Annotated in this window: 47 protein-coding genes and 4 tRNA genes (2 of these 51 cut by a window edge); 17 read left to right on the top strand and 34 right to left on the bottom strand. The window is 54.9% G+C overall.

Annotation, left to right across the window (positions count from 1 at the left end):
- From fliI to FFI90_RS02030, 10 genes are all read right to left on the bottom strand, one after another.
- On the bottom strand, positions 1-1010 hold the 5' portion of the coding sequence (fliI, locus tag FFI90_RS02075) for a flagellar protein export ATPase FliI (protein WP_144776056.1). 391 nt of this gene lie to the left of the window's left edge; only the first 1010 of its 1401 coding nucleotides appear in the window; its start codon is at positions 1008-1010; the stop codon falls past the left edge of the window.
- Complete coding sequence (locus FFI90_RS02070; RefSeq protein WP_144776054.1) at positions 991-1917, bottom strand: flagellar assembly protein FliH; 927 nt, start codon at positions 1915-1917, stop codon at positions 991-993. Before FFI90_RS02070 ends, fliI begins: the two co-directional genes overlap by 20 nt.
- A complete protein-coding gene (fliG, locus tag FFI90_RS02065) occupies positions 1917-2960 on the bottom strand; it encodes a flagellar motor switch protein FliG (protein WP_144776052.1) in 1044 nt (347 codons plus the stop codon). The genes FFI90_RS02070 and fliG overlap by 1 nt, the downstream gene beginning before the upstream one ends.
- Positions 2953-4662, bottom strand: a complete 1710-nt coding sequence (fliF, locus tag FFI90_RS02060; protein ID WP_144776050.1) for a flagellar basal-body MS-ring/collar protein FliF — start codon at positions 4660-4662, stop codon at positions 2953-2955. The genes fliG and fliF overlap by 8 nt, the downstream gene beginning before the upstream one ends.
- A 15-nt stretch (positions 4663-4677) precedes the next feature.
- On the bottom strand, positions 4678-5046 hold the full coding sequence (gene fliE, locus FFI90_RS02055; protein ID WP_144776048.1) for a flagellar hook-basal body complex protein FliE: 369 nt from the start codon (positions 5044-5046) through the stop codon (positions 4678-4680).
- A gap of 301 nt (positions 5047-5347) precedes the next feature.
- Positions 5348-6823 (bottom strand): sigma-54-dependent transcriptional regulator, encoded by a 1476-nt coding sequence (locus tag FFI90_RS02050; protein ID WP_144776047.1) that lies wholly within the window; start codon positions 6821-6823, stop codon positions 5348-5350.
- 12 nt (positions 6824-6835) lie between these two features.
- The gene (locus FFI90_RS02045; RefSeq protein WP_144776045.1) at positions 6836-8098 is read right to left on the bottom strand and encodes a sensor histidine kinase; all 1263 of its coding nucleotides are present in this window, start codon (positions 8096-8098) and stop codon (positions 6836-6838) included.
- Between the two features lie 347 nt (positions 8099-8445).
- Positions 8446-9897 (bottom strand): sigma-54 dependent transcriptional regulator, encoded by a 1452-nt coding sequence (locus FFI90_RS02040; protein ID WP_144776043.1) that lies wholly within the window; start codon positions 9895-9897, stop codon positions 8446-8448.
- 70 nt (positions 9898-9967) lie between these two features.
- On the bottom strand, positions 9968-10321 hold the full coding sequence (locus tag FFI90_RS02035; protein ID WP_144776041.1) for an SOS cell division inhibitor: 354 nt from the start codon (positions 10319-10321) through the stop codon (positions 9968-9970).
- Positions 10322-10411: 90 nt separating this feature from the next.
- Positions 10412-11695 carry a DUF1329 domain-containing protein gene (locus tag FFI90_RS02030; protein ID WP_246123283.1) on the bottom strand — a complete coding sequence of 428 codons (1284 nt, stop codon included), beginning with the start codon at positions 11693-11695 and terminating at the stop codon, positions 10412-10414.
- Between the two features lie 304 nt (positions 11696-11999).
- On the opposite strand from FFI90_RS02030, the gene FFI90_RS02025 reads away from it, so the two are divergent.
- Positions 12000-12533 (top strand): DUF6586 family protein, encoded by a 534-nt coding sequence (locus tag FFI90_RS02025; RefSeq protein WP_246123281.1) that lies wholly within the window; start codon positions 12000-12002, stop codon positions 12531-12533.
- 50 nt (positions 12534-12583) lie between these two features.
- The gene (locus FFI90_RS02020; RefSeq protein WP_144776039.1) at positions 12584-12844 is read left to right on the top strand and encodes a hypothetical protein; all 261 of its coding nucleotides are present in this window, start codon (positions 12584-12586) and stop codon (positions 12842-12844) included.
- Positions 12845-12853: 9 nt separating this feature from the next.
- Here FFI90_RS02020 and FFI90_RS02015 read toward each other — a convergent pair whose 3' ends face one another.
- Together FFI90_RS02015 and lexA are read right to left on the bottom strand one after the other, a co-directional pair.
- A complete protein-coding gene (locus FFI90_RS02015) occupies positions 12854-13363 on the bottom strand; it encodes a cell division inhibitor SulA (protein WP_144776037.1) in 510 nt (169 codons plus the stop codon).
- Between the two features lie 43 nt (positions 13364-13406).
- A complete protein-coding gene (gene lexA, locus FFI90_RS02010; protein WP_144776035.1) occupies positions 13407-14015 on the bottom strand; it encodes a transcriptional repressor LexA in 609 nt (202 codons plus the stop codon).
- Between the two features lie 229 nt (positions 14016-14244).
- Between lexA and FFI90_RS02005 the strand changes: the two genes are divergently transcribed.
- Genes FFI90_RS02005 through FFI90_RS01995 form a run of 3 tightly spaced genes read left to right on the top strand, consistent with a single transcriptional unit; the run spans position 14245 to position 16688 of the window.
- Positions 14245-15246 (top strand): amidoligase family protein, encoded by a 1002-nt coding sequence (locus FFI90_RS02005; protein ID WP_144776033.1) that lies wholly within the window; start codon positions 14245-14247, stop codon positions 15244-15246.
- On the top strand, positions 15239-15970 hold the full coding sequence (locus FFI90_RS02000) for a gamma-glutamyl-gamma-aminobutyrate hydrolase family protein (RefSeq protein ID WP_144776031.1): 732 nt from the start codon (positions 15239-15241) through the stop codon (positions 15968-15970). The genes FFI90_RS02005 and FFI90_RS02000 overlap by 8 nt, the downstream gene beginning before the upstream one ends.
- Positions 15971-16001: 31 nt before the next feature.
- Positions 16002-16688 (top strand): SIMPL domain-containing protein, encoded by a 687-nt coding sequence (locus FFI90_RS01995; protein ID WP_144776029.1) that lies wholly within the window; start codon positions 16002-16004, stop codon positions 16686-16688.
- A 2-nt stretch (positions 16689-16690) separates the two neighbouring features.
- On the opposite strand, the gene FFI90_RS01990 is transcribed toward FFI90_RS01995, so the two are convergent.
- Positions 16691-20416, bottom strand: coding sequence for a translocation/assembly module TamB domain-containing protein (locus FFI90_RS01990; RefSeq protein WP_246123279.1), 3726 nt, complete (start codon positions 20414-20416; stop codon positions 16691-16693).
- On the bottom strand, positions 20413-22167 hold the full coding sequence (locus tag FFI90_RS01985) for an autotransporter assembly complex protein TamA (RefSeq protein ID WP_144776027.1): 1755 nt from the start codon (positions 22165-22167) through the stop codon (positions 20413-20415). The genes FFI90_RS01990 and FFI90_RS01985 overlap by 4 nt, the downstream gene beginning before the upstream one ends.
- A gap of 176 nt (positions 22168-22343) precedes the next feature.
- Here FFI90_RS01985 and FFI90_RS01980 point away from each other — a divergent pair, with 176 nt between their 5' ends.
- The 3 genes from FFI90_RS01980 to FFI90_RS01970 all read left to right on the top strand — a co-directional run bounded on the left by FFI90_RS01980 (position 22344) and on the right by FFI90_RS01970 (position 25655).
- Entirely contained in the window at positions 22344-23351 is a 1008-nt protein-coding gene (locus tag FFI90_RS01980; protein WP_144776025.1) for a hypothetical protein, read from the top strand.
- 61 nt (positions 23352-23412) lie between these two features.
- Complete coding sequence (locus FFI90_RS01975; protein ID WP_144776023.1) at positions 23413-24888, top strand: amidase; 1476 nt, start codon at positions 23413-23415, stop codon at positions 24886-24888.
- Between the two features lie 95 nt (positions 24889-24983).
- Positions 24984-25655, top strand: coding sequence for a hemerythrin domain-containing protein (locus tag FFI90_RS01970; RefSeq protein WP_144776021.1), 672 nt, complete (start codon positions 24984-24986; stop codon positions 25653-25655).
- A 182-nt stretch (positions 25656-25837) separates the two neighbouring features.
- Here the strand turns inward: FFI90_RS01970 and FFI90_RS01965 are convergent, their stop codons facing one another.
- Positions 25838-27841 (bottom strand): methyl-accepting chemotaxis protein, encoded by a 2004-nt coding sequence (locus FFI90_RS01965; RefSeq protein WP_144776018.1) that lies wholly within the window; start codon positions 27839-27841, stop codon positions 25838-25840.
- Between the two features lie 316 nt (positions 27842-28157).
- On the opposite strand from FFI90_RS01965, the gene FFI90_RS01960 reads away from it, so the two are divergent.
- Positions 28158-29360 carry a M24 family metallopeptidase gene (locus FFI90_RS01960; RefSeq protein ID WP_144776016.1) on the top strand — a complete coding sequence of 401 codons (1203 nt, stop codon included), beginning with the start codon at positions 28158-28160 and terminating at the stop codon, positions 29358-29360.
- Between the two features lie 63 nt (positions 29361-29423).
- Here FFI90_RS01960 and FFI90_RS01955 read toward each other — a convergent pair whose 3' ends face one another.
- The 6 genes from FFI90_RS01955 to FFI90_RS01930 form a co-directional block, all read right to left on the bottom strand.
- The gene (locus FFI90_RS01955) at positions 29424-32210 is read right to left on the bottom strand and encodes an aminotransferase class I/II-fold pyridoxal phosphate-dependent enzyme (RefSeq protein ID WP_144776015.1); all 2787 of its coding nucleotides are present in this window, start codon (positions 32208-32210) and stop codon (positions 29424-29426) included.
- Between the two features lie 96 nt (positions 32211-32306).
- Complete coding sequence (locus tag FFI90_RS01950; RefSeq protein ID WP_144776013.1) at positions 32307-33305, bottom strand: C45 family autoproteolytic acyltransferase/hydrolase; 999 nt, start codon at positions 33303-33305, stop codon at positions 32307-32309.
- Positions 33306-33370: 65 nt separating this feature from the next.
- Positions 33371-34834, bottom strand: a complete 1464-nt coding sequence (locus tag FFI90_RS01945) for a biotin carboxylase (protein ID WP_144776011.1) — start codon at positions 34832-34834, stop codon at positions 33371-33373.
- Between the two features lie 217 nt (positions 34835-35051).
- Positions 35052-35912: a carbon-nitrogen hydrolase family protein gene (locus tag FFI90_RS01940; protein WP_144776009.1), complete on the bottom strand. Its 861-nt coding sequence runs from the start codon at positions 35910-35912 to the stop codon at positions 35052-35054.
- A 229-nt stretch (positions 35913-36141) separates the two neighbouring features.
- Positions 36142-36218: transfer RNA gene (locus FFI90_RS01935), tRNA-Met, on the bottom strand.
- Between the two features lie 91 nt (positions 36219-36309).
- Positions 36310-37647, bottom strand: coding sequence for an acetyl-CoA C-acetyltransferase (locus tag FFI90_RS01930; RefSeq protein ID WP_144776007.1), 1338 nt, complete (start codon positions 37645-37647; stop codon positions 36310-36312).
- Positions 37648-37823: 176 nt separating this feature from the next.
- On the opposite strand from FFI90_RS01930, the gene FFI90_RS01925 reads away from it, so the two are divergent.
- A complete protein-coding gene (locus tag FFI90_RS01925; protein ID WP_144776005.1) occupies positions 37824-39230 on the top strand; it encodes a 3-oxoacyl-ACP reductase in 1407 nt (468 codons plus the stop codon).
- A gap of 42 nt (positions 39231-39272) precedes the next feature.
- On the opposite strand, the gene FFI90_RS01920 is transcribed toward FFI90_RS01925, so the two are convergent.
- From FFI90_RS01920 to FFI90_RS01900, 5 genes are all read right to left on the bottom strand, one after another.
- Positions 39273-39348, bottom strand: a tRNA-Val gene (locus FFI90_RS01920).
- A gap of 20 nt (positions 39349-39368) precedes the next feature.
- A tRNA-Asp gene (locus FFI90_RS01915) sits at positions 39369-39445 on the bottom strand.
- 68 nt (positions 39446-39513) lie between these two features.
- Positions 39514-39589: transfer RNA gene (locus tag FFI90_RS01910), tRNA-Val, on the bottom strand.
- Between the two features lie 128 nt (positions 39590-39717).
- Entirely contained in the window at positions 39718-40611 is an 894-nt protein-coding gene (locus tag FFI90_RS01905) for a DUF2846 domain-containing protein (protein ID WP_425463083.1), read from the bottom strand.
- Between the two features lie 147 nt (positions 40612-40758).
- Complete coding sequence (locus FFI90_RS01900; RefSeq protein WP_144776001.1) at positions 40759-41733, bottom strand: hypothetical protein; 975 nt, start codon at positions 41731-41733, stop codon at positions 40759-40761.
- A gap of 326 nt (positions 41734-42059) precedes the next feature.
- Here FFI90_RS01900 and purE point away from each other — a divergent pair, with 326 nt between their 5' ends.
- From purE to FFI90_RS01870, 6 genes are all read left to right on the top strand, one after another.
- Entirely contained in the window at positions 42060-42551 is a 492-nt protein-coding gene (gene purE, locus FFI90_RS01895) for a 5-(carboxyamino)imidazole ribonucleotide mutase (protein WP_144775999.1), read from the top strand.
- 174 nt (positions 42552-42725) lie between these two features.
- A complete protein-coding gene (locus tag FFI90_RS01890; RefSeq protein ID WP_144775997.1) occupies positions 42726-43844 on the top strand; it encodes a 5-(carboxyamino)imidazole ribonucleotide synthase in 1119 nt (372 codons plus the stop codon).
- A gap of 87 nt (positions 43845-43931) precedes the next feature.
- On the top strand, positions 43932-44510 hold the full coding sequence (gene sodB / locus FFI90_RS01885; RefSeq protein ID WP_144775995.1) for a superoxide dismutase [Fe]: 579 nt from the start codon (positions 43932-43934) through the stop codon (positions 44508-44510).
- Positions 44511-44770: 260 nt separating this feature from the next.
- Positions 44771-46831 carry a putative bifunctional diguanylate cyclase/phosphodiesterase gene (locus FFI90_RS01880; protein WP_144775994.1) on the top strand — a complete coding sequence of 687 codons (2061 nt, stop codon included), beginning with the start codon at positions 44771-44773 and terminating at the stop codon, positions 46829-46831.
- A 23-nt stretch (positions 46832-46854) separates the two neighbouring features.
- The gene (locus FFI90_RS01875; RefSeq protein WP_144775992.1) at positions 46855-47442 is read left to right on the top strand and encodes a LemA family protein; all 588 of its coding nucleotides are present in this window, start codon (positions 46855-46857) and stop codon (positions 47440-47442) included.
- Positions 47443-47453: 11 nt separating this feature from the next.
- Entirely contained in the window at positions 47454-49457 is a 2004-nt protein-coding gene (locus tag FFI90_RS01870) for a M48 family metallopeptidase (protein WP_144775990.1), read from the top strand.
- 13 nt (positions 49458-49470) lie between these two features.
- On the opposite strand, the gene gspD is transcribed toward FFI90_RS01870, so the two are convergent.
- The 6 genes from gspD to FFI90_RS01840 all read right to left on the bottom strand — a co-directional run bounded on the left by gspD (position 49471) and on the right by FFI90_RS01840 (position 56039).
- On the bottom strand, positions 49471-51426 hold the full coding sequence (gspD, locus tag FFI90_RS01865) for a type II secretion system secretin GspD (RefSeq protein ID WP_144775988.1): 1956 nt from the start codon (positions 51424-51426) through the stop codon (positions 49471-49473).
- Between the two features lie 32 nt (positions 51427-51458).
- The gene (locus FFI90_RS01860; RefSeq protein ID WP_144775986.1) at positions 51459-52316 is read right to left on the bottom strand and encodes a type II secretion system protein N; all 858 of its coding nucleotides are present in this window, start codon (positions 52314-52316) and stop codon (positions 51459-51461) included.
- The gene (gspN, locus tag FFI90_RS01855; RefSeq protein ID WP_144775984.1) at positions 52316-53107 is read right to left on the bottom strand and encodes a type II secretion system protein N; all 792 of its coding nucleotides are present in this window, start codon (positions 53105-53107) and stop codon (positions 52316-52318) included. The genes FFI90_RS01860 and gspN overlap by 1 nt, the downstream gene beginning before the upstream one ends.
- A gap of 178 nt (positions 53108-53285) precedes the next feature.
- Complete coding sequence (groL, locus tag FFI90_RS01850) at positions 53286-54938, bottom strand: chaperonin GroEL (RefSeq protein ID WP_144775982.1); 1653 nt, start codon at positions 54936-54938, stop codon at positions 53286-53288.
- Between the two features lie 78 nt (positions 54939-55016).
- Positions 55017-55304 (bottom strand): co-chaperone GroES, encoded by a 288-nt coding sequence (gene groES / locus FFI90_RS01845; RefSeq protein WP_144775980.1) that lies wholly within the window; start codon positions 55302-55304, stop codon positions 55017-55019.
- A 192-nt stretch (positions 55305-55496) separates the two neighbouring features.
- The gene (locus FFI90_RS01840) at positions 55497-56039 is read right to left on the bottom strand and encodes an FxsA family protein (protein WP_144775978.1); all 543 of its coding nucleotides are present in this window, start codon (positions 56037-56039) and stop codon (positions 55497-55499) included.
- Between the two features lie 90 nt (positions 56040-56129).
- Here FFI90_RS01840 and FFI90_RS01835 point away from each other — a divergent pair, with 90 nt between their 5' ends.
- Positions 56130-56891: an SDR family oxidoreductase gene (locus tag FFI90_RS01835; RefSeq protein ID WP_144775976.1), complete on the top strand. Its 762-nt coding sequence runs from the start codon at positions 56130-56132 to the stop codon at positions 56889-56891.
- A 45-nt stretch (positions 56892-56936) separates the two neighbouring features.
- On the opposite strand, the gene FFI90_RS01830 is transcribed toward FFI90_RS01835, so the two are convergent.
- Positions 56937-57242 carry an MGMT family protein gene (locus FFI90_RS01830; protein ID WP_144775974.1) on the bottom strand — a complete coding sequence of 102 codons (306 nt, stop codon included), beginning with the start codon at positions 57240-57242 and terminating at the stop codon, positions 56937-56939.
- A 5-nt stretch (positions 57243-57247) separates the two neighbouring features.
- Positions 57248-57671, bottom strand: the 3' end of a protein-coding gene (locus FFI90_RS01825; RefSeq protein WP_246123277.1) for an AmpG family muropeptide MFS transporter. It continues 950 nt past the right edge of the window; the window shows 424 of its 1374 coding nt (coding positions 951-1374); the start codon falls outside the window, past its right edge; the stop codon is at positions 57248-57250.

The raw sequence follows: 57671 nt of genomic DNA, 5'->3' as shown, positions 1-57671 counted from the left end.
TGCCCATCAAGAATCGCTCTGGCAGCATCCGCGATAGGGTCCTGTTGATCGTCGCCTTCGGTCAGCACGGTATAGAACGCTGTGATTGAACCGCCTCCGGGCAAACCATTTCCTGTTCGCTCGACCAGTTGCGGCAGCTTGGCAAATACGGAAGGTGGATAACCTTTGGTGGCCGGAGGTTCACCAACCGCCAGCGCGATTTCACGCTGGGCCTGAGCGTATCGTGTGAGCGAATCCATCAACAGAAGAACGCGCTTGCCTTTGTCTCTGTAGTATTCTGCAATCCGGGTGGTGAGCATGGCCGCGCGCAGACGCATGAGCGGTGAGTCATCCGCCGGAGCCGCAACCACAACCGATCTGGCCAGCCCCTCTTCTCCCAGTATGTCTTCTATAAATTCCTTGACCTCCCGACCTCGCTCTCCGATCAGTCCAACCACGATCACATCGGCATCGGTGAACCGGGTCATCATACCCAGCAGCATACTTTTGCCGACACCACTGCCAGCGAACAGGCCCAAGCGCTGACCCTGTCCAACCGTCAGCAAGGCATTGATAGCCCGGATACCCACATCCATGGATTGCCGCACCGGCGCCCGGTTGAGCGGGTTTATTATGTCACCAGTAAGCGGAACTCTGGCTTCAGCCAGGAGCGGGCCTTTGCCATCCAGAGGCTCGCCGCTGCCATCCAACACTCGACCCAGCATAAGAGGGCCCACAGGCACTTTACTGGCCGAGGATAGAGGAACCACCATGGCGCCCGGCTTGAGGCCTTCGATAGCGGTCAGCGGCATCAGGTAGACCTTGTCATCCTCAAACCCTACGACTTCGGCCTCAACGGTGCCCGTGCCCTGGCCTTTAATCACACAGCGATCACCCACCACCATGGGACAACCAACGCACTCAAGCGTAAGCCCTACCATCCGGGTCAGGCGGCCTGATAGCTCGGGGTCAGGATCCGCGCGCAGATAAGACTGGTATCGTTCCAGGCGATCAGCCAGGGAGGATGTCATCACGCTCCCCTTCGGCTGGGTTGTCTGAGCTGCTTTCGTCCGGAGTTTTCCCCGGTGAACTCAACACATCGCGCTGGAAGTCCGTCAGGTCGTCCATCAACGCATTCAGCTCTTCGGGCTCACCGCTTTCACTGTCATCTGTCTGCTGCTCAAGCATGCCCTGAACAGCCCGCTGAAAGCGCTTTTCAACGGTAAAATCAACGAGACTGTTGCGGGTTTCAACACGGCAGCCGCCAGGCAAAATATTGCTATCTTCCACAACGGAAGCCGCCGCCTCAAGGCGCTCGGCCACTTCACGAACCGCACTGTAGTCGTCCGGGTGAACATGAATCCGGACGTTGTCTGCGGTTGAGGGCAAGGCCTCCAGCGCGCGGCGCACCACCTTTTTTATATGTGAGGAATCAATTTTCAGCTCGCGGTATACAACGGCCCGAGCGAGTACCATGGTGAGATTGAGCAGCGAGGTTTCAAGTTCGTCCTGATGTTTGCGGATGGGCAACAAAAGCTCACCCAACACCGGCTCAAGGCGATCCAGGCCGGCAGTTACTTCCGCCCGGGTTTCATCGTAGCCTTCAGTATGCCCACGCTCCCTTCCTTCGGCCATGCCGGCTTCCAGTCCTTCCTTGTGGCCCTTTTCATACCCCTCAGCGCGGCCTTCCTGCAGACCCTGTTCCCTGCCTTCGTTAAGACCGTCGTCTCGCGCTGCCTGGCGAATTTCGGCAATATCACCTGCCGTCAGGGGTTTGACACTCCGCTCCTCCTCTTGGGCAACCTCGTTACCACTGGCATCGAGCAATGGGAGCTCCCAGCGCTCATAGGCCGTTAGTTGCTCCTTGGGAATGCGGCGGGTGTCTCTGGGAAGTTCTTTAGAGAGCACTTTGGAAAAATCTTTCGAGGCGTCTTTCATCACATCATTTCTTCACCGGCACCGCCGAGCGTAATTTCTCCCGCTTCAGCCATGCGACGGGCAATGGTAATAATGTCTTTCTGGGCCGATTCCACATCACTGACCTTCACCGGGCCTTTCGCTTCCAGATCATCCTGCAGCAACTCGGCCGCACGCTTGGACATGTTCTTGAAAATCTTTTCCTGAACCGCTGTATCAGCGCCCTTCAGAGCTACAACCAGAACTTCAGAAGACACCTCACGCAGCAACGCCTGAATACCCCGATCATCAATATCTTTAAGATTATCAAAGACGAACATAAGGTCTTCGATGGTAGTGGCAAGGTCCGGATCCATATCCTTGATTGAATCCAGAAGATTGCCTTCGATACTGCGATCCATAAAGTTCATGATATCCGCAGCGCGCTTTACACCGCCGATGCGACTGGTCTGAGCCGCGGAGCCACCAGAGAACTGTTTCTCCAGAATGTCGTTCAGTTCCTGCAGCGCCTGGGGCTGAATACTTTCCAGCGAAGCGACCCGCATCATGACATCGAGGCGCACTTTCTCATCCAGCGTGGCAAGAATCTCGGCGGCCTGATCAGGGTCCAGATAAGAGATAACAATCGCCTGAATTTGGGGATGCTCGTAACGGATGATATCGCCAACGGCTCTTGGCTCCATCCACTTGAGCGTATCCAGCCCGGTGGTATTGCCGCCAATGAGAATGCGGTCGATCAGGCTGGCGGCCTTGTCGTCACCCAGAGCCTGGGTAAGCATGGCACGGATATAGTCATCATTGCCCACGCCCAGGCCGGTCTGGCCACCCACAGCGTCCACAAACTGATTCAGCACGTAGGTCACATCGTCTTTGGAGACATCCCGCATCTGGGCCATCGCAACACCAACCCGTTGAACTTCTTTCGGGCCCATGTGCTTGAGCACTTCGGCGGCATCTGCCTCGCCCAGAGACATCAGCAGGATCGCTGCCTGCTCTACCCGCGGAATTTTTCGCTGAGGCTTCTGGGGCGCATCACCACCCGACAGCCCGGATTGATCAGTCATCAACATTCACCCACTGGCGCATCACCTGGGAAACCCTAGCCGGGTCTTCGGCAATCAGACCTTTAAGAGCATTCAGTTGCCTATCATAACTGTCTGTCGCGCCCGGCAAAAGCAGGTCGTCCTGAGAAGACATAGCCTGACGCAAGGCATCGTTGCCGCCAGCGTCATCGTAGCCGCCGTAACCACCGGACCCGGAACCATCCTCGCGCCCACGTCGACCACCACCGGAAAGACTTTTAAGCGTCGGGCGCAACAGGCCAAGTACGAGAACCAGAACAACCAGCCCTGCCAATACCTGTTTCATGAGATCCCAGAACCAGGGCTGCTCCCAGAACCCGGGGGTTTCAAACTCGAAAGTCTCTTCAGGCGCAAACGCTGTATTCATCACGGTTACGCTGTCGCCGCGAGCCGCCGAGTAGCCTACCGCATCCCGCACCAGCATACTCAGACGCTGTAATTCCGGCTCCGGCCAAGGCTCATACGTGATCGCACCGGTATCGGGGCTGACCACCTTCATATCGTCAACAGCGAGCGCAACGGTTACGCGCCTTACGCGTCCCAACTCCTGCCGGGTATAGCTGACCGTTCGATCCATCTCGTAATTGCGAGTGGATTCCTTGCGCACGTTTACGGGCGGTGCTGTCGGCGCTGCGCCATCCGCATCCGCCGCGTTTGCAATGGCCTGCTCCGGAACTGTGGCATTGCCAGGGGGCTGGTTTGACAGTGCTCCCGGAATACCCCCGTTAAAGCCGGCAACACGTTGTTCTGTCAGATCACGCTCACTGCGAACCGCCTGCTGTTCTGGGTTGAACAGCTCTTCAGCCTGCTCCACCGACGAGAAATCCAGGTCTGCAGAGACTTCGGCCCGGTAACGACCTTCGCCAACAATCGGGGCGACCAGTGAAGCAACACGGCGAGTAAGTCGCTCTTCCAGGCGCGAGGTGTATTCATATTGGTCCTGCATGCGCTCGCCATCACCCTGACTTTCTTTTCCAGTCAGCAGGTTGCCGTTCTGGTCAACAACGGTGACGTGATCCTTGTTCATCATTGGAATGCTGCCGGCGACGAGGTTCACAATCGCTGCAATTTGTTCCTGCTCGGGGCGACGACCGGCAAACACTTCGAGAAAAACGGAGGCTGTAGGATCTCTGGCATCCCGCACAAACACGGAACGCTCTGGAATAGCCAGATGAACCCTGGCACCACGCACGCCACGCATGCTGCTGATGGTGCGCGCCAGTTCACCTTCAAGGCCACGACGATAGCTTACGGTTTCCATAAACTGGGATGTGCCCAAGCCACGATCCTTGTCCAGTAGCTCGTAGCCCATTGTTTTCTGGTCTGTTACACCTTCAGCGGCGAGCTTGAGCCGCGCATTGTAGACTTGATCGGAAGGCACCAGCAAAGCGCCGGTGCGCGTATCCATTTTGTAATCGATGCCGTTGCTGTCGAGAATGGTGGTTACGTCTTGCGGGTTGTAAGCTGATAAATCCCCCACCACAGGTTGGTAATTCGGCTCTTGAGCCCAAAGCACGACCGCAACACCCAAGGCAACGCTGGCAGCGAGGCCCACCATCAGGCCAACCTGGCGCAAAAGATTCAGGCGGTTAAATCCCATGAACAGATCGCTGTTGCTGTCGGAGCTGTCGCCGCCCTGTGCGGCAGGCATGTTTGAGGTGGTTTCTGCGGGAACGCTGGCCATGTCTGTGCTCCGTTATCAGATCGGCATGTTCATGATGTCTTCGTAAGCCCTGACCACGCGGTTACGCACCTGGGTCAAAGCTTCGAAAGACACTGAAGACTTCTGGGCGGCAATCATCACACGCGTGATGTCTACATTCGGATCGCCCATATCGTATGCCGTCCGCAGGTCACCGGCATGTTGCTGAACTTCGTTAACACTGTTGACCGCCTTGCCGAGCATATCGCCAAAATTCGATGTTTCCCGGGGTTGGTCAACCTGGCGTGGGCCGTCAATGCGACCACGCACCGATTGGTCCTGCTCGACGCGCTGATTCTGATTCATTTGCGAACGCAGTGAACGGATATCGGACAGAACGCTATTGATGTCGGCACGCTGAACCATGGCTTTCTCCTAACACCGCCCCTATAGGGCGGCCTTGCTGGGCTATCTGTATTGATCAAGGCTAAGCAATGGTCAGGCCAGAATTATTTTTCTCTTACTTAACATAACGTTAAGCTTTATCCATGCCGATAGAAAATTATTGCTGACAGAGTTTTGACGAAGGTGAACTGCGCTTTTCGGAAATGGCGATCTGCATGACCGTGCGCATGCAGGGAACTGCCCATAAAAAAAGGCACCTGTGAAGGTGCCGAAATATTGGGGTGCTACAAATGAGTGCTACAAAAACAAATGCAAAAAAAACTTACGCCAAGGCCAACTCTGCATCCAGATCAATCCCGGCGTCACGCATCTGGGCCAGCTTGTATCTCAGAGTTCTCGGGCTTATACCCAAGTGCTCTGCGGCCCGGTTACGACGTCCACGCTCATTTCTGAGTGTCTGGATGATTATACGGAACTCCTGCTGGCGCAGATCATCCCCAAGCGATCCTGCTTCGATTAATTCCGGAGCGGCGCGATCGGCTTCAGAAAATCCGGAGCCCGGAGCTATTGTAACCGGCTGTTCCGGTCGCTGAGCTTGAGCTTCCTCCAAAGGAGAAACCTCGGGAGCCGGCGCAGCTACCGAACCATGCCCATCAAAACGCCCGCTTGTGCCAATCTCGAGGCATAGATCGCCGGCGTGGATCACATTGCCCTGGTGCAGAACCAGCGACCGCTGAATGGCGTTATCCAACTCCCGCACGTTGCCAGGCCAGCTGTGCTGCACCAATGCATCGCGGGCATCTGCCGCTAAACTGATGCCGGTCAGTTTCATTTTGCGACAGTGCTTTTTAAGCAAGGATGTTGCCATTGGCAGTATATCCAGCGGACGTTCCCGCAGGGGCTGCCAATGTATCGGGAAAACGCTAAGCCGGTAATAAAGGTCTTCCCGAAACCGCCCTTCCCTTACATAGTCCGCCAGATTCCGGTTGGTTGTCGCAACCACACGAACATCGAGAGTAATGGTTTTACGACCACCTACCCGCTCCACTTCCCGCTCCTGCAAAACCCGGAGCAGCTTGGACTGAAGCGCCGGATCCATCTCAGAAACCTCATCCAGCAAAATGGTCCCGCCATTCGCCTGCTCAAATTTACCAGGGGCGGAAGCAACCGCACCGGTAAACGCACCTTTTTCATGGCCGAACAGTATCGCTTCGAGCATGTTTTCCGGGATGGCCGCACAGTTGATAGCGACAAACGGCTGATCCGCCCGGGGCGAATGTTGATGAATATACCTCGCCAAAACTTCTTTACCTGTGCCGCTTTCCCCGGAAATCATTACCGTTGAATCGCTGCCGGCCACTTTGGCTGCCAGCTGGAAAATGCGTTTACTGGCCGGATCTTCAGCCACAGGCTCATCCGCAGATTTCTGCCGGCTGCCGCCCACGACCTTGCTAACCGCATCAACAAGCACCTTTGGCTCGAACGGCTTCACCAGATAATCCACAGCACCGGATTGCATGGCAGACACTGCATGGCTGATTTGCCCGTATGCAGTAATCAGCATCATTGGCAGACCGGGATAAAGCCGCTGCACTTCCCCCAATAACTCATGACCGGAGAGCCCGGGCATATTGACGTCGCTGACTACCATATCAACCGGTGCCTCTGCCAGCCGAGCCAACGCCTCATGGGCATTCGAGGCCTCGCGCACGCGGAACTTCGCAAGTTCCAGAGTAGTCACCAGCGCCTCGCGCAGGTCACGATCATCTTCAACTATAAGAATCTGTGCCTTGGCCATGGTTGCCTCCGATCAGACGGTGTTACTAGAAGGGTTACGAGAAAGGTTACGCAAAAGCGGCAGACGCAGAGTCGCGACAGCGCCCCCCTGCTCTGGCGATTCAATGGAAAAATGCCCCTGGTGAGCCTTCACAACTGCCTGCACAACCGCAAGGCCAAGTCCGGTGCCGTGAGATTTTGTGGTGTAAAACGCCTCGGCCAACCGGCTTGCTTCCGCCTTTCCAAACCCCGGGCCGTTATCCATAACCCGGATCAACAGCTCTCCAGCATCCGATACAACCTGAACAGCGACAACAGTAGCCCCTGCTTCAAGACTGTTGTTCACCAGATTGGTACCGGCTCCCACCAGCGCATCCCGGTTACACAGTAGTCGGCACTCCTCAGGCAAATCGCATTTCAACATCACATCCGAACCGGCAACGGGCTTGATTCCCTCCAGTGCGGATTCCAGAGCCGAAACCAGCGTTGATGCAGACAACTCCTCTGCCAGGCGAGTCTCGCCCCGGGCAAAAATCAGCATATCCCGGACCTGTTGCTCCAGATGTGTAAGTCGCGACATCAGGCGAGAAGCACAGCGCTGGCGCATCTCCTCATCCAGGTCGTCCTGGGTCAAATGCCCGCCATAAAGAATGGCCGCCGACAAAGGCGTGCGAATCTGATGCGCAAGCGAAGCCACCATCTTGCCCATGGCAGAAAGCCGCTGGGCATGAGCGAGCTGCGACTGCAAATGACGGGTTTCAGTCAGATCGGTGAGCAGAATCAACTGCCCCGGCTGGTTATCCATCGTACGAATCTCGATACTCACCCGGCGCCCATCTTTCAGCGACACCTCATGACCATCGTCCCGACGCGGAGAGAAACAACGGCGAATCACATCCACCCAGTGTTCTCCGTCCAACGGCTCACCCAACAAAGCGATCGCCGCAGGATTGCTCTGAGACACCACACCCTGGCTATCAAGAACCACCACCCCGGCAGGCAAGGCTTTCAGCAGCGTAGAGAGGCGGTCAGCCAACTGCTCCTTCTCCTCCAGTTCCTGCTGCCGCTGCAACGACTCTTGGCTCAGCTCACCAGATAACTGGTTAACACGAGACTCCAGAGTGCGATAGGAATCGGTAATCTGCCGCGACATCTGGTTGAACATCTCCAACGCAGAATCCACCGCCTCATCGTCCTGCTGCGGAAACAACGCCCTGACCTTATCGTTAGCATCCGCCGCTGCATTGGCCTGAGCCGCATGCTCCACTGACTGAATGACAAACTGTGCCTGACTCATAACCTGACTCCCGATCAGTCCGTTACACCGGACCACACCCTTCGGATAATTCGTTTGCAGGTCACTAAGCCAGCTCCGTGCCAACTAGAGTTTTTCCCAATATATCAATAGGTAAGAAAAGCAAGAGAAAGGCAAACGACAGTTTTACGTCGCCCAAAACGAGAAAGACGCCAAAGGCCACAAACCCTTGACGTCTTATTGTCACAAAAAAAAGCTATTGCTTCAGTTTCCAAGCGGGTGTGGGGTAGTCCTTTTCAAAAGGTGTCGCTTGTCTGAGCAAAGCGAGTTGTGCGACGCATTTTGAAAAGGACTACCCCGCGACCGCGACAGCACCCATGCGTGTTAAATCAGGACTCCTCAGACTCCTCCTCCCGAAGCCCATACTTCCGAACCTTCTCCACAAGCGTAGTCCGCCGAATCCGAAGCTTCTCCGCAGCCCGTGCAACCACGCCACCGGCCTCATCCAAAGCCTGCTGAATCAGCTGCCTCTCCAGATTCGACAAATAATCCTTCAGATCAATCCCATTCACCGGCAACAAAGCCGGAGCATCCAGCCCCACCAGGCCGGGAATACCAGACGGCATTCCCGAATCCTCAATTGGCCGATTCTCGTCAAAATCGTCCACATACCGAAACTTCTTCGGCAACTCCTGCACACCGATTACCGAGTAAGGATGCATAATCGCCAATCGCTCCACCAGATTCGCCAACTCGCGAACATTGCCCGGCCAGTCGTGCCGGCACAGGCTCATGATCGCCGCCGAATTCATCCGTAAAGAACCGCGCTTCTCTTTCTCCATACGGGAAATCAACTCATTGATCAGCAGCGGGATATCTTCAACCCTGTCCCGTAGAGATGGCACCTCAATGGGAAAAACATTCAGCCGATAATAGAGATCTTCACGGAAATCACCCGTCTCGATCATATCCTCAAGATGCTTATGCGTCGCTGCGATCACACGAACATCGGCCGACAGGGTGCGGTTGCTTCCAACACGCTCAAACGTACGCTCCTGCAACACACGCAGTATTTTCACCTGCATGTTAAGTGGCATATCGCCAATTTCATCCAGGAACAGGGTGCCTCCCTCTGCCATCTCGAAACGCCCTACCCGAGCCGTAATAGCACCCGTGAACGCGCCTTTTTCATGACCGAAGAGTTCGCTTTCCAACAGTTCCGCAGGAATGGCGCCGCAGTTAACGGGCACAAAGGGCTTGTCGCGGCGTGAAGAATGGTAGTGCAGATTGCGAGCAACAACTTCTTTGCCCGTGCCAGAAGGCCCGGTTATAAGGACGCTCACATCCTTGTCTGCGACCTGCTCCATCAGCTGGCGAACTTGCTGAACTTTGCGGCTGGTCCCCACCAGACTGCGGAAAAGCTGAAGGTCACGTTGCTGCCCCCGCTCATTTGAGCGACGAAACTGATCAACAAAAATTTGAGCGCGATAGAGCGAGTCTACAAATTTGGTGTAATTCATAGGCCATTCCATGCGGGCAATAATGCGAGCAGCGTCCGACTCGGCAAGACCTTTGAGGTCGGGATCGCCCATAACCAGCAACGGAACACCCTGAACCGCCCTGCACACCAGCTCAATCGTCTTTATGAGCGCCGAATCCGCGCCGTTTACAACCACAACGGAAATATCCGCCAGGCTCTCTTTATCGCCGGATTCGAGCAGTGCCACTGCATCAACACCTGCAATAACTTGCTCTTCACCAATAAACTCCAGAATCGTCGCCATGTCCCGGCGCCTCAATTCATCCTCACTCAGCACCAGAACCTTGTTATTTTTAGACATTCACAGGAATCTCTTTGGGAATTTGTGCGGTATTTAAGACGGTAAAACCGAAAGAGTCAATTTTATGACGCTATTTCGACCGAGGAGTTGAAATATTCTGGTACGCCTTGGCCACACTGCGGTTACGATTCACACCTTTCAGCGCCAGTTCCGCTTCTGCCTTGGCTCGAGTAGCACCTTCACTGGCTGTGTCCAAAAACTGACGCAATTCCCCAAGTCGGGACCGGACAGACTCAGGCTCAACCTGCCCGGCCTCCAGCGCAACTATCAGAGATTCTGTGCAAGGCTTTACCCGGACATTGAGGTTAACCAGCCCGTCCCAGTCCTGATCGGCGAGAGCGCTACCAAGGTCGGTCATTAGCTGATCGAAATTTGCCAAACAGGGCTGAAGTTCAGAATGGGAAGTATCTTGAGAGTCGGCCATGACGTTTTTTCCTTGCTCGATAGAGGTGAAAAACGAACGACCCGGTTTAAGGCGCCAGCGGATGCCGACGCCTCAAACCAATGCCAACAATCAGCGACGCGCCGCCCTTCTCGCAGAGGAAGCTGTAAACTCACTGCCGCGAAATCCAGGGTCAAAATCGTAGGCCGGAAAACCGTTGTCCAGACCGTCAATGTAGTAGCGCTTCGCCTTGAGGTCGTAAGTCATCTCCATGGTAGTCCAGAACACCGGTTCATTGTAATAGCTGATGTTATGGGCCTCGGAAACCCGCCACAGATTCCCGGCGTCGTCATATTCCTCTGACATCAGGATCTGCCAGCTGTCTTCATCCACATAGAACACACGACGATCGTAGATATGCCTGATGCCCGTGCGGCGCTTCGCCTCTACCACCCACACCCGATGCAGCTCATAACGGGTGAGTTCCTGATTTATATGCCCTGCCCGAATAACATCATCGGGCCGAACCGACCGGTCGTGTAGCTTGTAGGCATTATAGGGAACAAAAAGCTCACGCTTGCCTTTCAGAACCCAGTCATACTGATTCGGAGCGCCGTTATACATATCTTTCTGATCGACAGAGCGCAGGGATGAAGAGTTTGGCAGGTCCGTCTCGTAGGCCAGGTTCGGAGAGCGTCGCAGGCGCCGAGAGCCAGAATCATAACGCCAGGCCAGGCGGGGCGAGCGAATCTGATCCAGCGTTTCGTGAACAAGCGTGATGGTACCCGCCAGCGCAGTGGGCGAAATAGTATCGGTCTTGAGGTAAAAAATCTTGTTATCGATATCAGCAAGCTCAGTGCCTTGCTTGCTGTAGGCAAAATAATAGTCGTAGTGATTGACGACCGGATTGAAAGAACCGTCCACCTGTGGCGTTGCAGAGCCGCTGCGAAATGCCACCTCTTCACCGCGATAACGCAAAATGTGGTTCCAGATCACCTCAAGCCCGTTTCGAGGAATCGGGAAAGGGCTGGTCATAATGGTGTTGCGCACACCATTTCCGTTATCCAATACCTCTGCACTCAGAGCATTGTCATAGAACTTGTCATACACATGCTGGGGGAACGCTGCCGTGCGACGGGTTGGGTAGACCGGCATGAAAAAATCCGGACCGTATTGGGCCAGCATTTTAGCCGAGCCGTCCGAAAGACGGTCTTTGTAAAGATGCATATTGTCCGCTGTGATCACGAACAACGCCTCATCCTGAGGAAAAGGATCAACCTCAATCTCACCTTCGCGCCAGTTGGCAGGCGGCTCAGTGAGACCGCCGGTCCAATCGGGAATGCTGCCGGAGGCATTGCCTTCACGTTCGGCACCGACCGGAGTCAGATCCTGATTCAGCCGTTCCGCTTCAGCCATCGATACTCCTGACAACGCCTGTCCGGAAAAACCGAACAACAGCACTACAACGCATGCGACAAAATGGAACCGCATCTCCAACACCTCCAGACAATCCAGAAAACCCAACATCAGGGGGGTGCTTTTTGCCAAATTCAAACGGCCGTTTCAAGTGAATGTTTGTATTTTATTGTCACTCAGGATTCGGACACAAGAGGTGAAGAAATCTTTGGGCTGAAATGCTATGATGGCAGATTAATTTAATTGGCTGGTTTCAGGCCAGGCTCTTCAGCTAAATCTCTGCGGCAGGGAGTTTTCAGAGACTTTGCCCAATGCACGACAGGCACAGGTAATGGCGTCACAATGGCACTCGCTGGTTTCACAAAAGCTGTTTCTGGCAAAAATGCTTCTCGAATCGCCGGAGCGGCCAGCTGATAGCAGTAACCTGCTTCATGCGCCTGTACGAAAACTGCAGAACGAAGCCGCTATCCAAGGGTCCATAGAGCTCTTGCTGAGAGCAAGACGACTATTGCTGGTGATGATTGCGCGGTTTTACCAGAAGCGCTCAGAGGAGCCTTCATCTGTAGCAGAGCTTGCAAACCTGATCGGTGAGCACGCCCCTGAAACTGGCCAGCTAAAAGCTCTTGAGCAAGCCGCGGGAAGCTGGTGGAACTACCTTGACCAGCTCGAAAGCGCCCAAAGCAGGCCTCCTGCGGCGCGGAAGACGGTCAATGCGGAGAATATCATTGCGGTATCCGCTGAGGCTGGGCCCGACCGCTCTGCCCAAGAGCTTGCGAAAACTCTGAACGCCATGAAAACGTTTGCCGACAACCTGGAAGAGCAACACGGCGAGTGGTAATCACACTGGCCCGTCGCTTCCGGTTTTCAACACTATTAAAGGTTAATGAAATGTCACCATCGTTTTTCGAGATTGTACAATTAAGCAACGGCGACTATGCCCTGCGACGCATCGACGATGACAGCGAGCCACTGGTCAGAATTTCGTTTTCAACTGAAGCCCGCGAAATGATAGAAGACCGGGATATGTCTGTCGCCAAGGCGATGATTGCCGCAGGAATAGAAGCGGCTGGAAGTGTTACTCACGATATTGACTGGGACGATGACGAGCTGGACGTTTCTGACGCTCAGCCCGCCTACACTTTGCATTAAAAGCGATACTCAGCGCTGTCTGAGCACAACGCCATGGCTATTGCCTTCCGCTGCTGCTTTTTGCAGGGAATCAAAGGCTGTCTTTCCCAGTTTGCGCGTCCACATAACGACCGCATGACAGGTACCTGCGCTCAAAGCTCTTTCCGCAAGCTGACGTGCCGGGTACTCTGCGGTGGAGCGCAAAACCAGAAGCTCTCCAGCAACAATACCGTGCATTTTTTGCCATTTGCTCACCAGCGCCTGGGGAGGATCAATCCAGGCCAGCCAGCGCTTTTCCTGATTCAGCTGGGTCAGCATCGGTAGCAACAATTGAAAGTTTTCCACCTGGCCTTCTGGCAGAATGATCTCCGTGACGTTGCCAGCCGGCGTGGAGTCCGCAACATCCGATTTCGGCCGAGCTCGAATGACAGTGCGCTGATTCCGGGTGGCGTACTCAGGCGCCGGGCTAGTTAGATAGGGAGAGCACGGCACTATGCCTTGCTGCCATGCGACGTTCTGATTGAAGCTAAGTTGTTCCATAATTCACCCGTTTTGCAATGCGTCTGTGGTTATACCAGCCTGATCAATGCAGATCAGAGCGCCGGATAACACCTACACCCAGCCCTTCAATGAACAGTTCCTGCTCCTTGAGATCGACTTCTATCGGCGCAAACTCTTCATTTTCAGCCATCAGATAAACCTTCGAGCCTTCTTTCCGGAAGCGCTTGACGGTCACTTCGTCGCCCACTCGAGCGACAACAACCTGACCGTTACGAACATCCTGGGTGCTATGAACTGCCAGAAGGTCGCCATCAAGAATGCCGATATCCTTCATACTCATTCCCCTGACCCGAAGCAGATAATCAGCTGAAGGCGAAAAGAACTCGGGTTTCAGTGTGCAATGATCCTCAATGTGCTCCTGAGCCAGAATCGGACTGCCCGCCGCTACCTGACCGATGACCGGTAGCCCCGGATCTTCAGCAACTTCCGGAAGACGAATACCCCTGCTGGCGCCTGGCACCATCTCGATAGCGCCCTTGCGGGCCAGTGCACGCAGATGCTCTTCAGCAGCGTTCGCCGAGCGGAACCCCAGCTCCGCGGCGATCTCCGCACGCGTCGGTGGGTAGCCGGTTTCATCCACGGATCGGCGAATAATCTCCAATACCTGAGTCTGTCTTGCTGTCAGCTTCATTGTTACGCTGCTCCGCTTGCTGCATGCACTGCTTGTACATGCTGGGCCCGATATTTGCCGGCGCTTACAGTGTGCCAGCCAGCCTGTTTGTTTATACAGTGTTTCGACTATATACAGTGTTTTATCCAGTGTAAAGTCAGGTGACTCATTTTCTTGCAGCCCCTTAACGGTGGCTGTCGCGCTAGTGTGATAAAGTTAAAAGATCATACATTTGTTACCAGTGAGCCCTATGAACCAAGCCACCTCTTGCAACATGCCAGACATACTCAATACCACTGACGGAAAAGAGCGTTGTGTGGGCGTGGAAATCGAATTGTCAGGGCTGGGCTACGAGAAGCTTGTAAATCTGGCGGCAGAACTGCTAGGCGGAAAAGCCGTGCTCGAGTCCCGCTACGTGAGCAGATTGGAAACGCCCCTCGGAAGCTTCGTTATCGAACTGGATTCGGAACCCGTCAAGGAGCTCGCGCTCGAGGATGAACGGCTGCCTCAGTCCATCCGGGATCTCGGCGGGCAAGCCTTGGAAGTTATAGACGCGGCAGCTGAACGCATTGTGCCGCTCGAGATTGTCAGCCCGCCGATGCGCTTCTCGCAACTGGAGAATATAGAGGTCCTGGTCGACAGCTTGCGTAAAGCCGGCGCACTGGGTAGCAGAGACGCCATCTATTTCGCATTCGGTTTGCAGCTGAACCCAGAGCTACCCGACCTTGAACCAGCAACCCTTGTCCGATACTACCAGGCGTTCGCAGTTCTTTATGACTGGCTAAAAGCGCGACACCAGCTGGATATCAGCCGAAAATTCACAACGTATATTGAACCTTGGAGCAGCCGTTATACAGATTTGCTCATCGCCGACGACTATGCACCGGATCAGCGCCAGATGATGGTGGATTATCTTGATACCAACCCGACCCGGAATCGCGCTCTCGATCTGTTGCCGCTGTTTGCACACCTGGACAAGCCACTTCTTGACCAGTACGTCGAAGATCCACGCATCAAAAGCAGGCCTACACTGCATTATCGGCTGCCGGACTGTGATATCGACAACCCGGAATGGCATTTCTCGAGTGTATGGAATGATTGGGTCGTGGTAGAGCAGCTTGCAAACCATGCGGGCGATCTGGCTGAGCTGCGCGCCCTGTTCCGTGAAAGCCGGAAAATCAGCTTGCGAAACCTGACACACAGCTGGCAAGCAACTTCAGAAAAATGGCTGCACAGTAAAGGCTATGTCTGAACAACACCCTACTGATGACAACCTGCCCGGCCTGACGATAGGCATTAGCGGCCCGGCCCGTAAGCGCGTTGCGCAGCGACTGATCAGCTTTGGGTTAAGGCTCCAGGGTGCGAGACCTTACTATATCCGGCCCGGGAGCAGAGTGGATGTCTCGCTTCTGGACGGTTTGGTGCTCTCCGGGGGCACTCATGTCCATCCCCAGCGTTATGGCCAGGAACCTCAGGTCAGTGCCCGTTATGACCCTGCCCGGGATACGACAGATCAGCTTTTGCTGGAACAAGCGGAGGCGATCGGGATTCCTGTGCTGGGCATCTGCCGGGGCGCGCAGTTCATCAACATTTTTCACGGTGGCTCCCTGTGCCAGAACATCACGCCCCTCCGGGTGAATACCCGGCATCGTCCACTTTTGTTACCCATGCAAACCGTTCGCCTTGTGAAGACGAGCCGGCTGGGACAACTTATGCGCGCTCCGGTCATCGGCGCCAATCGTATACACAGCCAGACCATAAAACGCTTGGGCAAAAAGCTCCAGGTGACCGCCGTGGATAATGACCTGTTCGTTCAAGCCATCGAAAGCACCCGTGGCCAATGGCTTATGGGCCTGCAATGGCATCCCGAATACCTGCTCTATCACAGTGGCCACCGGCGAATATTCCGCGAGTTCGTGCAGGCAGCCCTGTCATTCAAACTGGCCCGACTGGAGCCTGCATCCCGTCGAACCTGATGTTGAACCCGACTTCCGGGAGGAGATTTATATGGTCAGAAAGAATCGAAAAACACACGCCCTGTGGGCATTGCCACTGCTCGCACCTGGTTTTGTCATGGCCGGAGAAGTCACTCTCACAGGCGAGGGTAGTGTCCGCTACGAACCCGACAGTGCACGCCTGACGTTCACCGCCAGCGCGGAGCATGAGCTGCCACAACGAGCCACTGAACAGGTGGCATCAACGATGGCGCAATGGCGTGAGGGAATCAGTGAGTACAGGTCCCGGCTTCAGGAGTACGCAGATGCGTCCGTCAATCTTTACGAGCGCACACTGCCAATGGACACCCGGGAGGAAGAACCGGAAAAACGGGCGATTGCCTCACAGACCGTCAGCTTTACCATCACAGACCTGGCGCTGTTGAACCCGATTCTGCAGCAAGCCCAGGCGCTCGGACTAAATTACAATCTCGGGCCACATCAGTTTTTCCATTCACAGGAAGTCCGCATGGAACGGGAAGCGCTGGCTTTAGCGCTCGCCGATGCCAAATCCCGTTGCGAATTTGTTGCGCAGCAGATAAACCAAAGCTGTGGCGATGTGGTCACGCTCAACATAAACGGGAGCCACCGCCCCATGCCTATGATGATGTCTGCTGAAGCAAGAGGCGCCGACACCATCTCAAGCGTTGGGGAGCGCGAAACCAGCGCATCCGTGAACGCAACATTTGAGCTGGACTGAGCTCAAAAATCCCGGGTGTAGAAGATATCCAGAGAGGCTGCCAGACCGCTGGCGGCCTCAAGGTAAAAGTACCTACCGAGATCGTAACGTAGCGCTACCGTGCTGATGGGCTCAAAGATACCCACCCCGTAACGGATACTCAGGTCCTCGCTCAGGTAACCGCTAGCGACAACTGATGTCTGGTCTCCGCTGCCTTCGGCCTCCAGCGTAAACTCACGAATACCGAAACCCTCGCCAATCTGACCGGTTACCTTATTGACCTGGGTCAGCCCCAGCGAAATGGCTGCCCGGCCCATCTGCCCGTCGTCAGCCTGACCTCCCGGGGCCCGACCAAGAATCACATAAGACAAAGCATCTGCCTGTGGCATATCCGGGCTGGAAAACACCTCAGTGGTGGGGGACTGGACCGGACCACTCAGGCGGATCCCTGCCACAACCGTGTCCACCTGCCGGACAGCTTCGATGTCCAGATACGGCTGAACCAGATTGCCAACAAATAGCAGCCTGGCACGGCGCAATTCAAGTTCTTGGCCATAGGCTTCGTATTGACCATCCACCAGCTGCAAGGTGCCCCGGGTATCCATATCGTTACCTATCCTCAGGGTACCCTCCAGATCGCCCGTTACACCAAACGCAACGAAACTCACTCGATCCTCGCCAACAACTACCGTGACATCCATGTTCAGCGACCTGATCAGGGGCTCTTCCTGCTCAACCCCAACAATCACCTCATCCTCAGACACTGAAACAGCCTGCGCCGGCAATCCTTCAATTTTAATATCGCCACGAGGCACTTCTACTCGGCCCTCTACACTCAGTTCACCCTCACCGAAGGCGATTGTCAGATCTGGCGCCACCTCCAGGCGGGCGTAAGGCTCCAGGCTGAATGGCAGCCTGTCACCCGTAATGCGAATCTCCCCTCCTGGCGCATCCTGCCAACTCAAACTGCCACGAATAAGGGCCTCGCTACGGGCGTTGCTGCTGACCCGGCCACGAATGTCTGCGGAATAGCCGTCAAGCTCAACGCTAACAACCACCTCCTCCATGGGCAAAGGTAAGCGAGGGTCCACTACCCGACCGTTGGTTAACGCGATCTCCCCACGCAGTGCTGGCTTCATCAGAGGTCCGGATATGCTACCTTCGCCGTTAACGTCCCCAGCCACCTCTTCAAGCCCGGTAAACAGGCCTGCCAAGGCGATATCAAGACCGTCCAGTTTGAACTTGCCCTCAACCGGGCGGCCTTCGGCCATTGGATCAAGCGTCATATCCACCGAGAGCTTGCCAAGCTCTGGGCCAGACAGCAGCACCGCAAGATCTGCCTGTTCGGGCTTGAGCTCCAGCTCGGTCGTCAAAGTCTCGTAACTCAGGGTTTCCCACTCTCCATCCAACAGCAGTTCAAACCGGCCCTCGCCAGCATCAAGCGCAACCCGGCCCTCGGAGCCTTTATCGGTGGAAGTGAAATTAATTTCGCCACTGATGCTTGAGTTCCACCGTACCGTCTCTGGCAGAATCGGCGCCAAAGCAGCGGCAGGAAAATTGTCGATACGGTAGGCAATATTCGCCTCGGGCAGAAGGGTCTGGTCGTCGGCACAAACAGAGCTTTGCTGCCAGCGCCAACAATGGGCTCCAAACCTGAGCGCACCATCATCGTCGTACGTTAGCGCGGCGGGAGACTCCAGCTCCCAGTTCTGCTGCTGTCCGGGCACATCAATAGCGCTCCGCCTAAGCTGCCCTTGCCAGCTTGCCCAGGCTTCACCCGCAGATCCCCGGAAAACCATCTGCACTCCCGCCTCTTCGTGCTGCGCATCAATGGCAACTTCATGGTCGCCCTGAGTCCCCTGCGCACTGACGGTGAGCGAATCGATATTTTGCCCTGCAACAGCAATACCCTTGGCCTGTAGCTCACTAGCGAGACGGAATCCGGAATCCAGCCGGGCATCAAGGCTCAATGCTTCCACGACCAGAAGATCCTGCCAGCGCAGCTCGTCTGCGCTGGCCGTCAATTCACCTCGAGGATCATCGGGTGTTCCTCTCAACGTGAGCTGAAGATCAGCCTGTCCGTCCAGTCCCGGCAGGATCTCCTCAGGGTCGGGCAACTTGAGATTCAGATCGGCCTGCAACGCCTTGCCCCATTTACCGCTGCCTTCGAGACGATTGTCTCCGATAACCAATTTCAGTTCAGGGACAACCCAATCACCGGTCAACGTATCAATCCGGCCCGCAATCACCGTAGGACTGGACCGCCACTGACCCTCCAGGTCCCAGCTCGCCTGCATTGCAGGAACCGGCCCGTCAGTGAGCTCTCCCTCTGAAGTCACCCGGCCGCTGAGTTTGGCTTCGAGAACCGGCACCCAGTACCCGGGGTTGAAATCTTTGAGTTCAAGAGCTGCTTGCCAGCTCAGTGGGCCGGAGAACCTCGCGGTCCCTTGGCCGGTGAGAGAACCTGCGCCCGTTACCGCTGAAAGCTTTGTGACCCGGGCCTCGCTGGCATCGCCATCGATAACTGTAGACAACTCTGCGCTGCCTTGGGGCCCGTCCACTTCCGCAGTCAGGTTGGCTTGATAGCGCCCTTCACGCCAGGATACATCGCCGTCCAGCTTGCGAATCGCAATGGGCGGCGCTTTCATCCCGGGCACAAGCGAATGCCACGGGAACTGGCGCAACTGCAACTCCGCCTCCGCACTCACGCCGTCCTGCCATTGCGTTTTGCCGGTGACGACCAAGGTTTTGGGCGACGCGCCTGCCTTGCCTTTCTCTGCCTGATCCTTGGCGGAGAGCTTCAGCCGGATATCCCGGGCGCCGGTGGTTGTAATCAAGCCCGCAAGTGTCAGCTCAACCGGCCCTTCAGTGCCCGGCAGTGTGGCCTGCCCTTCGGTCCTGAATCCGTCTTGCAGGCTGCCCTTGGCCTCCACAAACCAGTTTTTCAGCACCAGGGTTTCCGGCACAGCTTCTGCGGCTTTGAACGTTTTGGAGGTAACCCGTAGGCGCGCTGGCAGGCTCGACGCCAGCGGCTCTACCTTGCCTTCCAGCACGGCGTCGAGATAACCACGGCTCTGGCCCGCAAGCGCAAGATCCCGCACGCTGCCTGAAAGCGCCAGATCTATTGTCCAGCTATCGCCATAGGGTGGCGGCAAAACAGCACTCACCTCGAGATTGACCGGCCAGTCCCGCCGCGTTTCCACGCGGCCAGACGCCACTGCGGTATAGTCATCAAGCTGATAATAGACCCGCTCAACTTCCCAGTCGGTCCCGGAACCACTCGCATCCAGCTCAAACCTGTCCCATACCTTGCTGCCATTGAAGGTGAATGTGCCCAACCTTACATCGGTGACTCTCAGCCCCAGTGGTAACTCAACCCCAGGCAGGCTGATATCCCCGGCCTGGCCTTGATCTTTAGCAGGCGGCTGCACGTTTACGTCCAGCTGTTCCAGGTGCAGGGTCTCAAGGCAGAGCTGCAGATTAAAGAGACAGGACGGCGACCAGTCTATGAGCGGAGATTCAACCAACACATCAACACCGTAACCCCGCCAACGCAGGCGATCCGCCTGCCAGGTTCCAAACAGCGAGCCTTGATCATGGGTTACTTCCAACCCGGGTATCTGATCAATCACCCAGGCAGTTCCTGTCTCGGATCGCAGCGCCAGCAAGATCGCTGAGACCAGAACGACAGGCAAAAGTACAAGCAGCCCAAGAAGCAGCAGTACCCAGAAACGGATACGTCCCGTCATAACTCTGGCCCCATTGAAAAATGGATCCGCCACTCACCGCCAAGCTCGGTATTCAGGCCTTTGGCAATGTCCAGACGCAATGGCCCAAGCGGGCTTATCCAACGAATACCGACGCCCACACCGGTGGCCAAGGGATCGAACAGATCGTTAACGGCGTTGCCGTGGTCTATAAACATTGCGGAGCGCCATTTGTCAGCAAACTGATACTGGTATTCCGCACTGCCCACCAACGTGAATCGCCCGCCGACCGGAACCCCATTGTCATTCTCAGGCGATAAGGATTGGTACGCATAACCGCGCACACTCTGGTCACCACCAGCGAAAAAGCGCAGTGAAGGTGGCACGTCTTCAAACCGGTTTGTCCCCACGCCCCCGATCTGGATGCGAGACAGAAAACGGTGCTTGCCGCCGAGTGTAAGCAGGCCGCGGGCAATCGCGTTCACATGCAGAATATCCACACTCGAGAGAGCCGCTCTGTGGGAACCGCTCACATCAATCTGTAAACGGTAACCCTTGGAGGGATCCAAGGGCGAATCGGCGTGTAGTTTGGAATAACCCACACCAGGAAGCAGCAGTGAGCTTGTCCCTTTTTCATCATCACCAATATTGTATCGTTCTCCGTCCCAGCGTATTGACAACACTTGCAGCCAGCCGCTATCCAGCTGATGCTGCCACTGCTGGCCAAACGTCAACAACTCGGATTCAACGTTCTCGATATCTTCGCGCTGATAGCCTGCCGTTAACCGGATTGCATCTGTCATGGGTGGATCCAGCGGCAGTTCATACCAGGTACTGATATTCTGTCTGGGCCCCGAAAGCTCTGTTTCAGCCCCGCGTTTGTGCCCCATCGGGTTGATCCAGTGCTCCCGCCAGGTGCCACGAAAACGCGGCCCAACATCCGTGGAAAAGCCGAGGCCGGTGGCTAAAGACCGGGGGTCTCTTCGGGTCAGGCCAATTCGCACCGGAATCACACCGTTTTCAGCGCTCCCCGGCACAGCATCTATGTCCACTCCCGAGAAGTACCCACTACCCAGGAGATCGCTGTTCAGCTTTGCAATTTCGTCCGCATGGTAAGGAACGCCCGGCTCAAAGGTCACGAACTCGTGAAGGAGCCGGCTTTCAAACCAGTGCCCCTCTTCAAAGGTGACCGCTCCCAGCCGATACCGATCACCGCTTTCAAAAACCAGAACAATTTTAGCGCTCAGCGCTTCCGGATCCACTTCGAGAGTGCGGGTAACAAGGCGACCGTCAAAATACCCACGGCGGCGTGCCCGGTTCTGAAGTGTGTTGCGGAGGTTGGTGTAATCGCCATGGTTCAGAACATCGCCTTCTGCGGGATGAACCGGCAGGTTATCTTTGAAGCGCGGGTCAGAAGCAGCAGGGCCACGGATTTCAACGGTTCGGGATTTAACCCGCACCGGATCACCCGGCGTAATTTCAAGAATCAGCTTGGCCGTTTTTTCTGGGTCAGCTTCTTCGATCTTCCAGTCAACAACTGGTCTGTAATAGCCCAGCGCCCGCAATGCCTTATTGGCCTGGCTGACAGCCGTCGAGGCATATCGTCGAAGATTGTCAGCACTTCGCCCCTCCACCTCACCAATAAATGCCTCGGCATTTTTTTGGAGCTCCGGGAAATCACCTTTTACACGGACCTCAACTTGCTCGGCCACGCTAAAGGATGACCACAGAAGGAGCAGCAGGCCCAGAAGCCTGACTCGGCCCGATTTCAAAATGTGATCAAATGATTGCATCCGGTGATTTCAGTGTTGGTCGTGATGGAGGTGGTTGTCGCTTAAGCGTGAGAGTTTAATACCAGCCGGTCAAGTTAATCTGCACCCCTCCGACAAGTCGTCGGCCCGGCCCAAATAAGCTAATCTGTCGATACATCTGCGACCGCTATTACATCACAGAGGACGGATACCGGCGAATGCTGAAAATTAACCGCGAGAACCTGAAGTCCAGCCACCAGCTCATCTGGTTCATTATCGACTTCCTGATGTTGGGGCTGCTCGTCATCAACCTCGTCCTCATTATCTGGGACTCCATCTATAACTTTGTCGCTATCCAGAATTTGCTGAAAGAGCATCTTCCTGCGTTTCAGGCTGCCTACAACCCCATACATGAAAACTTCATACTGTACGACGCAATGTTCGTGGCGGTTTTCCTGACAGAGTTTTTCGTGCGCTGGGGCTATGCAATCCGGGCCAAAGTGTACGACCGCTGGTACTTCTATCCCTTTATCCACTGGTATGATGTGATCGGATGCATACCCGTTGGCAGCCTGCGGTTCTTGCGAATCCTGCGGGTTATTTCCATTGTGTACCGCCTGCATCAATACAAGATAATCGATGTTACCGGTACCGGGCTCTATCGCTTCGTAAACTTCTACTACGAAGCCTTCATGGAAGAACTGTCCGACCGCATCGTGGCAAAGGTACTGAGCGGCGTGCAGCATGAAATAAAGCTGGGCTCTCCGCTTTTTGAGAAAATCCAGAACGATATCCTGTACCCGCGGCGAGAGATGTTGTCTGGATGGATTTCCCAGCGAGTCGCTCAGGCAGCAAAGGAAGGTTATGTCCCCAACCGTGGTGCGCTGAGGAGCTATCTCGAAGACAGGGTTGACCACGCACTGAAACAGAACGTGGAACTGTCGCGGCTGAAGTACCTGCCGGTCGTGGGCTCAACCATTCAGGAAACGCTTGAGGATGCGGTGGGTGATATTGTTGCCAACGTTATCCAGCAGATTCTGGAAGACCTGGCCTCCTCTTCAAACCATGCGTTTATCGAAGATATAGTAAACGCCTTTATACGCGGGCCGGGCGAACCGGATACCGATGAAGAGCGAAATGACGCGCTGATTGCGCTAATCATCGAAATCATTGACGCCATCAAAGGTCAGGTCAAGGTAAAGCGCTGGCGGGAACAGCTTCCATAGGCAAGCTATACGACAGCACCTCTGGCCCGGAACTGCAAAAACAAAACCAAAGAGACACCAGATGGACGAACTGCATTACCAGCCTGCCCATGTGCTGCTGAGGCAACTTGATGCCGGAACCCTGACCAGCGAAAAGCTGGTGACTGCCCTGCTCGCGCGAATCCGCGAGCGCAATCCGGCCGTTAACGCGATCGTTACCCTCGATGAAACGCGCGTACTTGAAGAGGCACGGGAGGCTGACCGAAAGCGTTCATCCGGAACTGAAACCGGCCTCTTGCACGGCCTGCCCCTTACCCTCAAAGATACCTGGGAAGTCGCAGGAATGATCTGCACCGCTGGCGCCACCGCGCTGCGAAACCACAAACCTGAACGCCATGCCGACGTGGTGCAGCGATTGGAAGACGCCGGTGCCATTATTCTTGGCAAAACCAACGTCCCGGTTTACGCCACCGATCTGCAAAGCTATAACAAGCTGTTTGGCGTAACCAACAATCCCCATAATTCAGATCACACTCCGGGTGGCTCATCCGGAGGCGCCGCAGCGGCTCTTGCAGCAGGCATGACGCCGCTGGAGGTGGGCAGTGATCTGGCTGGTTCCATTCGTATTCCCGCGCACTTTTGCGGGGTTTTCGGGCATAAGCCCTCACGAACGCTGGTGTCTTTTCGCGGCCACATTCCCGGGCCGCCGGGCACCCAATCGCAACCGGATCTTGCAGAAGGTGGCCCCCTGGCCCGAAACGCCCGGGATCTCGAGCTTCTTTTGAAGGTCATTGCCGGACCAAAACCGGTTGATAGCCGATGCTGGCAACTGGAAATGCCGCCCTCACGCCTGGAAACCCTGAAACAGGCACGAGTCGGGCTATGGCTGGAAGACCGGTTGTGCCCGGTAGAAAACGAGCTGACAGACGGTTACCGGAAACTGGGCAAGCAGCTTGCGGATCAAGGCGTTCTTGTATCAGAGGCTAATCACCCACTGTTAAGTCTTGAACACACATTGCCTGTCTACTTCAACTTGCTGGGTAGCCTGCTGAGCACATCCTTCAAGCCAGCCCAGCGTCGCCAGTTGAAATGGATTGCCCGGCTGGAAAAATGGCTTACCTTCTTTGGCCCCATGACGCCATTCATCGGTGAGTATGGCCGCGGCGCAAATCAGCCGGCTTACCAGTGGATGGCCATGAGCGAGATGCGGGAAAAGATGCGGGCAGAAATTGAAACCCTGTTCCAGGATGTGGATGTACTGCTTACTCCGATCACGCCTACCGCCGCTATCCGACACGATCACTCGCAGCCGGTGTTCAAGCGCCGGATTACCGTTGCCGGACAACCCCGCGCGTACATGGATCAGTTCTGCTGGATCGCTTTTGCCACCCTGCTCGGTTTACCGGCAACCTCTGTGCCCATCGGGCGCACCAGGGAGGGACTTCCGTTCAACGTGCAAGTTATAGGAGCACCGGGTATGGACCTGACCACCATTGGTTTTGCCCGCTTGCTGGAGGAAGCAGGCCTGGCAGGGTTTCAGGTTCCGAACGGATTCTGAGGTAACAAAAACCCCCGGTAATAGCTATCGTTCTCATTGCAATCTTTAAACATTCATCTATTATACTATTTAACAGTAGATATAGGAGGTGAGCCATGAGATACCAAAGCGTTCTTGGAAACTGCAACGAAACCACCATTGGCGGCATGATCAAACAGTGCCCTGAAACATACACAGTGTTTCAGAGCTACAGCCTCAATGTGAGCACTGAGCGCGATAAAACCGTGCAGGAGGCTGCAGCGCAAGCGGGAGTACCCGGAAAAACCCTGTGCAGACAACTCTTTGATGTGTGCATGAAGTACAAACCGCTGGAGGAGATGGAAACAGACACGTTACTGGAACTCCTGCACACGGAGTATGGCGCCGCTCACCTTGAACAACTGCCCGCATTGCATCGGCTGGCCAGAAAAATCGAGGCTGTCCACCGGGCCAGCCCGGACGTACCCTCAGGCATTACTCGAGCGGTAAAGCAGCTCGAGCAAACTCTGGCCGATCACGTCAAACGGGAAGAAGCTTACGTACTCTCCCGCATGGAGCACGATAGGCCACCGATGCCGGATACACCTATAGGCCAGATGAATGAAGAGCACGATGCTATCAAACTGCAACTTCGCGGGCTGAGAGAGTTAACCAACCACTACAAAGCCCCGGAAGCCGCCTGTCGTTCCTGGCGCCGGCTGTATGATGAATTGAAAAACCTGGACTTCAGCTTATCGGAACAGATCTATCTTGAGCGCGACATTCTGTTCCCACGGTTTCAGTTCTGACGTTCGATTCCCGCAGAAGCGGGATGTATTTAGTAAAGAAAACCTCCCCTCTGAATAACGCAGGCTACCTTGGTCGCGTTATTCAGAGGTTTCCGCCTGCACCGTTCAACGCCTTACTCATTGTCTGAACGACTATTTCGGAGCATTTACACTATGTTGAGCAAGAAAAAACGTGGGTCAGATCATGTGCTGAAGTGTGAAACCTGCCCTGCCAGACTCTGTGCCAATTCTGACAAGTTCTGGCTGGCCTGGGCAATCTGATTGGAGGAAGCCGAGGTTTGATCAGCCACGTCAGAGATTTGTTCGATATTCCGGCTCATTTCCTCTGAAACCGCCGATTGCTGCTCGGTAGCACTGGCAATCTGCGCGCTCATATCAGAAATTTGGTCCACACTCCCCATGATTGCCTTGAACGAAGACTCCGTTTTAAATGCGAGATTGACGGATTCCTCGCTTTCCTTCTGGCTTTTACCCATGCTCTGCACCGCGGTTTTCGCCCCTTCCTGTAACCGGTGGATGGAATCGCGGATTTGCTCGGTTGAGGATTGGGTGCGCCCTGCCAGCGATCTCACTTCGTCCGCAACCACCGCAAAGCCTCGCCCACTGTCTCCTGCGCGTGCAGCCTCTATGGCCGCATTCAGAGCAAGCAGGTTGGTTTGATCCGCAATCTCACTGATTACCTGCAGAACAGAGCCAATTTCTGTGCTGTGCTCATTGAGCTCTACCACGATTTGTGTTGACTGACCCAACGCCCGTGCCAACCCGGAAATCTGCTCGGTCATCTGGTGCAAGACAGAATTTCCCTCGCCAGCTTGCTCATTGGCATTGGCCGCAGAATCAGCCGCAATTACTGCGTTGGAGGCCACTTCACGCACTGTGGCCGAAAGCTCGGTCATGGCAGAGGCTATCTGATCCGTCTCATGTTTCTGGCGCTGAACGCCTTGGGCACTCTCTTCCGTCACGGCCGAAAGCTCTTCTGATGCTTGGGCCAATTGCTCAGCAGATCCGGCGACTTGTCTAACGATATTCCGGAACTGATCAGCCATCATGTTGAGCGATTCGGAGACCTCCGTGAGTTCGTCTTGTCCAATCCGTTTAGCCCGATACGTAAGATCGCCTTTCGCAAGCGCCTCTGTCGTTCGCATGAGATTGCCAATACTGGCCTTGACACCTTGATAGAATGAGGTGAACAAATAGCAGATGGCTAACAAGACGATCGCAAGCAAGCCGATGGTGGACTGATAAACAAAAGCAGCATCGGCCTCCCTCTCTGCCAGGGCGCGATCAACAAGAGGAATAAGACTGTCAAACTCGTGATAGGCCTCATCAATTGCTGCTGTGGCGGCTTCGTTGATCTGGCTCGCCGACACACTGATTGTTTCCGGCTCACGGAACTCTTTTTGCAACAGCTCGACAAACCGACTGACAACCTGGCTGATCCGCCCTGCGGCCTGGCTCAATTCCTTCTCAAGTTCCGGCTTGTAGCTCGAAGAACGTGAAAGATTGTACTGAATCGTATCAAGATGTTGGTTTATCCGGTCCTGCCTGTTTGCCAGGATAATACGACTGTCGCCCTGATGTGTGCCTCTTGCCGCTACCCCGGTTGCAATCCCACGAGCCTGAGCCATGGATTCAGCGATTTGAGGGTAGGAGGTAGTCACCAGAGTAATGAGATAATAGGTTTCAGCGGACGGATCCAGAGTGAGCCCGGATTTTTCACCAATCGTGTCTGCCATTACAAACAGGCTATTGATCAGATCCGTATGCTGCTGGAAACTTTGGCCCTGATCGAGCTCCTGTATTCTGAGTGTCAATTGCTTCCAGGCCGTAGCCACATCTGACGTATGGTTGATCAGCGTAAGGCGGCTCAAATTCGTTAGAGACTGCTGCACCCGGCTTTGAAGCGCTTTCATGGGCGCCGCAAAATTCTTGGCACCATTCAGGTAGGCCGCAGACATTCCACGATGTGATTGCACCAGCTCAATCGCCGAGCGAACCTGTTTTATTTCCGTCAAGCCAGCTCTTTGATTAGATGTAAACTCTACGGTGGCGGCTTTTTCCTGCAAAAAAAGAACACCAATAGCCATCAACGGAATGAGAAGAGCTCCCCCAATGACCACAAACTTTATCGAGTATCGCAGCTTACCAAGAAAGAAAATTCCAGGCGTCAGAAGTGCATTCAGCATCGGGCTTAGTTCCGGCTAGAGTTTAGTTTTAATATGGGAAGAACGCAGGAAGGCTATTGATATGATTTAACTTACCCTATGCGAAACTCCCCGAAAAACATTTATAACTTAAACTGCCGAGCTATTTACACATGTAATTCTGTTTTTCATTATAATTGCAAAAATCGGCTATATCTTTTTACCCAAACACCAAAATGAAAACTCGTTATATACCTATAAAGAACTACCATTGTATGGTTCGGTTCCTTTTTTTGCATGCCGGGAATAAACGAACGATTAATGGAAACTGACGTCCAGAACAGCGAGCAATCATCCCATGGATTACCGTACCTACCGCGAAAAACTGCAGAGCCAGTTCCCCGAGCCCGTACTGGCGTTTGAGCCGGTTGAATACGAGACACGACTCGCCTCGGTTCGCCGGGAAATGGCTAAAGCCGGGCTTGACCTGTTACTACTGACCGAAGCTGGAGAGTTGTGCTATCTCACTGGGTACACCACCTTTGAGGTTTCGGTTCAGTGCGTGTTACTGGTGGCAGCCGACCGAACCGTACTGTTCGTTCCTGCCATAGAAATCGGCCCTGCCGTGTATTTGAGCCGGGTGGACGAGGTTATCGGCTACCCGTGGCAGGCTCCCGAGGCGGTAGGCAGCACACTGGCTGAACAGGTGCGCCGCACAGCGGGCACCTCTGCGCCGAGAATCGGCTTTAACCCATGGGCGGGTTCTTTCAGGCCGGGGCTGCTTCTGGCCCTAAAGAACGAGCTGGGGACAGCCACATTTAACGATTTCGGCACACTGATCGATCGTGTGCGCCTGATCAAATCACCCGCCGAACTGACCTATCTGGCCGAAAGTGCAACTATAACCAGCTCAGGTCTGGACGCGGCGGCGGCTGTGATACGAGAGGGCGTAGTCGACCATGAAATCGCCCGCGCCGGTGCCAACTCCATGCTGGGGGCGGGCAGTGAATTCATGAGTATGCAGCCGATTGTGACGACCGGCGCCCGCAGCGGCATCATTCATACCAATCATTCCGGTTACAAGGTTGCTCGCGGTGATGTGGTGTTCACCGAATTCGGTGCTGTTCGCCGCCGCTATACCGCGCCGATGATGCGCACAGCCGTAGTCGGTGAAGCCTCAGCCGAGATTCGTGAATTCCACGGGGTGTGTCTTGACGTCCTCAGCGCAGTGATGTCGGCCGCGCGGGCGGGTTCAAGCTTCGCGTCGGCAGCTCGTGCCGGTGAAGCGGCGCTGGCGCCGATCGTCGATCGCGCCTTTTTCTCCGGCGTGTTTGGCTATCCGGTTGGCGCAGCATTTCCGCCATCCTGGGTCGCGGGCTCCATGTTCATAGCATCCGACAACGACGCAATGCTGGAAGAAAACATGGTGTTTCATTTGCCGATCTGTCTGCGCAAGCCCGGCGAATTTGGCATAGGTTTCAGTGAAACAGTGCGTATTACAGGAACAGGAGCCGAACGGATTACCGCTAACACACTGTCTCTTGAGGAGATTTCTTTATAAACGGGGATACATTCAGCTGGCTATGCAGCCGGCTGAATGTATCCGGGAAAGAAAAGCGATTCGTCAGTCGGCACCGTCCTTCGTGCGGCCCAAGGCGTCGACCGTATAAACGATAAGCCCCAATTCCGGCCGATAACCATGAATTTCCGTCACGTCCAGCGCCTGCAGGAAATGCAGGATCTCTTCGCTTATAACCTGCCCCGGCACCAATACAGGGAAGCCCGGCGGATAGGGAATAACGAAGCTGGCTGAAACAACATCCCGCCCCTCGGCCATCTGTTTTTGCAGTTCGCCATTGTCGAAACGCAGGTACTCGGTATTTTCTTCTTCGTAACTGAGGAAGTAAGCCCGGCGAATGTCGCCTTCGGGGCTTCCCGGGGTAGGTCGGAAAGCGTCGTGGAAGCGACTGAAATCCGGCAGCGGTGGCAGATCCTCGGTCAGCGACTTAACCTTGTGTTCAATGATCTTGCGTTCGGGCCGGCTGCTCTCCTCCCAACGCCGATCAAAGCTCTTGGCCAGCTTGATCAACACATCCAGCAGGTAGGCGATAGAACCGCGAGTGGTTCCTATGTTGGTCATGAACAGCACGGTGTTGCGGGACGTCTTGTTGATCTGGATCCCGAACTGATTCATCAGGTATTCGTTCTTGAAGGTATCACCATCAATGCCGGTTTTGCCAATGGCCATGGTAATCCTGCTGGGATCGATCACAAACTCATCATGGGCCCAGGCCTCCTCCATCTTGTTCCAGCCGCTAACGGGATCAAAGAAGGTATCGACACCGGACTGGCGGTATTCCAGCGGAATCATGTCCTTGTTTACCAACACCTGAAAATATTTCTTTAACAGCGGGGTGGTGTAAAGCTGCTCGCGCAGAGTCAGCGCCGCCTCGATCTGGGCGTGAACCAGTTCGAACCCTTCCATTTCCGCCTGCATTCGGCCCACATCCAAAGAGGCGACAATCTGGTAGTTGGGCGAAGTCGAGGTGTGGGTCATGTAGGCTTCATGGAAGGAGGCTTCCACTTTCTGCCGGTAATCCTGATCATAGACATGGATCATCGACCCTTGACGCAGTGATGTCAGGGTTTTGTGAGTCGAGTGGGTCGCGTAGGCCCGGACACGAACGGAATCAGGGTCCGGCATAAGACGATTGTCCAGCCAAGTAGCGTCATCGTCCGGGTCCAGCTTGTCAAACTCCACTTTCCAGGCATCGTACTCTGCCTGATAGTCTTCACTGCGATAACGATCCCGGAGTGTGCGAGCAGCATGCATGGCGGTACGTGGCCGGTAAGTCGGATTGAAGGTGGCAAAGGCAAACCAGGCCTCGTCCCACAGGAACACCAGGTCTGGCTTGATGGCCAGGCACTCCTCCATAACCCGACGTACGTTATAGACCACGCCATCGAAGGTGCAGTTGGTCAACAGCAGCATCTTGACCTTGCTGAGCTGCCCGTTGCGCTTGAGATTGAGCAGCGATTTCTTCATTTCCCGCAGTGGCACAGCGCCATACATGGAGTAGTCGTTCAGGGGGAAGGAATCCAGATAGGCAACATGCGCGCCCGCCAAAACCATGCCGTAATGGTGGGATTTATGACAGTCACGATCAACCAGCACAATATCCCGGGGCTTTACCAGCGCCTGGACGACGATCTTGTTGGCGGTTGAGGTGCCATTTGTCACGAAGAAGCTCTGGCGCGAGCCAAAAGCCCGTGCGGCGTACTCCTGAGCCTTCTTGATAGGGCCATAGGGCTGCAGCAGTGAATCGAGGCCGCCGGATGTAGCTGACGTTTCGGCCAGAAAAATGTTGATGCCGTAAAAGTCGATCATCTGCCCCGCCCAGTGGGACCGGGTAACCGACTTGCCGCGGGAGATCGGCATGGCATGGAATACGCCGGTAGGCTTACGGCTGTATTCGCGCAAGGCATCGAAGAACGGCGTACGGTAGCGGTCATCGATCGCGCGCAAGATCGTGTGGTGTTGCTCGATGTAATCCGTTTCGCGGTAGAAAATGCGCTTGAAATGCCGGATATCCGCACTCGCAGTTACTTCCACATCACCGCTGGTCACCAGAAACTGATCAATCTCCGGGCGGATCTCGCCAATCATTGAACCCAGCAGGAGGCTGCGCTCGGCCTCGGTCTTACACTCAAGCTCCTTTTCTGAAAGGCCTTCGAGGTAATTGCGGAGGGTGCTGAGGTTGTACTTCGACTTATAAGGAAATTCGTAGCGGATCATGCAGGCCTGGATATTGGGATTGACCAGGATCGCAATCAGCGCGTCTTCAAAGCTTCGAACGGTAACGGTGTCATAAATGAACTTGTCTTCCGGACGGCGCAAGCTGTGGAAGGCCTCACGAACCACATCCTCCTCCTGCAGCGACATCGCATCGACAATCAGAACCTCGAAATAAGGCTGAGCCGAGCTATTGGAAGCGGGGTGACCTCGGCGCAACTGTGCCAAGGCATCGAGTGCTTCGAGATCTTCCGAGTCCGAGTCGTTCTCACTAAGGTCGACGTGGCGGCGGCGGTAGGACTCACTGATCAGTGTCCGCACCAGACGCTTGACCACTTTCTCCAATTGAACGAAATCATCCCGGCCGTAAAGCGCCCAGAGATGCCCGAAATCCTCTTTGGACGGAAATGCGTGGTAGTCCTCGATGATTTCCAACCGGGTGAGCTTGATATCGATGGCTTTGGCCAGTGACTTCACTTCCGCCGCATCGTCAATCCTGATAATGCGGCCGAGATCCCGCTTCAACGCGTTCCAGGTATCGGCTCGCAGCTGGCTGATCTTGTGGTAAAAGCCCAAGGCCGTGTAAGCGGTTTCTGTCTCTCTTGTTATTTCGCTCATGGTTTCACCTTATGTCCCTGAATGTTCGGACGGGATTTATGGCCAACCGCCAATACTTGGCGGCAAAGCGCAAAAGCGCCTGCACACCCCGAAAGGCTATCCCGGGATGCTGGCACGAACGTTGTATCGGATGTCCACGAATGTCTCTTCAAAATGGTCAAAAGACAGCTCAATTGACCTGTCTGGCCAATGGTACTGGGCTACCCCCGCGTTGGGGTGATACACCGCAGTGTAGATAGTTCCGAGGCCGCGCCGGTAATCGGTTCGAAACAGGGGCGGCGCTGCAAATGCCGAAATCAGTCTCTCCTTCGTCGTAGCGGGATCGTCTACCAGAATCGACAGCTGACGTTCGCGAATCAGCGTCTCCGAAGCCAGGGCATGGGCATACCACTCGATCCGCTTCTGGTGGTTGGTCGCCACCGGTATCCGCTTGATTGATGCCGGACGGTCAGGGCCTATCATGGCGGTAATATAGCGCTTACGGGCATCGGTCACGGTGATGTTGTAAGCCATGTGCGTGGGCACACGGGCCAAAACGTCCGCAGCTTCCGGCGTCGTGTCACAGAATTCAAGGATGTAGCGCAGGATAATCGGCGCGCCAAACCCGTCACCCACCGCCGTGCGCCCACCGAAGGCCAACGAAACGGACAGTCCACTTTCGTTAATGCCATCAAGTACACCCACCAGGCAGTCCGACATGGCGATAACCCGACGACCATTCCAGCAGGTTGAAAGGATCGTGCCTTCACAGAGTTCGGGCGGATAATCGTAGTTACGCACCAGCACGTTAGCGCCAGCATCGGCAAAGGCCGCCTGGGAGCAACCGGTTATGTAGGCCGGTGGCCGGTAGAGGCTGAGTAGCCTCGAAGACAGGTCACCACCGCCGGAAAGCTCGCACAGCCGCCGGTACGTGGGTATCAGTTCTGGCATATGCCGGGTCAAAGCGTTGTAGCAGGCCAGATAACTGGGCCGCTCGCGCTCCGTCTCCGACAGATACCAGCGCTCGTAGGCTGGCCAGTGGAGGTCAAAAAGACGCCGCCATTTTGGCCCTGCTTCCGGCTCATGCACTGTCTCGAAAATCAGCTGTTTCTGCATGACATCGGGACCATCCGGCCCACGGGGGCGGACGGGGGTTTTGCTCCCCCTCATCGCGTTGGTGTTCACAGTATTTTGAAGTTACTGCCACCGATGGCATGATCGACCGCCGCTGCTTCAACAGCCGGGTCCTGCAAAGCCTGACCGGCAAACTGACCACGGATACCGTCGATCCAGGCCTTCGCCCGGGGCGTCAGGTCAAAGTTGTCGTCCATCAGTCGTCCGCGGGTGATCAGTATTCCGAGATCAGCACCTTCATAGCGGAAATCACCCACCCCACTTATACGCATGAAGAATGCTTCCTGCTCACTCTCAGCCGCATGTGGATGATAGTTGTAGTGATCGTAGCCAATGCTTCCGTCTTCCGACATACGCCAGACGCCAGACTGAGGTGCCTGCGTCAGAAGGTCTACCGACTCATCGGTATGCTTGATAACGAGCTGACTCCAACTATCGATGCTGTCCGGGTGCGACCAGCGCTCGTTAATGTCTTCGATATTGATATCGAAATCCTGATCAGAGAACTCCAGCAGGTGGAACAAAAACAAGGGAACATCAGAGTGGGCGAACGCCGCTACGTTGGTCAGCGAACTGGCGCCGGTGACACGGGGATTAAGCTCTCCCAGATAAACTTCGTTCGTATCCATGTCGATCAGGAAGTCGAGCTCAAAATAGCCGCGATACCCCTCCTCTCTCAAGGCCTCGCCAAACTTGAAGGTGTACTCGCGAGCTTTGTCTCTGACCTCCTGGGTGAAGGCGCCGGCAAACATCTCATTACCGCACCAGCCACCTTTGTAGGGTGTCAGCGCCTTGAAGCCCACCAACTCCGTCATGAGCGGCCCCACTACAGTGCCACAGCGGGTGCTGCAGGCCTCAATAGCTGAGCCCCTGCAATTGATCCGCTTCATGATTTTCACTTCGGGCTCGGCTTCAATTTCTTCGGCGTACTTATAATACTCATCTTCATTGGAGACGAAGAACGTGGTGTGACCCGAGTCACCGAACGCCGACTGGATAACCAGATCGGTGCCGAGCTCTTCGCTGACCTCCTGCAAATGGGCGTAACTGTTCACCTTGGCCAGAACATTCGGAACACTCGGCACGCCAACTTTGTTGCCGATCCTTACCGTCTCGATCTTGTTATCCATGCGCGTGCGCAGTTCTGCCGGCGGGAAGGCAACACGCAGGCCAAGCTGTTTGCAAATCTCTTCGGTATGTTCGTCGAACATGAGGAAGGTGGCTGTGCCCTTGCCGCCGCGAGACTGCAGGTAATCGATAACTTCCTTATGTTCAAGGAGGTAGTTGTTAATATCCTCAATGCTTTCGAAATCCCGGGGGAACTTCATCTTGGGCACGAAGATATTCTTCTGTCTGCCTTCAAAGCAGTCAATGTAAGTAATGTGCCGGAAGTTGCCGACCCAGTCACCGATGCCCAACAGGTTGAAGTTGGTTGCCGAGATAAAGTACACCGGGTCTTTGTTGTTGTGGAAATAACGACGGATATCAGAAATGTTTGTTATCTTGTTCATTTCTTTCTCTCCTTTGGAGGGGCGTTCCTGCGCATTTTCAGGGGCCTGTACAGGAGCTTCCTGTACAGGCATCTGATCCTCGCCCGGCATTAGCCAGTGTGCCACCATTTTGCGCAATCGGTTTAACAGATATCGGGTCATTGGATTCTCCGCTACTGCAACGCCAGGGTTACGCCTTGATGTTTTGGGTTATGGCTGCTGCCGGTTATAACTATTATCAGACCTCGTTACGAACTGGCTTGGCCAACGGCCCAAGCGCATCGAGGAATGGGCTGGATCCGTTTTCACTGCTGTAGAGGGAAAAGTTCACGCTACGATCCCGGAAGCTTTTCAGCGGTTGGCCAAGGCCATGAAGGCCGCGCTCACGCTCGCGACGGACGCGATTGAAATCCACCTCCACCGGCACAATCTCCTCGCCGACACCGCACTGATGAAGCACATCGCCAGAAGGTCCCACTACGATCGACCGACCGTTGCCCATGGCGCCAGTGCCATTAAAATCAAAGAAATAGCATTGGTTGATGGCTGCGTTGGTGCGCGCAATAGATAGTTCGATATCCCGATCAACGGTATCGGTCATGGTCGGGTGCAGGATCACTTCTGCGCCCATCGATACAAGAGTTCTGGTTGTCTCGGGGAACCACATGTCGTAGCAGATCGAGACCCCGAACCGGCCAACTGCCGGCACGTCAAACACTCCAAACACGCTGCCGCCTTCAACGCCTTGTTCGTAAGGCCTGAACGGGAACATCTTGCGATAACGACACACCACCTCACCCTGAGGGTTTATAACCGATAATGTGTTGTAGATCCTGTCGCCATCACGCTCGAACATGGATCCCGGTATCAGCCAGATGCGGTGCAACAATGCAAGTTCGCAAAACATGCTTTCCATCGGGCTGGGGAACGGTTGGGCGTGTTCGGTGGAGGCGCCGTTGGCTACCAATTCACTGAACATCACCATCTGAACCTGGGGAAAGCGCGTCATCAGAATGTTGATGCGCTGGCGCATGGCTTCAGTATTGTCGCCATGATGCAGGGCGTGCATCTGCACCCCGGCTATTGTGAAATAAGACATCGCATTCCTCTTTCTTAGCGAACCCAAAAACCCGGATTTCGAGCTTGGAGTCACATGTGGTTGTGATTAAATCAATGGACTGGATGAATATTTCGTAACGGTTATTTGTCGAATCTTTGACTATTTCAAGCTTATGTCAAATTCGGGAGCCTGTCGAAAGACGATTGGGGTTGCCACTCACAACGAAAAAAGGCAGACCAGTAAGTTACTGATCTGCCTTTCTTTTATATGGTAGCGGGGGCAGGATTCGAACCTACGACCTTCGGGTTATGAGCCCGACGAGCTACCAGACTGCTCCACCCCGCATCAAACTGGTTGGTAACCTCTCGATCACCGAGGTGCGCATACTACGGAGCCCAACCCCATCTGTCAAAGACTATTCCGACTTTCCACTAACTTATCGCTCCATAATCGCCGTTACACCCTGACCACCGGCTGCACAGATGGATACCAGGCCGCGGCCGCGGCCCTTCTCTTCCAGCAGCTTGGCAAGCGTCGCCACAATACGCCCGCCGGTCGCAGCGAACGGGTGGCCCGTGGCAAGGCTGCTGCCCTTGACGTTCAGCTTATTGCGATCGATGCTGCCTAGCGGTTTGTTCAAGCCCAGCTTGACTTTACAGAAAGCAGGATCTTCCCAGGCTTTGAGCGTTGAAAGAACCTGCGATGCAAACGCTTCGTGGATTTCATAAAAATCGAAATCCTGCAGCGTAAGGCCGGCTTTCTCCAGGAGACGCGGCACCGCATAAGCGGGAGCCATGAGCAGCCCTTCTTTTTTATCAACAAAATCAACAGCAGCCACTTCCGAGAAAGTCAGCCAGGCTTTTACCTCGAAGTTATTGGCTTTCGCCCATTCTTCACTGGCCAGCAGCACGCAAGCGGCACCATCGGTCAATGCGGTACTGTTAGCAGCCGTCATGGTGCCCTTATCGCGATCGAAAACCGGCTTCAGTGTTGCCAGCTTTTCCAGCGTGGTGTCCGGGCGCAAAATATTGTCTTTCTCAAGTCCTGCCAGCGGTGTTATCAAGTCATCAAAGAAGCCTTCTTCATAGGCTTTGGCCAACTTCTTGTGGCTTTCCCATGCCAGCAGATCCTGCTCATCCCGCGGAATAGACCATTCATGTGCGGTTACCTGCGCGTGCTCACCCATGGACATACCAGTACGGGGCTCTCCGTTCTGCGGTACGTCTGGCTTCAGATGGCTCGGGCGCAAACGGCTGAAAATTTTCAGTCGGTCACCGGTTGTCTTGGCCCGGTTCAGATCAAGCAGAATCTCCCGCAGCCCCTCGTTGACGCCAATTGGCGCATCCGATGTGGTATCGGTACCACCCGCAATACCGCATTCGATTTGTCCAAGGGCAATCTTGTTGGCGACCAGAATGGCCGCCTCAAGCCCGGTGCCGCACGCCTGTTGAATGTCGTACGCCGGCGTTTCCGGCGCAAGCCCGCAACTCAGTGCGGCTTCACGGGTAAGGTTAAAATCCCTGGAGTGTTTGATCACGGCGCCGGCAACCACCTCACCAAGGCGCTGGCCCTGAAGGCCAAAACGATCAACAAGCCCACGCAGAGCGGAGGTCAGCAACTCCTGATTACTGATTTTGCTGTAGGCCGTATTAGAGCGGGCAAAAGGAACCCGATTGCCCCCGATAACCGCCACGCGGCGAACGCCACTGGCGCCCTTCTCCGTCGCTTTCGAGGCCACGGGTTTCTTCTGGTTGGATTTTTGAGCCTGTGCCATGATGATATCCTTTCTTCAAGTTTTCTGGAGTTGAGGGCAGTCTAGCGTCAACCAACAATGTCTCATTGGCAAACCTGACAAAGCCTCACAGGCATTGAGTCAATCACATAACTGCCCGATTCTTTACTCTGTGAACCAACATGCTCCACACATCATAGCAACGCAAGGATGAAGCCATGTCTGACATTTACTTTAAGCTTGTAAACACCCCGGTGGGTAAAACCGCCGCGCAAACCCTGGGCCTACCGTCGCCTGTGCCACTGCAACGGCTAAGGCGTGCAGATCAACCCTTTATTGAAGGCAACGTGCTGGTCGGCGCAGGTAGTGGCGGCAAAGCCATTGCTACGATTGGCGGCGTTCTCGGTGCAAGCGCTGCAACGCTTCACCATGCCAGCGGCAAAACAACGCTGGAAGACTCATCAAAAGCCGGAAACAAAGCCCAATCGATGGATCTGGATTCAGGCACCGAGACAAAATTCTCAGCCCTGATCTTCGACGCCACTGGCCTGAAGAACTCCGGAGATCTTCGCGCATTGTACGATTTCTTCCACCCCACCATCAAAAAGCTCGGCACTAACGCCCGTGTGGTGATTGTAGGCCAGGATCCGTCCACTTGCCGCAAAGCGCCCCAGGCTGCAGCACAGCAGGCGCTGGAAGGTTTTACTCGCAGTATCGGCAAAGAAATTGGCAAAAAAGGCGCAACCGCTAACCTGCTATGGATGGCGCCCAATGCAGAAAAACAGCTGGAATCCAGCCTTCGATTCTTCCTCTCTGCCCGGTCGGCATACGTTTCTGGCCAGGTTGTGCGCATTGGCAAAACCAACAGCGCGCCAACAACCAACCCGGTTGCTCCGCTTTCCGGAAAAGTGGCGCTGGTCACAGGCGCGTCAAGGGGAATCGGCGCCTCCATTGCAGAAACTCTGGCTCGGGATGGTGCCACGGTAGTCGGGCTGGACATTGAGCCTGCCATGGCCGATCTGGAGAAGGTGATGGGCGCAATCAAAGGCAAAGCCCTTTCTTGCGATATCACCGCCAGCGACGCACCAGCAAAAATCGCAGACTATGTTGAAAAACAGTTTGGTGGAGTAGATCTGGTCATTCATAACGCCGGCATTACCCGCGACAAAACGCTGGGCAATATGCCCGAACATTTCTGGGATATGACCATCGCCGTCAATCTGACAGCGGAAGAACACATCAATGATGAACTCATGGGCCGGGAGCTGCTTCGTGAGAACGGTCGCATTGTCGGTATCTCGTCCATCAGCGGCATTGCCGGCAACTTCGGGCAAACGAATTACTCTGCAGCGAAATCCGGTGTCATTGGCTATGTAGAAGCCATGGCAAAACAGGTCAAGAACGGCATCACTATTAACGCCGTAGCCCCTGGCTTTATTGAAACCCGGATGACAGCGGCCATGCCTCTGGCCCTGCGCGAAGCGGGAAGGCGCATGAACAGCTTGTCTCAGGGCGGCCAGCCTGTGGACGTTGCAGAAACCATCGCATGGTATTGCAGCCCAGCTTCTGGCGGTGTTAACGGGAACGTTGTGCGGGTGTGTGGTCAGTCACTGATCGGCAAGTAATAAAAAAGGGCAAGTCCAATGGACTTGCCCTTTTTCGGAATCTGGTGGGTGGTACTGGGATCGAACCAGTGACCCTCGCCTTGTAAGGGCGATGCTCTCCCAGCTGAGCTAACCACCCGGGAATAAATCAGAAAACAGTGGCGGAGCGGACGGGACTCGAACCCGCGACCCCCGGCGTGACAGGCCGGTATTCTAACCAACTGAACTACCGCTCCACATCGATCCGGCATTAAGCCTGGATCACATACGAACTCAAGAGCTCGATACCTGCCTTGAAAGAAAATGGTGGGTGGTACTGGGATCGAACCAGTGACCCTCGCCTTGTAAGGGCGATGCTCTCCCAGCTGAGCTAACCACCCACTCTGGCACCTTTCAAAAGGCACTCACTTGATGCTGCTGATGCCTGCGAACAGACGACGTTGCTTGACCAAGTGAGAGGCGCATTTTAAGCATTTGTCCGGCGGTGTCAAATCTTTTTCCGGAAACCCTAGAAAAACCACCAACCGTCCGATTCCGCTGCTTCCTGACGCTCGCGTTCCAGCTCCAGCAGGGCATACTCCTTCTCCAGCTGATCAATCTCTCTGTCTGTTTCCAACGGAACCGACGGGCCGCCTCCAAATGGCCAGTACCATGGAGCCGGCTTGTACAACCCTTCATTCTTGAGCCTCTCCACTTCCACCTCACGCTCTTCTTCCAAAAGTGCGATTCGCCGCTCGTAATCCACATCTTCATTGGTTTCGACTATGGAAACCGCAGCATGGTTCGGAGCCAGCAAATCGCTGTTCAGGAAGCGCGTTGAGACGATTTCCTGTGCCTGCATCGCGTACTCCCGCGTTACCAGTTGCAGATCACCTTGGGTGAGAGGGTGTTCCGGGTCGAGCTCCGGATGTGCCTGTGTCGGCTCAGACACCTCACTATATCGTAGGTAATAGATACGCCCTGCCTCGACGGTAAAGGTGGCGTCCGCAATCAGGCTGAGGCTGAACGAGTTCATCCCTTCAAGACCCATCAACGGCCGGCGCATGGCAATATGGCGCTCGCCTGGCTTCACCACCAGCCAGGTAAAACTGTCGTTGCGAATATTGAAGTAGTGGGTGTCGTCGACATACACACTGGGCGCTTCAATCTCATCGGCCGCCCACTGGGAGTGAGTGCGGTAGAAATACAGAACAGCGTGCTTGCGATCCCAGCTGTCGCTATCAATGTGTACAAAATCGTGTCCGGAAACCGGATGCAGGAACGACCCAACGCTTTTGCCAACAGACTGGTAAATCGTACATCCGGACACAGGCAGCAACAGCCAGGCAAATAACAGCGCGCGAAAACAAAACGAGGAAAGCTTGGAGGGCTCAAAAAAAGACACTGGGGCTTTCATTTTTATTAACTCTTCATCCTTTGGTGAGTTGCCTGATCATAGCAACTGCCAAACGGTATAAATGAGAGCTACCGCAAGGGATGAATAACAAACCGTTACAAAACCCGGCGCCCACTCTCCAGTAGGCGCCAATCAGTGAATGCGCCAGATCCGCTACTGGGCTGAGACCTGACTACGAAGCTGATTCATCTCATCCGATAACCGCACCAGGCGTGACGTAAGCTGCGCACGGGAAGAATCAATTGCTTCGACGTTCCTCTTCAGTGCCGCGAGCTCATTCCTGATCGCCTGATCGCGATCATTGCCGGACGCCTGCGCCAGCTTTTTCTCAAGCGCAGACAGCCGCCCTTCCATGCCGCTGATTCCAAGCTTCTGCTCCTGCTCAAAGCGGCGAACACGACGCTCAACAAGCTGATCCACCTCCGCCAACTGCTTGTTCAGAGCTGTCAACTGTTCCGTAGCCTGCCGATTTGCGTCCTCCAAAACCGCAACCGACGTCTCTGTCTGTTTGGTTAACGAAGCCAAATCGGCACTAAGCGACGTCCGGACTTTCTCAACTGTGGAGCCTACGTCCGCCAACGCCTTTTTGTTTTCCGCGATCCCGCTCTCAACAACCGCAACCCGCTCCTGATGATCATCCAGACGCTTCTTGTTACGCTCGTTTGCAATGACCCACAACTTGCGAATCTCACTGTCTGCCTCATCCAGTTGTTTCTTCTGGGATTCAATCTGATCAGTCAGGGACGCACCACTCTCCTGCAGATTCTCTCCGGTTTCTGACAGATCACCTTCAAACCTCGCCAGCGCCAGCTTGCTCTGACGCGCCCAGTAATCTGCCTCCTCCAACTGCCCTTCCAGCATCTGAATCCGCTGATTCTGGGAATACCACCCGGCCAGTGACGCAACAGCCACCGCGATAACCAGCAACCACAAAACCGCCAGCCCCGACCGACCATTGCCGCCACCGTTACTATTACCACTGCCCTTTACCGGCTTCGGCGGCTTAGGCTTCCCACCGGCCGCCTCGGCTGACGATTTCGGTTTCTTCTGGGCTGGCGCCTTTTTCTCAGCGGCACCAAAAGGCCGTTCAGCTCTCAGTTCATCGTCATCTGGACGGATGGGTTCCATTACAGCTCCTGGATATGGGCGGTTTAATTAACTGACACTTATAATACATGCACTTGCCGAAGGGTTGAAATGACGAAGCATACAGACATCTTCCGGTCAGTCGCAGGCATGGCTGCAGTCCGGTGCGGTAGTGGGGGGATCTTCCCCGGGAATGTCGGAGGCCATGGATGGCCGGAGTCAAGCGCACATGGATGTGCTCGTAGCGGTTCCCGGGGAAGATCCCCCAATGCCGCGCTCCACCATAAACGGGCCAAACACCTTCCTTGCATGGTAGATAGCCAAAACATACAATGGCCGGCTTTCCAATTATCACAGGACAGTTGCGTATGCAGCCGCTTGTAGGACTTATCATGGGCTCCAAATCCGACTGGCCCACCATGGAACACGCCGCCAACATGCTCGAAAAACTCGGCGTCGCCTATGAAACCAAAGTCGTCTCGGCTCACCGTACCCCGGACCTGCTTTTCGATTACGCAAAGACAGCCTCCGACCGCGGCCTGAAAGTCATCATCGCAGGCGCCGGCGGCGCAGCTCACTTACCCGGTATGGTTGCATCGCAGACGTCCTTGCCGGTACTGGGCGTCCCCGTACAGTCCAAAGCGCTAAGCGGCCTTGATTCGTTATTGTCCATCGTTCAAATGCCCGGCGGCATTGCCGTCGGCACCCTGGCTATCGGTAACGCCGGTGCCACCAATGCCGGGTTGCTGGCCGCGCAAATTGTTGGCACATTTGATGATGGTGTGCGCAAAGCTGTAGATGAATTCCGTACAACACAGACCCAAACGATTCTGGATAATCCCGATCCAAAAGAGCAGTGAATCCACTGACCAGTTCCGACCGCGCGGCTGGGGCGAGGCTTTCCACAACTGTGCGGAGCCAGGGATGGCGGAGCCAAGCGTACACGGACGTATTCACAGCGTGTTTTGGAAAGCCTCGCCCCGACCGTGCTGACCACCCAAAGTAAAATGCCCAACAGCGGCAGGAGAACACAAATGAGAATTGGTGTACTAGGCGCCGGTCAACTGGGAAGAATGCTTGCCCTCGCCGGATATCCGCTGGCCAAAACCTTTGTTTTCTATGACATGTCAGGCAGCCCCAGTGCCGGGCTGGGTGAAGTCATCATTGATCGCGAAGGCAAATACCTGGACGACTTCCTGTCGCGGGTTGATCGTGTCACCTACGAATTTGAACACCTGCCTGTCGAAGTTGCAGAAAAACTGGCGAAAGAAAAGCCGGTTCACCCCTGCCCCCGTGCCCTGCAGGTGTGCCAGAACCGAGAAGCCGAGAAGACACTGTTCGGTGAGCTTGGCATCCCTACACCCCAATGGAAGATTGCCGACAGTGCAGAATCCCTGAAAGCCGCAGCCGAAAGCCTGGGCTGCCCTGTTGTTGCCAAATCCAACACTGAAGGTTATGACGGCAAAGGCCAGGCTGTCCTGAAAAGTCCGGAAGATGCACAAGCAGCTTGGGAATCCATCGGTCACCCACGATTGATGGTAGAGAAGTTTGTTGAGTTCAGCCGCGAAGTTTCCATCATTGCCGTGCGAGCAGAAGACGGCCAACTGGCTTTTTACCCCATCGCTGAAAACGTGCACCACAACGGCATATTGCGATACTCAATCGCGCCCGCGCCGAAACTGGAAAAACACGTTCAGGAAGATGCGGAGCGCTATATCAAAGCCCTGCTGAATGAACTTGGGTACGTAGGTGTACTTACACTCGAGCTGTTTGAAACAGCCGAGGGGCTGGTAGCAAACGAGATGGCCCCGCGAGTTCATAATTCAGGGCACTGGACCATCGAAGGCGCGATGACCAGCCAGTTTGAGAACCACATCCGTGCCGTTAGCGGGCACCCGTTGGGCAGCGTTGAACCTCGCGGCCTTAGCTGCATGATTAACATCATCGGCGAGCATGGTGAAGTTGAACGCCTGCTGGAACTCCCCTACGCTCATATACACCTCTACAATAAAGGTGAACGCACGGGTCGCAAGCTTGGCCACGTTAATATTCTGGCGGATAGCTACGCAGAACTGGTTTGGCGAATAAGGAATTGTGTGCAGTTCCTGCCCGGCAGCCCCGAATTCACGAGTTCATTGAACCGTAAAGGCTGAAACAGCTTGCGGGGTTGATATCGCTCAAATCGACCCTATATTAAAGCAGTAACACTCACCATAAGAGAGACCAGGGAGAACGATCTCATGGCATTTGAACTTCCAGCATTACCTTACGAAAAGAACGCACTGGAACCACACATCTCTGCTGAAACCCTCGAATACCATTACGGCAAGCACCACAACACCTACGTAACCAAGCTCAACGGTCTGGTTGAAGGTACGGATAACGCTAACAAGTCGCTTGAAGACATCATCAAGAGCGCCAGTGGCCCGCTGTTCAACAACGCAGCACAAGTATGGAATCACACCTTCTACTGGCACTGCCTGAGCCCCAACGGCGGCGGTGAGCCCAAAGGTGCGGCCAAAGAAGCGATCGAAAAAGCCTTCGGTTCATTCGATAACTTCAAGAAAGAATTCAACGACAAAGCCGCCAACAACTTCGGTTCTGGCTGGACCTGGCTTGTCAAGAAAGCCGATGGCAGCGTCGCTATTGCCAACACCAGCAACGCCGAAACACCGCTGACCGGTGCTGACAAGCCTGTGCTTACCGTAGATGTTTGGGAGCACGCGTACTACATTGATTACCGCAACTCTCGCCCGAACTATCTGGAAGCATTCTGGAATTTGGTCAACTGGGATTTCGTAAACGAAAACCTGGCCTGATCATTCTGGCTCGCTTTTCAGGCGAGGCCGGCAACGGCTGAATGTGAAACGCCCGCACCAAGCGGGCGTTTTTTGTCTGACGGTTCTTCATACTTACAAATTGAAACGTCAGTAAGCTCAAGTAACTGAAATAATCACCGATACAATATGCAGTGTTGATTAATCTGAATCATAGTCCGCATTGTATTGCGTTGAGTTGTCGGCAATTTCCGGATACAAGAACACGGGCGTCTGGTAAACAAGCTAAAAGACAGGACTGAATGCAAACATCCTTTGAGGTTGAAAACCGTCTTGGCTACCGTATCCTTCGGTGGATACTTGCCGTTGCGCTGATCAGCGGCGTGATCGTCAGTGCCATTCAGGTGGTGCTTGATGCCAATCGCGTATCTGTTGATCTTGACAACCAGGCCCGGCAGACCATTGCCATAGTTAAAGATGCGGCCACTCAGGCCGTATTCAGCATAGACGCCGACCTGGCGGAACAGGTGGTTGATGGACTGTTTGCACGCGAGGCTGTACACCTGGCCCAGATTCTTCACACCAACGGCGACCCCCTGAGCAGTCGCGAGCGCCCCCTGACTGAAAGCATATCCCGACCGCTAACCGACTGGATTTTCGGTGCCGAGCGCCAATTCCGCACGGAACTGATACGCAACAGCAACTCCGACACCGTATACGGTTATTTCGTTGTTCATTACGATACAGTGCCGGCGGCCCATATGTGGCTGGGGCGCGCCACCGCTACGTTTACTTCGGTAATTGCCACGGCAGTGATTCTCGGCATGGTGCTGTTCTTCATATTTCATATGCTGCTGACCCGCCCGCTTTTGCGCATTGTGCACTCAGTAAAGCAGGTTGACCCGGCACACCCGGATGACCGCCTGATCGACAAGCCTGCAGGCCATGAAAAAGACGAACTTGGGCTTTGGGTGAGTGCGACAAACACACTGCTTGTCGCCATTGGTGACAGCCAGAAACGCCATCGTGAAGCCGAAGACAAAGTAAACCGCCTTGCCCGTTTCGACCAGCTAACCGGGTTGCTTAGCCGGGACAGCTTTATGGAGCTGTTAAAGGCTGACCTCGAAGAGTCGAAACGAAACCATACCCGGCTATCCGTGATCGTTTGCGGCATTGATGATTTCAAATCCATCAACGATCAATGCGGTTTTCGTACCGGAGATCGGACCCTGCAAACCGTGGCGGACCGGCTCATAAACAGCCTGAACGGCTCCCGCTATACAGTAGCCAGACTTGGCGGTGATCAGTTTGTTATTGTCGAAAAAGGGCTTAAAGACGGCTTTCAGGCGGCAGACACCGCAGAAGCCATTCTGGCTGGAATAAGCGAGAATATAGGGGTGGAAGATCAGAACATTTCCATCACGGCTACTCTTGGCATTGCCCTCTACCCGTCTGACGCCATCCAGCCCGATCGACTGCTACAGAGCGCAGAACAAACCATGATGCTGGCCAAACAGAAAGGCCGCGACCACTTCCAGTTTTACGTGGCGAGCATCGATCAGGAAATCCGGGATCGCAAACAGCTTGAGAAGGATCTTTCTCAGGCTTTGGCCCTTGACCAGTTTCATCTGGTTTACCAGCCACAGATAAACCTTGTGACGAAACGGGTCATCGGTGCAGAAGCACTGCTGCGTTGGGAGCACCCCGTACGCGGCTTGGTGCCGCCGGACTACTTCATTCCAGTCGCGGAAAACAACGGTTCCATTGTAGAAATTGGCCAGTGGGTGCTGGAACAGGCCTGCCTGCAGGCCAAGTTGTGGGCAGATAAGGATCTGCCCCTGCGTATCGCCGTCAACCTTTCTGCGGTGCAACTGCGCCAGGATCGGATTGTGGATGACATACTGAGCACGCTGAAACGCCACGACATTCCTGCAGGCCGACTGGAGCTGGAAGTCACAGAAACCAGCTTCATGACTAACCTTGCGGACGCCGTTGCCAAGCTGCACACCCTGAACCGTGCAGGCATCAGCATTGCCGTAGATGACTTCGGTACCGGCTACTCATCGCTTACTTATTTGAAAAAGATGCCGGTTCAGCACCTGAAAATTGACAAACAGTTTATACGGGATCTGTTGATTAACGAGGAAGACACTCAAATTGCCAACACCATTATCGATCTCGGCAAGAGTCTCAACCTGACAGTGGTTGCGGAAGGCGTGGAAACGGCTGAACAGGAATACTACCTCAGCCAGCGTGGTTGCAAACTGGCTCAAGGGTATTTCTTCAGTAGGCCTCTGCGCCCTGCGGATTTTGAGACCTTTGTTCAGGGATTCCACCAGAAAATTCTTGAAAATAACACCTGAACCATTACCTGTGAGGAGTTGCCATGGGCGCTACCATTATTGGCCTGATTGTTATTGCCGTCGCTGCAATCTATCTGGTTATTATCTACAACCGCTTGGTGTCTCTGCGTAACCAGTTCAAAAACGGTTTTGCCCAGATTGATGTTCAGCTCCAGCGCAGGCACGATCTGATACCCAACCTGGTCGAGGCAGCCAAAGCCTACCTCGTGCACGAGAAATCAACACTGACTCAGGTTATGGAAGCGAGAAACAGCGCCGTCAGCGCTCAGAAAGATGCCGCCAAAGATCCTGGAGACGGCACCAAAATCCAGCGTCTTGGCGGAGCCGAGAATCTGCTCACAAAGGCCCTCGCCAACTTTTATGCTGTCGCAGAGAATTATCCGGACCTGAAAGCCAACGAGACCATCCAGCAATTGATGGAAGAACTTTCAAGCACCGAGAACCGTGTTTCCTTTGCCCGCCAGGCCTATAACGACGGAGTAATGAGCTACAACATCTTCCGCGAGCAGTTTCCCAACAACATTATTGCCGGACTGTTTGCGTTCAAGGAAACCTCCCAGTTGGAGCTTGAGTCTCCAGAGGCCCGCCAGGTGCCGAAAGTCGCCTTCTGAGGCTCTGAAGCATGGCCCATCCCGGTTTTTTTCAGCGCCAGGCAAGTGCCCGGCGCAACACCAGCCTGCTGGTATTCCTGTTCCTCACGGCCGTGGCGCTGATCACACTGGCCGTGTGTGTGGTGGGTTATTTCGTCACCCGAAGTGAAACCACCGGACAACCCTTCCATTACTGGCTGCTCTCCAGCCACGGACTTATCACTGCCTCGGCTGTGATAACCCTCATATTTATGGGTTCGCTCATACGCTGGGTAGATCTTTCGGGAGGCGGCAGTCGCGTGGCAAAAATGGTCGGTGCTCGACCCATTGACCCGGACACCCGTGACAGCGATGAGCGCAAACTACGCAATATTGTAGAGGAAATGGCCATTGCCAGCGGCGTGGCCGTGCCGGAACTCTACATCATGGATAACGAAACCGGGATCAACGCCTTTGTAGCCGGGTATACGCCCGGCTCCGCCGTTATGGTAGTCACCCATGGCTCCATCACACAGCTAACCCGGGATGAACTACAAGGCGTTGTGGGTCACGAGTACAGCCATATATTCAACGGTGACATGCGCCTGAACGTGCGCCTTATTGCCCTGCTTTCGGGCATCCTGATGATCGGGCAGATCGGCGGCTTCCTGCTTCGTGCGTCGTTCTACAGCGGCGGGCGATCATCCGCACGCAATCGTGATGGTCGTGCCCAGGCAGCCATGGGAGTCCTCGGTGTGGCTCTGTTTGTTATCGGTTACGTGGGTGTGTTTTTCGGCCGTTTGATTCAGGCTGCTGTGTCGCGCCAGCGGGAAACTCTCGCCGATGCCTCGTCGGTGCAATTTACCCGCAACCCCGATGGTATTGGCGGTGCCCTTTTCAAAATCGGGCTCCGGGGCAGCTACCTGGATACAACCGGTCACGCCAGTGACATGAATCACATGTGTTTCGGCGAAAGTGCCCGCATGAAGTTCTCGTCACTGCTTGCCTCACACCCCCCCATTGAAGAACGTATCAACGCGATCCAGCCTGGGCTTATGGCGCGCCTGAAAAGCCGCCTTCGGGATACAGAGCCTGGCGACGATCTTCGCGCGGCAACCTCCGGGCAAAACCCCGCAGAAGCCTCCAGCTTCGCAGGTGCAGCCACAAACAGGTTTGGTTTCGCCTCAGGCCGGCGCGCATCACATTCCGGCTCGGCCATCGCCACATCCGTGGCAACCCCGGAGATTGCACAAAGGCTTTCAGAAAGAGTTGGCACGATCAGCCCGGAAGGAGAGGACTTTGCTGTACATCTGCTGCAGCGTTTGCCATCCACCTTCCGCGGCTTGCTGTATACCCGAGCCGGTGCTATTCAGCTGTGTTATGCCATGCTCATCGATAATTTGAACGCGCAACAACAAGCTGACCGCCTAAAACTGCTTACCGACCATTCATTGCTTGGAGCACAGCAAGACCTGCTGGCAAAATTGGTCCCGGCACTGCAAAGACTGGGCGAAGCTGTGCGCTTCCCGGCCCTGGAGCTCGCCATGCCAGCTCTGCGCAAGCTGGACCCTCTCGAGCGCGCCGAACTGATTGCAAACGTCAGAAAGCTGGTGGATGCAGACCATCGGGTCACGCTCTTCGAGCTGGCACTTACCAGCTTCCTCTCCCGCCACTTGGGTAACGATTCCGAGCGGGTAATACCCGTGCGCCACCGCAGCTACGACGCGGTTATGCCTGCGTTGCAGACAGTTCTGAGCTTGCTGGCAAGAGCGGGCTCCGGCGCTGATCAAAAGACAGACGTTTTGTATCGCGAAGCCATAGCCGGCTTCGCCAGCAATGGCAAAAAAGACTATCCGGTAATGGCGAAGGTCACGATGCGGCAGTTACAGGAGGCGCTGAAAGCGCTGAATGGTCTCTCGCCACTGCTGAAGCCCGCTGTTATAGATGCCTGTGGGCATTGCATCACTTACGATGGCGTTATTGATGTACGGGAATACGAATTGATGAGACTGGTGGCGGACCAGATGGATTGCCCGATGCCGCCAATGACCGTTTAAGACTATGCCGGTGTCACTCCAGCAGCTTGTTCTCACCCGTGTTGAACAGGATGTTGATATCCGGATTGGCCTGCATCTCCGGCAAGCCCAGCTTGTTGCGAATATCCAGATTTACGTCCCACAGTTTGTTGAACTTCTCGGAGGTAGCCGCAACGGCCTCAGCCTTTCCAAGCAGGATCTTTGGCCGCAGGAAAACTAACAGATTGCGCTTAATCCGGCGCTCAGACTCCGAAGAGAACAAACGGCCGATAAAAGGAATGTCGCCCAGCAGTGGAACCTTACTCATGTTTACCTGGTAGTCTTCACGGGTCAGGCCGCCCAGTACAATCGTTTCTCCATCATCTGCCAGCACGGTTGTTTTGATTTCTCGCTTGTTGGTCACAATGTCCGACGCATCTTCAATACTGTCAGCAACACTCTCTGTGGTCTGCTCAACGACCAGCCTCACCAGTCCATCAGCGCTTATGGTTGGGGTCACTTTCAGGGTAAGGCCAATATCCCTGCGTTCAATCGTGGTAAAAGGATTCGTCGTGCCATCCCCTGTGACTGTCGACTGCCCAGTACGGAAAGGTACGTTCTGACCCACGATAATTTCAGACTCCTGATTATCCAGGGTGATGATGCTCGGTGTCGAAAGCAGGTTGGCCGCTGCAGAGGTTGAGAGCGCCTGCAAGAGAATCCCCCAGCTCACGCCGTTTTCATTTCTTTGGCCGGCACCGATAGTAACACCCCCTACGGCCGGCGAAATAACGGATTCACTGAGTATTGCGCCCAGCACATCGCCCAGGCTACGGCCAACGTTGCCAAAGTTTGTCCCCATAACGGGAGTTGAAGACCCAGACTCATCCCCAACGGCCAACTGAACGCCAAGATCCTGGCCCAGCTCATCACTGATCTCAACAATCGCCGCCTCGATCATCACCTGCGCACGACGCACATCCAAAGCCGACACTATCTCTTCGGCTTCCTGCATCAGCGAAGGCTCGCCGCGAACCACCAGGGCATTCAGCCCTTCATCGGCAAACACTGCGAAATTGCCCTGAGGCCTGCTCGTAGCGCCGCCACCGGTCGTACCCCCGGCACCTTCCTTGACGAGCTCACCCATGACGCCTTTGAGGATCTCGGTCAGATTCTTGGCATCGGCATGCTTGAGGCGGATAACCTTGGTTGCGCCGCCACTGGCAGAGGGCTGGTCCAACTGGGAGATCAACCCACGCATCTTGCTTCTGAAAGACTCATCGCCACGGAGAATCAGGCGATTGCTGCGCTCATCTGCAGTGACACTGTACTTTCTTGAGACACTGTCGTTGCCAGCGCGGCCTAGCTCATCCGGCGCAAGCTCCTGCAACAGAACCACCATGTCGCCGACCCAGGCTTCCTTGAGCTTGATCACTTCCACTTCGTATTTGGAGGGGCTGTCGAGTTCCCGGACAATCTGCTCGATCCGCTGAATGTTGGACGAATGATCACTGATAATCAGCGCATTGGCGGCGGCTACTCCAGCCAGGTGACCATACTTTGCCACCAGCGGCCGCAGGATGGGCACCAGCTCCAAGGCGTTCGCGTTATCAATCTGGATAACTCGGGTAATAAGTTGCTCGGAAGGAACACTCGGGAAGCGGCCAAGGGCTTCGGCGGACTGTTTGGCATCCACCTGCTGCACCACTTTTATAACCTCTTCTCCGGGAATGGCAGTGAAACCGTGAACGTTCAGCACCGCAAGAAACAGATCATAAATTTCGTTCTTGTTCATCGGCGCACTGGAAAGAACAGTGACCTTTCCCTTCACCCTCGGATCCACCACAAAACTGTAACCGGTTATATCCGCAACCTGGGTAACAAAGGCCCGAATATCCGCGTCCTTCAGGTTCAGCCGCCAGGTCTCCTCTTGGCCGTACGCCACCGACATCAAGGGAAGCAAAACTAGCAGAGCCAAGGCCCGCAGAAAGTTGGTCTTATAGTTATACATCTGGCGATTTCGTCCTGTATCGATGAACCCGGTCAGCGCCACTGCTCAGGTATGGCATAACTTATCGTGAGGATGGACCCGTCACGCTCAATTTCTATATCCAGACTGGCCTGGCCGCGCCAGCTTTCCAACAGCGACCGATCCTGTTGCACATCCCCAAGGCGCTGCCCGTTGATGGCGGTAATTATGTCTCCGGCTTTCAGATTCACCGCGTTCAGCATGGCACTGGAACCGTTATATACATAACCGGAACTCCCGCTGTCATCAACGGGGCTAAGACCATAAGGCGTCAATGCCGCAGCACCAGCGCTGTCCAATTGCTGCCCGGCGCGTTCAAGAAACGCTTCCGGTGATGATTCTGCCGGCTCCGGGGCTACCTCTGCAACCATTGTGGAGCTGTCGTCTTCTTCAAAGGTCAGTGATTCGTAGCGACCACCTCGGCGAATCAGTATGCGCCCGGGCTCCACCTCTGCCAACTCGGCATTGCCTGGCAGCAAATCGCCTACCCGGTACCACGCGGTTTCACCGTTGCTGCCGGCCACTATAGCACCTGAGTCTTCCGGGCGCTGTCCTACCAGAACACCTTGAAGCCTTAGCTTTAGCCCGGTCTCTGGCGCCGAACGCTTGGCGGCCTCGGCCACCTTTCCCGATACCTCCGGCCGGCCAAATAGTTCGTAGCTGGCCATTGGATAGCCGCCGGAGCCCCCTGCAACCGAAACACGGGACGCGCCAGCAGCCGGTGCGACTGCAACTGGTTTGTCGTTCCAGGCAAAAAGCCAGGTAACCTTCGCCATAGCCACACCCAGATAAATCACCAACCCCACAAGCAACAGGTTGGCCACCAATTTCGCTATCCGATGCTGGGTGTCAGGGGGCAGCTTGGCAAACATCAGCGCGCCCCCGGGAGCAATGGCTGTCTTACACGGAACACAACATCGTCCGGGCTGGCGGAATCCGGCCAGGGCTGGCCGGCAAGATCAATCATGCGCTTGTAAACCCGCAATTCCATCATTCCGTTCCAGAGAATGCTGGCATCCGCTGCCGGACCATTGCCCGCCTGTTCCGCAACCACCAGCGCCACACCGCCATCGGTGGTATCCATACTCGCCCGCATGGGTGGGAACTCCGCCTGCCCGGTCTGGTTGCCGATGGGCCAGCTCACCCTGCCCCCAGCCCAGCGACCAACGCCATCTGCAAGAACAATACGATCATTTGCCCATTCCAGTTGCAGACGATCAATACTCACGTCGCCTTCAATCATCGCGCCGCCACTGCGCCGGATAAGTTCTTCAAACTCCGCTACTGCAATCTTGCCGCTTGCGTTCAAGCGCCCATTTCCTGGCCACCCCACAGTAACATCGCCAGAAACGGCCGACTGTAGAGATTCCACGGAAATTCGCACAGGCTGTTCCAGAGCCGTTATAGATGGCCAGCCCAGCTGCCACTGAACACGCATCGGAAAGCCGGCCACAACAACGCCTGCCGCGCCATCCCAGACCTTACCCGCCACCTGCCGAACCTGAACCTGAGGTGGGAGAGAAATGTGCGGCGAAGCCTGATGCCAGATCCATCCAGCGGGAATAAAAACGATCAGTGCACCGAGATAGACAAGCACCCCAAGCAACACAAGAAGCAATAGCTTGCCGGGGCGTAGAAAAGGTTGGGATTCAGCGTCACTCATTCGGTTACACACAGACAGTTGACCGGTAGCCGAGTCTAGCAAACGCCTTAGCCAAGTTCATGAGAAAAAAACAAAAAAACCCCGCGTCAGTGAGAACCAACGCGAGGTTTATCAAGGCAGATCAGGCCACGCCCCGGAAATTCGAGACGTGGTCGGAATCAGCTCGGTATGAACGGCATCACATCATGCCGCCCATGCCTCCCATTCCGCCCATTCCACCCATGTCTGGCATTCCGCCACCGGCTTTCTCGTCATCCGGCTCATCCGCAACCATCGCCTCAGTGGTGATGATCAGAGATGCGATGGACGCAGCAGCCTGCAACGCGGAGCGGGTAACCTTGGCTGGATCCAGAATACCCATTTCCAGCATGTCGCCGTACTCTTCAATCGCTGCGTTGTAGCCAAAAGAGCCTTCGCCTTCGCGAACCTTGGCAACAACAACAGAAGACTCACCGCCAGCGTTGGAAACGATCTGACGCAATGGAGCTTCCATGGCGCGGCGCAGAATGTTTACACCGGCTTTCTGCTCTTCGTTGATGGCATCAACCTTGTCCAGCGCAGCGATGGCGCGGATCAGAGTTACACCACCACCCGGTACAATGCCTTCTTCAACGGCAGCGCGGGTAGAGTGAAGTGCGTCTTCAACGCGGGCCTTCTTCTCTTTCATTTCCACTTCAGAACCGGCGCCTACCTTGATGACGGCAACACCGCCAGCCAGCTTGGCCACACGCTCCTGGAGCTTCTCTTTATCGTAGTCTGAAGAGCTGTCTTCAATCTGCTTGCGCACCTGCTCAACACGGGCTTCGATATCTGCCTGCGCACCAGCACCGTCAATGATGGTGGTGTTTTCCTTGGTCAGGTTTACACGCTTGGCTGTGCCGAGATCGTCCAGAGTGGTGTTCTCAAGGCTCAGGCCAACTTCTTCAGAAATCACAGTACCGCCGGTCAAAATAGCGATGTCCTGCAGCATTTCCTTGCGGCGATCACCAAAGCCAGGCGCTTTAACAGCGGCGACTTTCACAATGCCACGCATGTTGTTCACAACCAGTGTCGCCAGCGCTTCGCCTTCGATGTCTTCAGCGATGATCATCAGTGGCTTGCCAGCTTTAGCAACTGCTTCCAGTACCGGGAGCAACTCACGAATGTTGGAAATCTTCTTGTCGACCAGCAGCATGTACGGGTCATCAAGCTCAACAGACATGTTGTCCTGGTTGTTGATGAAGTAAGGAGACAGGAAGCCACGATCGAACTGCATACCTTCAACTACGTCGAGCTCGTCTTCCAGGCCACGGCCTTCTTCAACCGTGATTACGCCTTCTTTGCCCACTTTTTCCATTGCGTCAGCGATCAGCTTGCCAATGGTCTCGTCACCGTTGGCGGAGATGGTACCTACCTGAGCAATAGCGCGGCTGTCGTCGCAAGGCTTGGCCATTTCACGAATGGCTTTAACGGCTTCTGCGGTGGCTTTGTCGATACCACGCTTAAGATCCATCGGGTTCATGCCGGCAGTCACTGCCTTCACGCCCTCGTTAACAATGGACTGAGCCAGAACGGTCGCAGTGGTGGTGCCGTCACCGGCGGTTTCGTTGGCTTGGGAAGCAACTTCCTTAACCATCTGGGCGCCCATGTTCTCGAACTTGTCTTTCAGTTCGATTTCTTTGGCAACCGATACACCGTCTTTGGTAATGACCGGAGCGCCGAAAGACTTCTCCAGAACCACGTTACGGCCTTTGGGACCAAGCGTTACCCTGACTGCATCTGCCAGAACATTTACACCTGCAACCATACGTTTGCGGGCGCTATCACCGAATTTTACGTCTTTTGCTGCCATGTCTTCTGTTCCTGTTCGTTAAACCGAATTCGTTGAATCAATCGGATAAATGACTGTTCGTGCGAATTGCTTCAGCGATCACTCAAGCACGCCGTAAATATCGCTCTCGCTCATGATGAGCAGCTCTTCACCGTCGATTTTCACGGTGTTGCCGGCATACTGGCCAAAAACCACGGTGTCACCCGCTTTGACTGCCAGCGCACGAACGTCGCCGTTTTCCAGAACGCGACCATTGCCAACGGCAATAACCTCACCCTGGGAAGGCTTTTCTTTGGCATTACCCGGCAGCACGATGCCACCTGCAGTTTTCTCTTCTTCTTCTTTACGGCGTACAACGACACGATCGTGTAGCGGACGGATCTTCATTGCTCGGCTTCTCCAATAGTCAGATTAATGTGGCAATGACATTTGCTGTTGATGGTCGGATTGTTGTTTCAATCCGACAAAATTGCCCGGCTTCTAACCTGCTGTTTTCAGCTGATATCAGCCTGCGGCGAACTTGTGAGATCTATGTGGGGCTGGCACCGGGGTTTTCAACACCCAGCCTCATAAATCTTTTCATTTTTTATCAAGGCGCTCGTGCCTGGTTTTAGTCTCATCCCGATATTCACCTTCAATGATGTCACCGTTGCTATCACGGTCAAACGGGCTCTGGCGACCAAACGGGTTATCGCGATCCCCAAAGGGCTCCTGTCCGAACGGATTTCGGCCTCCGCCGGCACGGAAATAAAACCCACCGCTCTTGCTTGACGCAACCATGCGCTTGAGCGCCTGGGCAGCCAGCCAGTGACGGGTAAACGGAATGAGGCAGAAAAATCCAATGGTATCGGTGATAAACCCGGGGGTGAGCAGAAGCACGCCACCAACCGCGAGAATAAGGCCTTCGGCAACTTCTTTTGCGGGCAGCTCGCCGCTATTCAGGCGCTGATTGGCTTTGAGCAGTGTTGCCAGGCCTTGCTGGCGCAGCAGCCAGGCGCCAACAACCGCCGTCAACAGTACGAAGCCGATGGTGTTGAACACACCAATCATGCCTCCTACCTGAATGAGCACCGCCATTTCGGCGATCGGCATAATAATGAATACAAACAATAATATAGACATCAGGTTCTCGCGGTCTGGATATGGGTATCTGAAGGTCTGGTATACTCGCAGCCTTTCCAGTATCACTTTCTCATTAATTTAGGGCAAAACATGAAACTTCAAGATTCCGTAGTTGCGATTACCGGAGGTGGTCAGGGACTGGGCCGCGCCATGGCAGAATATCTTGCCGCAAGAGGCGTAAGGCTGGCACTGATTGACCTGGCGCCAGAGAAACTTGAAGAAGCCGCCGCAGCCTGTAAAGAAGCCGGTAGCGAGGCAAAAACCTACGTGTGTAACGTGGCAAAAGAAGACGAAGTAGAGAAAACCTTTGCCGCCATCGTAGAGGATTTCGGGCAGCTGAATGGCTTGGTTAACAACGCTGGCATACTGCGCGATGGCCTGCTGGTAAAGGTGAAAGACGGCCAGATTGTGAAGCGCATGGAGCTATCCCAGTGGCAGTCCGTTATCGACGTCAACCTCACAGGTGTTTTCCTGTGCGGCCGCGAAGCAGCCACTCATATGATCAATAGCGACAGCAAAGGCGTGATCATCAACATCGCTTCCATTTCCCGTGCTGGCAACGTGGGCCAGAGCAACTACTCTGCGGCTAAAGCGGGCATCTCTGCACTGGTACCAGTGTGGGCAAAAGAGCTTGCACGCTATGGCATCCGCTGCATGGGCATTGCTCCGGGGTTCGTGGGAACCGAAATGACCGGGTCGATGAGGCCCGAAGTGCTTGAGAAACTGATTGCAGGCATCCCTCTTAAACGAATGGGCAAACCTGAAGAAATCGCTTCGACTGTAGCCTTTATCCTGGAAAACGACTACTTATCCGGCCGCATGATCGAAGTAGACGGCGCAATGCGGCTCTAGCACAGGGCTCTAAAAGCATAAGAGAGCCAGGCCTGACCTGGCTCTTTATTGCCACCGAAACCGGCGCATAGCCACCCGGCCGTTGACCACTTCCACGCCCTCGGCTTCCAGTAAGCCGACCTGCTTGCAGTAAGTCTCGGAGCCTTTCGGGAAGGCTATTTGGCCGTTGCTGCGGATAACCCGATACCAAGGCACTGAATGGCCCCTCGGAAGCTTGCCGAGCGCCCTGCCGATGTAGCGGGCCTGGCGACCCAGGCCGGCCATTTCGGCAACCTGGCCGTAGCTCGCAACCTTTCCCGGTGGAATTGCGAGCACAACCTGCCAGATTTTCTGATCTTTTCCCGGTTCCATACGCTTTATCCGCTTGCTGCCTGCCCGGCGTCTGCGCTGTCGTTGCCTGAGTGGTCGGGCGCCAACGCATCCAGCCTGTCGCCCTGGCGAATCAGGAACAGGGCCAAAAGAATCGCGGGAATCCCCATCAACCCGGCAACGAGAAAGAACTCCGCATAGCCGAAGCCCGCAACCACCATGCCTGAAAAGCCGCCCAGGAACTTTCCGGGCAGCGTCATCAGAGAACTGAACAGCGCATACTGTGTCGCTGTAAAAGACGCGCTGGTCATGCTCGAAAGCCAGGCAATCAAGGCCACGTTGGCAATGCCACCGCTGAGGTTATCAGCACTCACCACCGCCGCAAGTGTGACCAGGTTGGGCGGATACTGAGCCAGAAACACAAACAGAAGATTCGTGGCCGCAGTCATGATCGCACCAACCAGCAGAATC

This window comes from Marinobacter maritimus, assembly GCF_007671675.1.
Taxonomy (GTDB): domain Bacteria; phylum Pseudomonadota; class Gammaproteobacteria; order Pseudomonadales; family Oleiphilaceae; genus Marinobacter; species Marinobacter maritimus.
This window is presented reverse-complemented; position numbering and strand designations above follow the sequence as displayed.

What these genes read in the sequence shown, in the direction of transcription:
- FFI90_RS01835 (WP_144775976.1), top strand. Translation starts at nt 56,130, where the DNA reads ATGAAACTTCAAGATTCCGTAGTTGCGATTACCGGAGGTGGTCAGGGA.
- FFI90_RS02005 (WP_144776033.1), top strand. Translation starts at nt 14,245, where the DNA reads ATGAACCAAGCCACCTCTTGCAACATGCCAGACATACTCAATACCACT.
- FFI90_RS01875 (WP_144775992.1), top strand. Translation starts at nt 46,855, where the DNA reads ATGGGCGCTACCATTATTGGCCTGATTGTTATTGCCGTCGCTGCAATC.
- FFI90_RS02030 (WP_246123283.1), bottom strand. Translation starts at nt 11,695, where the DNA reads ATGGCTGAAGCGGAACGGCTGAATCAGGATCTGACTCCGGTCGGTGCC.
- fliG (WP_144776052.1), bottom strand. Translation starts at nt 2,960, where the DNA reads ATGACTGATCAATCCGGGCTGTCGGGTGGTGATGCGCCCCAGAAGCCT.
- FFI90_RS02000 (WP_144776031.1), top strand. Translation starts at nt 15,239, where the DNA reads ATGTCTGAACAACACCCTACTGATGACAACCTGCCCGGCCTGACGATA.
- FFI90_RS02015 (WP_144776037.1), bottom strand. Translation starts at nt 13,363, where the DNA reads ATGGAACAACTTAGCTTCAATCAGAACGTCGCATGGCAGCAAGGCATA.
- FFI90_RS01870 (WP_144775990.1), top strand. Translation starts at nt 47,454, where the DNA reads ATGGCCCATCCCGGTTTTTTTCAGCGCCAGGCAAGTGCCCGGCGCAAC.
- FFI90_RS02020 (WP_144776039.1), top strand. Translation starts at nt 12,584, where the DNA reads ATGTCACCATCGTTTTTCGAGATTGTACAATTAAGCAACGGCGACTAT.
- FFI90_RS01945 (WP_144776011.1), bottom strand. Translation starts at nt 34,834, where the DNA reads ATGAACAAGATAACAAACATTTCTGATATCCGTCGTTATTTCCACAAC.
- FFI90_RS01890 (WP_144775997.1), top strand. Translation starts at nt 42,726, where the DNA reads ATGAGAATTGGTGTACTAGGCGCCGGTCAACTGGGAAGAATGCTTGCC.
- FFI90_RS01975 (WP_144776023.1), top strand. Translation starts at nt 23,413, where the DNA reads ATGGACGAACTGCATTACCAGCCTGCCCATGTGCTGCTGAGGCAACTT.
- groES (WP_144775980.1), bottom strand. Translation starts at nt 55,304, where the DNA reads ATGAAGATCCGTCCGCTACACGATCGTGTCGTTGTACGCCGTAAAGAA.
- fliE (WP_144776048.1), bottom strand. Translation starts at nt 5,046, where the DNA reads ATGGTTCAGCGTGCCGACATCAATAGCGTTCTGTCCGATATCCGTTCA.
- FFI90_RS01840 (WP_144775978.1), bottom strand. Translation starts at nt 56,039, where the DNA reads ATGTCTATATTATTGTTTGTATTCATTATTATGCCGATCGCCGAAATG.
- FFI90_RS02050 (WP_144776047.1), bottom strand. Translation starts at nt 6,823, where the DNA reads ATGGCCAAGGCACAGATTCTTATAGTTGAAGATGATCGTGACCTGCGC.
- FFI90_RS01985 (WP_144776027.1), bottom strand. Translation starts at nt 22,167, where the DNA reads ATGCAATCATTTGATCACATTTTGAAATCGGGCCGAGTCAGGCTTCTG.
- FFI90_RS01830 (WP_144775974.1), bottom strand. Translation starts at nt 57,242, where the DNA reads ATGGAACCGGGAAAAGATCAGAAAATCTGGCAGGTTGTGCTCGCAATT.
- FFI90_RS01960 (WP_144776016.1), top strand. Translation starts at nt 28,158, where the DNA reads ATGGATTACCGTACCTACCGCGAAAAACTGCAGAGCCAGTTCCCCGAG.
- lexA (WP_144776035.1), bottom strand. Translation starts at nt 14,015, where the DNA reads ATGAAGCTGACAGCAAGACAGACTCAGGTATTGGAGATTATTCGCCGA.
- FFI90_RS01930 (WP_144776007.1), bottom strand. Translation starts at nt 37,647, where the DNA reads ATGGCACAGGCTCAAAAATCCAACCAGAAGAAACCCGTGGCCTCGAAA.
- FFI90_RS01950 (WP_144776013.1), bottom strand. Translation starts at nt 33,305, where the DNA reads ATGCAGAAACAGCTGATTTTCGAGACAGTGCATGAGCCGGAAGCAGGG.
- FFI90_RS02045 (WP_144776045.1), bottom strand. Translation starts at nt 8,098, where the DNA reads ATGAGTCAGGCACAGTTTGTCATTCAGTCAGTGGAGCATGCGGCTCAG.
- groL (WP_144775982.1), bottom strand. Translation starts at nt 54,938, where the DNA reads ATGGCAGCAAAAGACGTAAAATTCGGTGATAGCGCCCGCAAACGTATG.
- FFI90_RS01900 (WP_144776001.1), bottom strand. Translation starts at nt 41,733, where the DNA reads ATGGAACCCATCCGTCCAGATGACGATGAACTGAGAGCTGAACGGCCT.
- FFI90_RS01880 (WP_144775994.1), top strand. Translation starts at nt 44,771, where the DNA reads ATGCAAACATCCTTTGAGGTTGAAAACCGTCTTGGCTACCGTATCCTT.
- FFI90_RS02070 (WP_144776054.1), bottom strand. Translation starts at nt 1,917, where the DNA reads ATGAAAGACGCCTCGAAAGATTTTTCCAAAGTGCTCTCTAAAGAACTT.
- FFI90_RS01860 (WP_144775986.1), bottom strand. Translation starts at nt 52,316, where the DNA reads ATGTTTGCCAAGCTGCCCCCTGACACCCAGCATCGGATAGCGAAATTG.
- gspN (WP_144775984.1), bottom strand. Translation starts at nt 53,107, where the DNA reads ATGAGTGACGCTGAATCCCAACCTTTTCTACGCCCCGGCAAGCTATTG.
- FFI90_RS02040 (WP_144776043.1), bottom strand. Translation starts at nt 9,897, where the DNA reads ATGTCTAAAAATAACAAGGTTCTGGTGCTGAGTGAGGATGAATTGAGG.
- FFI90_RS01955 (WP_144776015.1), bottom strand. Translation starts at nt 32,210, where the DNA reads ATGAGCGAAATAACAAGAGAGACAGAAACCGCTTACACGGCCTTGGGC.
- FFI90_RS01980 (WP_144776025.1), top strand. Translation starts at nt 22,344, where the DNA reads ATGCTGAAAATTAACCGCGAGAACCTGAAGTCCAGCCACCAGCTCATC.
- FFI90_RS01925 (WP_144776005.1), top strand. Translation starts at nt 37,824, where the DNA reads ATGTCTGACATTTACTTTAAGCTTGTAAACACCCCGGTGGGTAAAACC.
- FFI90_RS01970 (WP_144776021.1), top strand. Translation starts at nt 24,984, where the DNA reads ATGAGATACCAAAGCGTTCTTGGAAACTGCAACGAAACCACCATTGGC.
- sodB (WP_144775995.1), top strand. Translation starts at nt 43,932, where the DNA reads ATGGCATTTGAACTTCCAGCATTACCTTACGAAAAGAACGCACTGGAA.
- FFI90_RS01965 (WP_144776018.1), bottom strand. Translation starts at nt 27,841, where the DNA reads ATGCTGAATGCACTTCTGACGCCTGGAATTTTCTTTCTTGGTAAGCTG.
- FFI90_RS01940 (WP_144776009.1), bottom strand. Translation starts at nt 35,912, where the DNA reads ATGTCTTATTTCACAATAGCCGGGGTGCAGATGCACGCCCTGCATCAT.
- fliF (WP_144776050.1), bottom strand. Translation starts at nt 4,662, where the DNA reads ATGGCCAGCGTTCCCGCAGAAACCACCTCAAACATGCCTGCCGCACAG.
- gspD (WP_144775988.1), bottom strand. Translation starts at nt 51,426, where the DNA reads ATGTATAACTATAAGACCAACTTTCTGCGGGCCTTGGCTCTGCTAGTT.
- FFI90_RS01995 (WP_144776029.1), top strand. Translation starts at nt 16,002, where the DNA reads ATGGTCAGAAAGAATCGAAAAACACACGCCCTGTGGGCATTGCCACTG.
- purE (WP_144775999.1), top strand. Translation starts at nt 42,060, where the DNA reads ATGCAGCCGCTTGTAGGACTTATCATGGGCTCCAAATCCGACTGGCCC.
- FFI90_RS01990 (WP_246123279.1), bottom strand. Translation starts at nt 20,416, where the DNA reads ATGACGGGACGTATCCGTTTCTGGGTACTGCTGCTTCTTGGGCTGCTT.
- FFI90_RS02035 (WP_144776041.1), bottom strand. Translation starts at nt 10,321, where the DNA reads ATGGCCGACTCTCAAGATACTTCCCATTCTGAACTTCAGCCCTGTTTG.